Origin of the sequence: Micromonospora sp. DT68, from assembly GCF_049847245.1 — a bacterium.
GTDB lineage: Bacteria > Actinomycetota > Actinomycetes > Mycobacteriales > Micromonosporaceae > Micromonospora > Micromonospora profundi.
On record NZ_JBNCNZ010000021.1, the window covers coordinates 1 to 57552 of the forward strand.

Annotated in this window: 46 protein-coding genes, 3 tRNA genes and 2 pseudogenes; 21 read left to right on the top strand and 30 right to left on the bottom strand. The window is 70.9% G+C overall.

Annotated features, from left to right (window positions below):
* From ACPXB1_RS27175 to ACPXB1_RS27210, 8 genes are all read right to left on the bottom strand, one after another.
* Positions 1 to 5129: amino acid adenylation domain-containing protein (locus ACPXB1_RS27175; RefSeq protein ID WP_425735978.1), on the bottom strand; the 5129-nt coding region annotated here is incomplete at its 3' end.
* Positions 5126 to 10168: an amino acid adenylation domain-containing protein gene (locus ACPXB1_RS27180; protein WP_425735979.1), complete on the bottom strand. Its 5043-nt coding sequence runs from the start codon at positions 10166 to 10168 to the stop codon at positions 5126 to 5128. The genes ACPXB1_RS27180 and ACPXB1_RS27175, both read right to left, overlap by 4 nt.
* 48 nt (positions 10169 to 10216) lie before the next feature.
* A complete protein-coding gene (locus tag ACPXB1_RS27185; RefSeq protein WP_053655527.1) occupies positions 10217 to 10423 on the bottom strand; it encodes an MbtH family protein in 207 nt (68 codons plus the stop codon).
* Positions 10424 to 10440: 17 nt separating this feature from the next.
* A complete protein-coding gene (gene sbnB, locus ACPXB1_RS27190) occupies positions 10441 to 11454 on the bottom strand; it encodes a 2,3-diaminopropionate biosynthesis protein SbnB (RefSeq protein ID WP_355592115.1) in 1014 nt (337 codons plus the stop codon).
* On the bottom strand, positions 11448 to 12416 hold the full coding sequence (gene sbnA, locus ACPXB1_RS27195) for a 2,3-diaminopropionate biosynthesis protein SbnA (RefSeq protein WP_355631385.1): 969 nt from the start codon (positions 12414 to 12416) through the stop codon (positions 11448 to 11450). Before sbnA ends, sbnB begins: the two co-directional genes overlap by 7 nt.
* A gap of 211 nt (positions 12417 to 12627) precedes the next feature.
* The gene (locus ACPXB1_RS27200; protein WP_355592117.1) at positions 12628 to 13983 is read right to left on the bottom strand and encodes a condensation domain-containing protein; all 1356 of its coding nucleotides are present in this window, start codon (positions 13981 to 13983) and stop codon (positions 12628 to 12630) included.
* Positions 13980 to 14234: an acyl carrier protein gene (locus tag ACPXB1_RS27205; protein WP_425735980.1), complete on the bottom strand. Its 255-nt coding sequence runs from the start codon at positions 14232 to 14234 to the stop codon at positions 13980 to 13982. The genes ACPXB1_RS27200 and ACPXB1_RS27205 overlap by 4 nt, the downstream gene beginning before the upstream one ends.
* 43 nt (positions 14235 to 14277) lie before the next feature.
* Positions 14278 to 15234 carry a beta-ketoacyl-ACP synthase III gene (locus ACPXB1_RS27210; protein WP_355592121.1) on the bottom strand — a complete coding sequence of 319 codons (957 nt, stop codon included), beginning with the start codon at positions 15232 to 15234 and terminating at the stop codon, positions 14278 to 14280.
* 179 nt (positions 15235 to 15413) lie between these two features.
* Between ACPXB1_RS27210 and ACPXB1_RS27215 the strand changes: the two genes are divergently transcribed.
* Positions 15414 to 16301, top strand: a complete 888-nt coding sequence (locus ACPXB1_RS27215) for an SDR family NAD(P)-dependent oxidoreductase (protein WP_355631375.1) — start codon at positions 15414 to 15416, stop codon at positions 16299 to 16301.
* On the opposite strand, the gene fabG is transcribed toward ACPXB1_RS27215, so the two are convergent.
* The 4 genes from fabG to ACPXB1_RS27235 form a co-directional block, all read right to left on the bottom strand.
* Positions 16273 to 17019 carry a 3-oxoacyl-ACP reductase FabG gene (gene fabG, locus ACPXB1_RS27220; protein ID WP_355592125.1) on the bottom strand — a complete coding sequence of 249 codons (747 nt, stop codon included), beginning with the start codon at positions 17017 to 17019 and terminating at the stop codon, positions 16273 to 16275. The two genes, ACPXB1_RS27215 and fabG, sit on opposite strands and share 29 nt — an antisense overlap.
* Entirely contained in the window at positions 17016 to 17480 is a 465-nt protein-coding gene (locus ACPXB1_RS27225; protein WP_355592127.1) for a 3-hydroxyacyl-ACP dehydratase FabZ family protein, read from the bottom strand. The genes fabG and ACPXB1_RS27225 overlap by 4 nt, the downstream gene beginning before the upstream one ends.
* The gene (locus tag ACPXB1_RS27230) at positions 17480 to 17848 is read right to left on the bottom strand and encodes a hypothetical protein (protein WP_355592129.1); all 369 of its coding nucleotides are present in this window, start codon (positions 17846 to 17848) and stop codon (positions 17480 to 17482) included. The genes ACPXB1_RS27225 and ACPXB1_RS27230 overlap by 1 nt, the downstream gene beginning before the upstream one ends.
* An 80-nt stretch (positions 17849 to 17928) precedes the next feature.
* Positions 17929 to 19749, bottom strand: a complete 1821-nt coding sequence (locus tag ACPXB1_RS27235; RefSeq protein ID WP_355631372.1) for an AfsR/SARP family transcriptional regulator — start codon at positions 19747 to 19749, stop codon at positions 17929 to 17931.
* A gap of 280 nt (positions 19750 to 20029) precedes the next feature.
* Between ACPXB1_RS27235 and ACPXB1_RS27240 the strand changes: the two genes are divergently transcribed.
* The 3 genes from ACPXB1_RS27240 (at position 20030) to ACPXB1_RS27250 (ending at position 26466) form a co-directional block, all read left to right on the top strand.
* On the top strand, positions 20030 to 23200 hold the full coding sequence (locus ACPXB1_RS27240; protein ID WP_355631369.1) for a type 2 lanthipeptide synthetase LanM family protein: 3171 nt from the start codon (positions 20030 to 20032) through the stop codon (positions 23198 to 23200).
* Entirely contained in the window at positions 23197 to 23439 is a 243-nt protein-coding gene (locus ACPXB1_RS27245) for a hypothetical protein (protein ID WP_355592135.1), read from the top strand. Before ACPXB1_RS27240 ends, ACPXB1_RS27245 begins: the two co-directional genes overlap by 4 nt.
* 123 nt (positions 23440 to 23562) lie before the next feature.
* A complete protein-coding gene (locus tag ACPXB1_RS27250) occupies positions 23563 to 26466 on the top strand; it encodes an AAA family ATPase (protein ID WP_355592137.1) in 2904 nt (967 codons plus the stop codon).
* A 56-nt stretch (positions 26467 to 26522) separates the two neighbouring features.
* On the opposite strand, the gene ACPXB1_RS27255 is transcribed toward ACPXB1_RS27250, so the two are convergent.
* Positions 26523 to 29222, bottom strand: coding sequence for an RICIN domain-containing protein (locus ACPXB1_RS27255; RefSeq protein ID WP_425735981.1), 2700 nt, complete (start codon positions 29220 to 29222; stop codon positions 26523 to 26525).
* A 312-nt stretch (positions 29223 to 29534) separates the two neighbouring features.
* Positions 29535 to 30266: an alpha/beta hydrolase gene (locus tag ACPXB1_RS27260; protein WP_355592141.1), complete on the bottom strand. Its 732-nt coding sequence runs from the start codon at positions 30264 to 30266 to the stop codon at positions 29535 to 29537.
* A gap of 291 nt (positions 30267 to 30557) precedes the next feature.
* Here ACPXB1_RS27260 and ACPXB1_RS27265 point away from each other — a divergent pair, with 291 nt between their 5' ends.
* Entirely contained in the window at positions 30558 to 31298 is a 741-nt protein-coding gene (locus ACPXB1_RS27265; protein ID WP_355592143.1) for a class I SAM-dependent methyltransferase, read from the top strand.
* 116 nt (positions 31299 to 31414) lie between these two features.
* Entirely contained in the window at positions 31415 to 31798 is a 384-nt protein-coding gene (locus tag ACPXB1_RS27270) for a polyketide cyclase (RefSeq protein ID WP_425735982.1), read from the top strand.
* 30 nt (positions 31799 to 31828) lie between these two features.
* Here ACPXB1_RS27270 and ACPXB1_RS27275 read toward each other — a convergent pair whose 3' ends face one another.
* Positions 31829 to 32809: a DUF2867 domain-containing protein gene (locus tag ACPXB1_RS27275; protein WP_355592147.1), complete on the bottom strand. Its 981-nt coding sequence runs from the start codon at positions 32807 to 32809 to the stop codon at positions 31829 to 31831.
* A 49-nt stretch (positions 32810 to 32858) separates the two neighbouring features.
* Here ACPXB1_RS27275 and ACPXB1_RS27280 point away from each other — a divergent pair, with 49 nt between their 5' ends.
* Together ACPXB1_RS27280 and ACPXB1_RS27285 are read left to right on the top strand one after the other, a co-directional pair.
* Positions 32859 to 33461 carry a TetR/AcrR family transcriptional regulator gene (locus tag ACPXB1_RS27280; RefSeq protein WP_355592149.1) on the top strand — a complete coding sequence of 201 codons (603 nt, stop codon included), beginning with the start codon at positions 32859 to 32861 and terminating at the stop codon, positions 33459 to 33461.
* 68 nt (positions 33462 to 33529) lie between these two features.
* Entirely contained in the window at positions 33530 to 34039 is a 510-nt protein-coding gene (locus ACPXB1_RS27285; protein ID WP_355592151.1) for an HAD domain-containing protein, read from the top strand.
* A 99-nt stretch (positions 34040 to 34138) separates the two neighbouring features.
* On the opposite strand, the pseudogene ACPXB1_RS27290 reads toward ACPXB1_RS27285, so the two are convergent.
* Positions 34139 to 34270: pseudogene (locus ACPXB1_RS27290) on the bottom strand (kinase); the annotation flags it as partial.
* A 102-nt stretch (positions 34271 to 34372) separates the two neighbouring features.
* On the opposite strand from ACPXB1_RS27290, the gene ACPXB1_RS27295 reads away from it, so the two are divergent.
* Both ACPXB1_RS27295 and ACPXB1_RS27300 read left to right on the top strand, forming a co-directional pair.
* Positions 34373 to 35092 carry a VOC family protein gene (locus ACPXB1_RS27295; RefSeq protein ID WP_355592153.1) on the top strand — a complete coding sequence of 240 codons (720 nt, stop codon included), beginning with the start codon at positions 34373 to 34375 and terminating at the stop codon, positions 35090 to 35092.
* A gap of 748 nt (positions 35093 to 35840) precedes the next feature.
* Positions 35841 to 36833 (top strand): glycoside hydrolase family 11 protein, encoded by a 993-nt coding sequence (locus tag ACPXB1_RS27300; protein ID WP_425735983.1) that lies wholly within the window; start codon positions 35841 to 35843, stop codon positions 36831 to 36833.
* 213 nt (positions 36834 to 37046) lie between these two features.
* Here ACPXB1_RS27300 and ACPXB1_RS27305 read toward each other — a convergent pair.
* Positions 37047 to 37122, bottom strand: a tRNA-Lys gene (locus ACPXB1_RS27305).
* A gap of 188 nt (positions 37123 to 37310) precedes the next feature.
* Between ACPXB1_RS27305 and ACPXB1_RS27310 the strand changes: the two genes are divergently transcribed.
* A complete protein-coding gene (locus ACPXB1_RS27310; protein ID WP_425735984.1) occupies positions 37311 to 38591 on the top strand; it encodes an Ig-like domain-containing protein in 1281 nt (426 codons plus the stop codon).
* Between the two features lie 248 nt (positions 38592 to 38839).
* Positions 38840 to 40129 carry a L,D-transpeptidase gene (locus ACPXB1_RS27315; RefSeq protein WP_355592161.1) on the top strand — a complete coding sequence of 430 codons (1290 nt, stop codon included), beginning with the start codon at positions 38840 to 38842 and terminating at the stop codon, positions 40127 to 40129.
* Between the two features lie 109 nt (positions 40130 to 40238).
* Here ACPXB1_RS27315 and ACPXB1_RS27320 read toward each other — a convergent pair.
* Both ACPXB1_RS27320 and orn read right to left on the bottom strand, forming a co-directional pair.
* Positions 40239 to 40311, bottom strand: a tRNA-His gene (locus ACPXB1_RS27320).
* Between the two features lie 186 nt (positions 40312 to 40497).
* A complete protein-coding gene (gene orn / locus ACPXB1_RS27325; RefSeq protein WP_355592163.1) occupies positions 40498 to 41094 on the bottom strand; it encodes an oligoribonuclease in 597 nt (198 codons plus the stop codon).
* 67 nt (positions 41095 to 41161) lie between these two features.
* On the opposite strand from orn, the gene ACPXB1_RS27330 reads away from it, so the two are divergent.
* Positions 41162 to 42430 carry a glycosyltransferase family 87 protein gene (locus ACPXB1_RS27330; RefSeq protein ID WP_355592165.1) on the top strand — a complete coding sequence of 423 codons (1269 nt, stop codon included), beginning with the start codon at positions 41162 to 41164 and terminating at the stop codon, positions 42428 to 42430.
* A gap of 32 nt (positions 42431 to 42462) precedes the next feature.
* Here the strand turns inward: ACPXB1_RS27330 and ACPXB1_RS27335 are convergent.
* The 3 genes and pseudogenes from ACPXB1_RS27335 to ACPXB1_RS27345 all read right to left on the bottom strand — a co-directional run.
* A pseudogene (locus ACPXB1_RS27335) lies at positions 42463 to 42990 on the bottom strand (hypothetical protein); the annotation flags it as partial.
* 681 nt (positions 42991 to 43671) lie between these two features.
* Positions 43672 to 44403, bottom strand: coding sequence for a YcnI family protein (locus tag ACPXB1_RS27340; protein ID WP_355592167.1), 732 nt, complete (start codon positions 44401 to 44403; stop codon positions 43672 to 43674).
* Positions 44404 to 44420: 17 nt separating this feature from the next.
* A complete protein-coding gene (locus ACPXB1_RS27345; RefSeq protein ID WP_355592169.1) occupies positions 44421 to 46085 on the bottom strand; it encodes a copper resistance CopC/CopD family protein in 1665 nt (554 codons plus the stop codon).
* A gap of 202 nt (positions 46086 to 46287) precedes the next feature.
* Between ACPXB1_RS27345 and ACPXB1_RS27350 the strand changes: the two genes are divergently transcribed.
* The 4 genes from ACPXB1_RS27350 to ACPXB1_RS27365 are packed head-to-tail and all read left to right on the top strand — an operon-like array spanning position 46288 to position 49204.
* Positions 46288 to 46866: a sigma-70 family RNA polymerase sigma factor gene (locus ACPXB1_RS27350; protein WP_355592171.1), complete on the top strand. Its 579-nt coding sequence runs from the start codon at positions 46288 to 46290 to the stop codon at positions 46864 to 46866.
* 31 nt (positions 46867 to 46897) lie between these two features.
* Positions 46898 to 47422 (top strand): MauE/DoxX family redox-associated membrane protein, encoded by a 525-nt coding sequence (locus tag ACPXB1_RS27355; RefSeq protein WP_355592173.1) that lies wholly within the window; start codon positions 46898 to 46900, stop codon positions 47420 to 47422.
* Positions 47415 to 48131 carry a DsbA family protein gene (locus ACPXB1_RS27360; protein WP_355592175.1) on the top strand — a complete coding sequence of 239 codons (717 nt, stop codon included), beginning with the start codon at positions 47415 to 47417 and terminating at the stop codon, positions 48129 to 48131. Before ACPXB1_RS27355 ends, ACPXB1_RS27360 begins: the two co-directional genes overlap by 8 nt.
* Positions 48128 to 49204 carry a hypothetical protein gene (locus ACPXB1_RS27365; RefSeq protein ID WP_355592177.1) on the top strand — a complete coding sequence of 359 codons (1077 nt, stop codon included), beginning with the start codon at positions 48128 to 48130 and terminating at the stop codon, positions 49202 to 49204. Before ACPXB1_RS27360 ends, ACPXB1_RS27365 begins: the two co-directional genes overlap by 4 nt.
* A gap of 122 nt (positions 49205 to 49326) precedes the next feature.
* Here ACPXB1_RS27365 and ACPXB1_RS27370 read toward each other — a convergent pair whose 3' ends face one another.
* Genes ACPXB1_RS27370 through ACPXB1_RS27385 form a run of 4 tightly spaced genes read right to left on the bottom strand, consistent with a single transcriptional unit; the run spans position 49327 to position 52027 of the window.
* Positions 49327 to 50097: an energy-coupling factor ABC transporter ATP-binding protein gene (locus ACPXB1_RS27370; RefSeq protein WP_355592179.1), complete on the bottom strand. Its 771-nt coding sequence runs from the start codon at positions 50095 to 50097 to the stop codon at positions 49327 to 49329.
* A complete protein-coding gene (gene cbiQ, locus ACPXB1_RS27375) occupies positions 50094 to 50864 on the bottom strand; it encodes a cobalt ECF transporter T component CbiQ (RefSeq protein ID WP_355592181.1) in 771 nt (256 codons plus the stop codon). The genes ACPXB1_RS27370 and cbiQ overlap by 4 nt, the downstream gene beginning before the upstream one ends.
* Before the next feature lie 15 nt (positions 50865 to 50879).
* Complete coding sequence (locus ACPXB1_RS27380; protein ID WP_355592183.1) at positions 50880 to 51314, bottom strand: PDGLE domain-containing protein; 435 nt, start codon at positions 51312 to 51314, stop codon at positions 50880 to 50882.
* Complete coding sequence (locus ACPXB1_RS27385) at positions 51311 to 52027, bottom strand: energy-coupling factor ABC transporter permease (RefSeq protein WP_355592185.1); 717 nt, start codon at positions 52025 to 52027, stop codon at positions 51311 to 51313. Before ACPXB1_RS27385 ends, ACPXB1_RS27380 begins: the two co-directional genes overlap by 4 nt.
* Before the next feature lie 165 nt (positions 52028 to 52192).
* On the opposite strand from ACPXB1_RS27385, the gene bcp reads away from it, so the two are divergent.
* The 4 genes from bcp (at position 52193) to ACPXB1_RS27405 (ending at position 54307) form a co-directional block, all read left to right on the top strand.
* Positions 52193 to 52669 carry a thioredoxin-dependent thiol peroxidase gene (gene bcp / locus ACPXB1_RS27390; protein WP_355592187.1) on the top strand — a complete coding sequence of 159 codons (477 nt, stop codon included), beginning with the start codon at positions 52193 to 52195 and terminating at the stop codon, positions 52667 to 52669.
* A gap of 103 nt (positions 52670 to 52772) precedes the next feature.
* On the top strand, positions 52773 to 53618 hold the full coding sequence (locus tag ACPXB1_RS27395; RefSeq protein WP_355629686.1) for an HNH endonuclease signature motif containing protein: 846 nt from the start codon (positions 52773 to 52775) through the stop codon (positions 53616 to 53618).
* A tRNA-Leu gene (locus ACPXB1_RS27400) sits at positions 53604 to 53686 on the top strand. The genes ACPXB1_RS27395 and ACPXB1_RS27400 overlap by 15 nt, the downstream gene beginning before the upstream one ends.
* A gap of 93 nt (positions 53687 to 53779) precedes the next feature.
* Positions 53780 to 54307 (top strand): GNAT family N-acetyltransferase, encoded by a 528-nt coding sequence (locus tag ACPXB1_RS27405; RefSeq protein WP_355629689.1) that lies wholly within the window; start codon positions 53780 to 53782, stop codon positions 54305 to 54307.
* A 60-nt stretch (positions 54308 to 54367) separates the two neighbouring features.
* Here ACPXB1_RS27405 and ACPXB1_RS27410 read toward each other — a convergent pair whose 3' ends face one another.
* From ACPXB1_RS27410 to ACPXB1_RS27425, 4 genes are all read right to left on the bottom strand, one after another.
* A complete protein-coding gene (locus ACPXB1_RS27410) occupies positions 54368 to 55378 on the bottom strand; it encodes an expansin EXLX1 family cellulose-binding protein (protein WP_355629691.1) in 1011 nt (336 codons plus the stop codon).
* A gap of 53 nt (positions 55379 to 55431) precedes the next feature.
* Complete coding sequence (locus tag ACPXB1_RS27415; RefSeq protein ID WP_355592195.1) at positions 55432 to 55764, bottom strand: hypothetical protein; 333 nt, start codon at positions 55762 to 55764, stop codon at positions 55432 to 55434.
* A 62-nt stretch (positions 55765 to 55826) separates the two neighbouring features.
* On the bottom strand, positions 55827 to 56645 hold the full coding sequence (locus tag ACPXB1_RS27420; protein WP_355629694.1) for an MOSC domain-containing protein: 819 nt from the start codon (positions 56643 to 56645) through the stop codon (positions 55827 to 55829).
* A 4-nt stretch (positions 56646 to 56649) separates the two neighbouring features.
* The gene (locus ACPXB1_RS27425; protein WP_355592197.1) at positions 56650 to 57483 is read right to left on the bottom strand and encodes a class I SAM-dependent methyltransferase; all 834 of its coding nucleotides are present in this window, start codon (positions 57481 to 57483) and stop codon (positions 56650 to 56652) included.
* Between the last annotated feature and the right edge of the window lie 69 nt (positions 57484 to 57552).

A 57552-nucleotide genomic window follows, 5' to 3' on the forward strand; every position in this document is an offset into this window, starting at 1 on the left:
TTCGGCCGACCAGTCGAACCCGACGTGAAAATCACATACGCCAAATCATCCAAATCCACCACACCCGGCAACACCACCGACTCCACCTGCGGCACAGAGTCGACGGTCAGCACCTCGACACCATCGGGGCAGCGATCCACGTGCCCCGGCGACGTCACGAGCACCGACGCGCCCGCATCGGCCAACATGGTCTCGACCCGGCCCACCGGGTACGACGGGTCCACCGGCACGAACGCCGCACCCGCCTTCCAGACACCCAGCAGCGCGGCCACCAGATCGGCACCCCGATCCAGCAACACCCCCACCACCGAACCCCGCGACACACCACGCGAGGCCAACCACGACCCCAACGCCACCGCCCGAGCATCCAACTCGGCGAACGACACACCATTGACGGCCTCGTTCGAGGGCACTCGAGCGACCTGGTCCTCGAACCACCGCAGGACCGACCCCGACACCGGCTCCACCCCGCCGTCGCTGTCGGCCATCGCCACGGACACCTCGGCGGTCGGCAGACACACCACCCGCGCGTCCCCGCCGGAGTCCGCGACCATGGCCTCCAACACCGACCGGTACATCGCGCCCAGGCGGCGCAGGGCGTCGTGGCCGACGTTGCGTTGGCTGGCCTGGAGGGTGAGGAAGCCGAGCCGGCTGAACACGCCGAGCGGGAACTCGGTGGGACTGTCGTCGATGGACTCGGCGTAGTCGATGTCGTCGGTGTCGATCTGGTGGAAGTCGTGGAAGCTGAACCGCACGTCGAGCATGCGGGCGTCCTCGCCGACCTCACGTTGCAGGGTGGACAGCGGGTAGCGCCGGTGCGGCCACATCGCCAGTTCGGCGGCGAAGGTCCGCTGGATCAGCTCCGACCAGGTGGCGGCCGGGCCGTCGTAGCCGACCGGCACCGTGTTGAGGTGCATGCCGTACACCCGGTCGGCACCGGCCGCCTCGGGGCGGATGTTGCAGACCAGCCCTGTGTAGAACCGATCGGCGCCGGTCAGCTGGCTCATCACCTTGAGGTGCGCGGCAAGCATCACCGACTTGAACGGCACACCGAGGCGCCGGGCCAGGTCCCGCAGCGAGGCTTCGAGGTCCTGCACCGGCACCCAGTGCTCGTGCTTGGCGCCCTCCGGCGCGTCGGGGTCACCCCAGCCGGTGGGCAGGTCGTGACGGACCCGTCCGGCCAGCACCCCACGCCAGAACTCCCGGTCCTCGTCGCCGGTGACCGACAGTCGTTCGGCGGCGACGGCGTCGGCGAACCGCACCGACGGGATCGGCTGCGGCGAGAGCGGCTCTCCGGCACGGATCTGGTGGTAGGCGCGGACCAGTTCCATGATCAGCGAGTGGTAGCTCCATCCGTCCAGGATCGGGTGGCACTCGGTGATGGTGAGCCACCAGCTGCCGTCCGGGCAGGTACGGGCGTGCAGCCGCAGCAGCGACGGGCGATCGAGGTCGAACAGTTGGGCCCGCTCGACAGCGATGTGCTCGCGCAGTTCCCGGTCCAGCTCGGCCCGCTCGGTGGTGACCGTGTGGTCGTGCGTGACGGTCAGCTCGGCGGTGGCGTGCACCAACTGCATCGGCACCGAATAGCTGGTCAGGTCGAAGGAGGTACGCAGCACCTCGTGGCGGCGCACAAGCAGCGCCGCGGCGGCGCGCAGCGCCTCCAGGGAGAACTCCCCTTCGCCACGAACCCGGTAGCTGGTCACGTTGTGGTACGGGTTCTGCTCGGTGTCGGACAGCAGCTCGACAAGCATGCCGAGCTGCCCCTGGGTGCACGGGTAGGCGTCCACCACGCCGGCGGGCAGCACGGCCCGGTCCGCCTCGCCGACCAGCTCGAACGGGGCGACGGTCGGCTCCGGCTCGGTGGCGGGCCGCGCGGTGAGCAGTTCGGCCAGCTCGGCGACGGTACGCCGCTCGAAGATGTCCCGGACCTCCACGTCGAAGTGCGCCGCCCGCAGTGCGCCGGCCAGCGCCACGGCGCGGATGGAGTCACCGCCGAGGTCGAAGAAGCCGTCCTGTACGCCCACCCGGTCCAGCCCGAGCGTGGCGGTCCAGACATCGGCGAGCTGCTGCTCCACAGTGGTGCGCGGGGCCACGTACGGCCTGTCGACGGCGACCACCGACCGACCCGGGGCGGGCAGCGCGGCCTGGTCGAGCTTGCCGTTGACGGTGAGCGGGATCCGGGGCAGCGGCATGAACGCCGCCGGGACCATGTAGTCCGGCAGCGTCCGACCCAGCGCCGCGCGCAGCTGCGAGGGGCGCAGCAGCGTCGACGTGTCATCGGCCACCAGGTACGCGGTGAGCCGCTGGTCGCCCGGGGTGTCCTCGCGCAGCACCACCACCGCGTCCCGGACGCCGGGCAGGACGGTAAGGGCCGCCTCGATCTCACCCAACTCCACCCGGTAACCACGGATCTTGACCTGGTGGTCGATGCGTCCGACGAACTCCAACCCTCCGTCGGCGTGCCGTCGGGCGAGGTCGCCGCTGCGGTAGAGCCGCGAACCGGCAGGCCCCCACGGGTCCGGCACGAACCGCTGCGCGGTCAGGTCGGCGCGACCCAGGTAGCCGCGGGCGACACCTGGGCCGCCCACGTGGATCTCGCCGGGCACGCCGATCGGCACCGGCCGACCGTCGGCGTCGAGCAGGTGGACCGTGAGGTCCGACAGGGGTACGCCGATCCGGCTGGCGGTGCCGCCCACCTCGGCGGCGACGACCCGGTGGTACGTGGTGTGCACTGTGGTCTCGGTGATCCCGTACATGTTGATCAGTTGCGGCGTGTCCACGCCACGGCTTGCCACCCACGGCGCCAGCTCTGTGAAGTCCAGTTTCTCGCCGCCGAAGGTCACCACCCGCAGGGCGAGCTGGTCCACCCTGGGGTCGCCCTCGGCCGCCAGCCCTACCAGCGCGCGGAACGCCGTGGGCGTCTGGCAGAGCACCGTGACCCGCTGCGCGATCAGCTCGTCGAGCAGCTCCTGCGGGGATCGGGCCAGCGCCCGGGGCACCACAAGGAGGCGACCGCCGTGCAGCAGGCAACCCCAGATCTCCCAGACCGAGAAGTCGAAGGCGTACGAGTGCAGCAGCGTCCACACGTCGTCGGCGCCGAACCGGTAGTCGCCGGCGGTGACGGTCAGCAGCCGCAGCACCTGCCGGTGGGCCACCGCCACGCCCTTGGGCCGGCCGGTGGAGCCCGAGGTGTAGATGACGTAACAGAGGTTGTCCACGTCCATCGGCACGGCCGGGTCGGTGGCCGGCTGGGCGGACAGTTCCGTGGCGAATTCCGGGGCGTCCAACAGCACGACGGTTCCGTCGAAGTCGGCGAACCGGTCACTGTAGGCGGTGGTGGTAAGCACGATCGCCGCGCCGGCATCGTTGATCATGAAATCGAGGCGTTCGTCAGGCGAGGCCGGGTCGAGGGGCAGGTACGCCGCACCGGACTTGAGCACGCCGAGCAGGGCCGGCACCAGTTCGGGGCCGTGGTCGAGGTGGACCCCGACCAGCCGCTCCGGGCCGGCGCCGTGGCCGCGCAGCCAGTGGGCGAGCCGGTTGGCGTCGGCGTTCAGCTCGGCGTACCCACTGGTGGTGCCGCCGACCGTCAGCGCCGCCGTGTCGGGGTGGGTGGCAGCGACCGCCTCGAAGACGCCGTGCACGGTGCCGGTGACCGGGTCGGCGGTGACCGGCCCCTGAGTCACAACGGCCAGCTCGGCGGGGCCGAGGATGGCCAGGTCGGAGAGTCGGGCCGTCGGGTCGGCCGCCACCTGCTCCAGGAGCCGCACCAGGTGGTCGGCGGCACGCTCGACGGTGGCCGTGTCGAACAGGGCTGTGGCGTACTCGATCCGGCCGCGCAGTCCGCCGTCGGCGCCCTCCATCATGTGCAGGGTCAGGTCCACCTTGGACGTGCGCAGGGGCAGCTCGACAGATTCCACGCTGAGGTCGCCGGGCCAGTCGATGGCGGGCGGCTCGGACTGGAGGGTGAACGCGACCTGGTAGAGCGGCGTCCGGGAGAGATCACGCTCCGGTTCCAGCTCGTCGGCGAGCAGGGCGAACGGGGCGTCGGTGTTGTCGAACGCGCCCAGCACCGTGTTGCGGGTCTGCTCCAGCAGGGCGGCGAACGACGGGTCACCACTCCAGCGGGCGCGCAGCACCAGGTTGTCGATGCCGTACCCGACCAGGTTGTGCAGCTCCACGCGGCTACGCGCGGACGACACGGTGCCCACGGCGAGGTCGGTCCGGCCGGTGTAGCGCGACAGCAGCACCTGGTAGGCGCTGAGCAGGGTGACGAAGACAGTGGTGCCGGCGTCGCGGGCGACCCCGCGCAGCGCGGCGGAGAGTTCGGCGGTCAGTGTGAACGGCACCGACGAGCCGCGCCAGTCCCGGTTCTTCGGCCGGGTCCGGTCGGCCGGCAGCTCCACAGGCGTCAGCCCGGCCAGTTGGTCGCGCCAGTAGTCGAGCGACCGGGCCACCGCGTCGGCGCGCAGTCGGCCGCGCTGCCAGGCGGCGAAGTCGGCGAACTGGACGGCGGGCACCGGCAACCAGGGCTCGACGCCGGCCCGGAGGGCGGCGTACAGCTCGGCCAGCTCACCGGTGAGCACCGCGAGGGACGGCGCGTCGCAGGCGATGTGGTGCAGCACCAGGGCGAGGACGTGCTCGTCGGTGTCCAGCCGGACCAGCACGGCCCGCACAGGCCAGTCCTCGGCCAGGTCGAACCCGGTGAGCGCGGCGTCGGCGAGCAACGCGTCGAGCGCTGCCTCCCGCTCGGTGCGCGGTCGGTCGGTCAGGTCCACCACCGGCAGGTCGCGGCTCGTCGGAGTGTCGATCACCTGGATCGGAGCGGTGCCGGCGAGGGCGTAGCGGGTGCGAAGAATCTCGTGCCGGGCGACCAGGGCGTCGAGGGCGCGGCCCAGCACGTCGGCATCCAACTGCCCGCGCAGTCGCAGCGCGCAGGAGACCAGGAACTCGGCGCTCGTGGGGTCCATCCGGTTGAGGAACCACATCTGCTGCTGGCCGTACGACAGCGGCAGCTCCCCCGACCGGTCGACGGTCGGGATCCGGTCCCGGCGGCCGGTACGACGGCCGGCCAGGCGACGCTGGACGAGTTCTTCACGCAGGTTCGGCTCGTTGGCGATGCTGGTCATGCCGGGTACTCCTCGGATCGCGAAAGGTCGTGGGTGAGATCGGCTGCGTCCAGCGCGTCGACCTCAGCTCGGATCAGGTCTTCGATGGCGAGCGCCTGGGCGCGCACCGTGGGGTGCTCGAACACCAGCCGGATCGGCAGGTCGAGGTCGAACTCCTCCTGCAACCCGGCGATCAGCCGGGCGGCCAGCACCGAGTGGCCGCCCAGGAGGAAGAAGTCCGTGGTCGCGCCGATCCGCCCGTCGAGCAGTTCCGCCCAGATCGCGGCGACCCGCTTCTCGACAACGCTCTGCGGTGCGACGAACTCGGTGGGGTCGGCGGTGCCGTCGGCGAGCGCCGCGTCGAGCCTGCCGCGCAGGGCGTCCCGGTCCACCTTGCCGTTGGCGTTGAGCGGGATCCGCTCCACCGGCACGAACAGGCCCGGCACCATGAACTCGGGCAACTGCCGGGCGCAGTACGCGGCCAGGTCGGTGGCCTCGCCGATGTAGAAGGCGACCAGGCGGTCCTGGTGGGCGAGGACCACGCAGTCGCGTACCCGCGGATGTTCGGCGACGACGGCGCTGATCTCGTCGGGTTCGATCCGGTAGCCGCGGACCTTCACCTGGTCGTCGACGCGACCGACGAAGGCCATCGTGCCGTCGGGCCGCCAGTGGCCCCGGTCGCCGCTGCGGTAGAGGCGGGTGCCCGGCGGGCCGTAGGGGTCGGGCACGAAGCGTTCGGCGGTCAGCTCTGGCCGCCCGAGATAGCCGGTGGCCAGGCATGCGCCACCGATGTACAGCTCGCCGACGGCGCCGACCGGCAGCAGCCGCATCTCGTCGTCCAGGATCCGCACGACTGTGTTCGCCATCGGGCGGCCGATCGACACGATCTCGCTGGTCTGCGGCTCCACCACCGGGTACGCCGACATGATCACTGTGGTTTCGGTAGGGCCGTAGGAGTTGATCAGGCCGCCCGGACCGAGCAGTTCGAGCCACTGGTTGGCCACCGACCGGCGCAGCACCCCACCGGCCACCCAGAGCTGACCGGCCAGCCGCTGCGCCTGCGCGGCGTCCACCTGCGTGGCCAGCAGCTCCAGGTGCGGGGGCGTCATGATGAAGCGGTCGTACGGCCCGGCGGCCAGCAACAGAGCGCCGAGCTGGGTGAGGTCAAACTCCTGCGGCAGCAGGGTCACCGGCTGCCCGGCCACCAGCGGGCCCCAGAGGTTGGAGATCGACAGGTCGAAGGCGATCGTGGAGAAGAGCGGCGCACCACCGCCGGCCGGGCGGCCTCCCCGGTCGCCGAGCGCCTCGGTCTCGGTGGCGCAGGCCAGGAAGTTCGTGACCGCCGCGTGGGAGAGCAGCACCCCCTTGGGGCGGCCTGTCGATCCGGAGGTGAACAGCACGTACGCCGTCTGGGCCGGGTCGAGGTCGCGGGCCGGCGCGGTGTGCGGTTCGGAACTGACCATCAGCCGGTGGGTGTCCACCTGGAGGGTGGGCACTGCGAACCGGTCGGCGAACCGCGATTCGGTGACGGCGAGGCCCACGCCTGCGGTGTCGAGCAGGTAGTCGATCCGCTCGGCCGGATACGAGGGGTCCAACGGAAGGCAGGCGGCACCCGCCTTCCAGCAGCCGAGGATCGCGGCCACCAGGTCGGGTCCCCGACCCAGCAGTACGGCGACGGTCGCCCCCGGCGCGACGTTGGAGCGGCGCAGGTGGTTGGCGAAGCGGTTGGCCCTGTCGTCCAACTCGGCGTAGCTGGTGCACGCCTCGCCGTGGCGCAACGCCACCGCCTGCGGTGCCACCGCGCGACGCGCCTCGAACCTGTCGACAACAGTGGTGGCCGGACGGGGCACCGTCGGCCCGTTCCACAGGTGCAGCAACTGGTGCCGTTCCTCGGCCGAGAACGGGTCGAGCCCGTCCAGGCGGGCGTCCGGCTCGGCGGCGGCAGCGCCCAGCAGCCGGACGAAGTGGTCGGCGAACCGTCGCACTGTGGCTTCGTCGAACAGCGTCGTGGCGTACTCCACGGCTCCGGCGAGCGAGCCGTCCGGCTGCGGCCACAGGTGCACTGTCAGGTCGGTCTTGGCCACCGTGGACGCCTGCCGCAGCGCGTCGATCGTGAGCGGGTCGTCGGCCATCCGGCCGGTGATCCCGCCCTCCTGGTAGTTCAGCGCCACCTGGTAGAGCGGGGTACGGGAGAGGTCCCGCTCACCGACCAGGTCGTTTACCACCCGGTCGAAAGGCAGGTCCTGGTGGACCAGCGCCGCGACGGTCCGGTTGCGGACCGCCCGTACGGCCTGAGTGAAGCCGGACGCCGGGTCCAGAGTGCAGCGCAGCACCACCGGATTGAGGAAGATCCCGGCGATCTGGTCCAGCTCGGCGGGCCGGTGCCCCGATGTGGGCGTGCCGATCGGCATGTCCCACTGCCCTGTGTAGCGGGCGAGAACCGTGGCGAAGCCGGTGAGCAGTGTCATGAACGGGCTGGCCGCGCAGCGCCGACCCACATCGGTCAGAGCGCCGGCGACGTCCGCCCCGACGGTGAAGCCGAGCATGCTGCCCTGCGCGTCCCGCCGGGCCGGGCGCGGACGGTCAAGCGGCAGCTCCAGCTGCGGCACCCCGGCCAGCGCCTCCCGCCAGTACGCCAACTCACGCCCGACGACCTCGTCGGTGAGGTGCCGCTGCTGCCAGACCGCGTAGTCGGCGTACTGCACCGGCAGCTCCGGCAGGTCCGCCGGTCGTCCCTGCGCGGCGGCGGCGCACAACTCCCGCAGGTCCCGTTCGAGGACGTCGGCGGTACCGGCGTCGGACGCGATGTGGTGCACGGCCAGCACCAGCAGGTGATCGCGGCCTGTGGCGACGGCGAGTCCGGCCCGCCACAGCGGACCGGTGTGCAGGTCGAAGCCTCGGCCGAGCTGTTCGGTGATCAGTTCGGCCAGCCCGCCGTGGCTGACGTCGCGCACCTCCAGGTCGACGGTCTCCGGCGCCACGACCTGCTGGCGGGCCACGCCGTCGACCACCAGATAGCGGGTACGCAGCGGCTCGTGCCGTGTCTCCAACGCGTGCAGGGCCGCCCGGACGTGGTCGGGGCGGGTGGTGGCGGGCAGCCGTACGTGCACGGGAACGACCCATTCCTTGCTGCCCGGGTCGAGCTGGTCGAGCATCCACAGCCGGTGCTGGGCGGCGGACAGTGGCAGGGGCCTGTCGCGCCCCACCGGCAGCACCGGCGAGGCGGCCTGGGTGGCCGAGGTGGCCGAGGTGGCCGGGGTGGCCGGGGTGGCCGGGGTGGCCGCCTCCAGCAGCCGTGCCTGCGCGGCCACCGTGGTGTGGGTGAGCAGGTCGCGCAGCGTCACCGTGCCGCCGGCGCCGCTGAGCTGGCTCTCCAGCGCCAGCGTCACGAGCGAGGAGCCGCCGAGCTGGTAGAAGTCGTCGTCGACGCCGATCTCGTCGACGCCGAGCAGGTCCCGCCAGATGGCCGCGACGGTCCGTTCGGCTGCCGTTCGCGGAAGCCGTAGCGCCGGCCGGTCGAGAGTGTCGATCGCCGGCAGGGCGGACCGGTCGATCTTGCCGCTGGCGGTGAGCGGGAACTCCGCCACCGGCTGGAACACGGCAGGCACCAGCGCCTCGGGCAGCCGGCCGACGCAGAACGCGCGCAGGGCCGCCGGGTCGAGTGACCGTCGACCGGCGACGTACGCGGCGAGCTGCCGGCGACCGGCCGGGTCGGTGTGCCCCACCACCACCGCCGCCTGGATGTCCGGGTGGGCGGCGAGCACCGCCTCCACCTCGGCCGGTTCGATCCGTACGCCGTTGACCTTGAGCTGGTGATCGACCCGACCGACGAACTCAAGGCTCCGGTCAGCACGCCACCGGACCTGGTCACCGGTGCGGTAGAGGCGGGCGCCGGGTGGCCCGTACTCGTCGGGCACGAACCGTTCGGCGGTCAGGTCCGGCCGGTGCAGATAGCCCCGGCCCAGGTTGGCCCCACCGATGTAGAGCTCGCCGACCACACCCACCGGCACCGGCCGCCGGTCGACGCCGAGCACCTGGACGCGTACGCCGGGAAGTGGCCGGCCGATCGGCACCGGCCCGGCCGGCTGCGCCGTGTCCACCGGGTGCGCTGTCACGTCGATGGCGCACTCGGTGGGGCCGTACGTGTTCCACACCCGCACGTCGGGCGTGACGGTCAGCCGCCGGCACAGGTCTGCGTGCAACGGTTCCCCGGCCGAGAAGACCAGCCGCAGACTCGTGCAGTCCGCCCAGCCGGGCTGGTCGACAAGCCGGGCGAACACCGACGGCACTCCCTGAAGGACGGTGATCCGGTGCCGGATGACGGCCGCGACCAGGGCGGCCGGGTCCCGGTGCGCCCCGTCCGGTGCGAGCACCACAGTGCCGCCGCTGGCCAGCGGGGCGAAGAACTCCCAGCCCGCCGCGTCGAAACTGACCGATGTCTTCTGGAGCACCCGGTCGCCGGGGCCCAGGTCGTGCTCCCGGATCGTCCACGTCACCCGGTTGCCGATGCCACGGTGGGTGATCAGCACGCCCTTGGGATGGCCTGTCGACCCGGAGGTGTAGATGGCGTACGCCACCGAGTCCGGGTCGGGTGACGGCACCGCGGCGGTGTCCGGGCAGGCCGCGATAGCCGCCCGGTCGGTGTCCAGGCACACCACCCGGTCCGGCGTCGCCTCGTCGCGCAGCGCGTCGCGGGTGAGCAGCACCTCGGCCCCGCTGTCGGCGAGGAGACGCCGCCGCCGCTCGGCGGGGTGGGTCGGGTCCAGCGGCAGGTACGCGGCACCGGCACGCCACACACCCAGCAGCGCGACCACGAGGTCGACGCCGCGGTCCAGGTTGACAGCGACAAGCGATTCCGGGCCGACGCCCAGCTCGGCCAGGTACCGACCGAGCTGGTTGGCCCGCCGGTCCAGTCCGGCGTAGTCAAGTCGCTCGGTGTCGCCGCTCACCGCGATGGCGGTGGGGGTCAGTACGGCCTGCCGGGCGATCAGCTCGGACAGGGTGCCCGCCCCCTGGAAGGTGGCTGCGACTGCGGGCGCCGCAGGCGGAACGATACTCATGGTGCTCCTCCGGGGGACCGGGCGCGGACGTGGGATCGGATCAGTTGGTCAGGCCGTGGCCTGGGACTCCATGCGCTGACGCAGGCTCAGCGGCCGCATGTCGGTCCAGATCTCGCCGATCCGGGCCAGGCATTCGTCGCGGGTGCCCTCGGTGCCCTCGGCACGCCAGCCGGCGGGCAGGTCCCGGTCGGTCCACCAGACCGAGTACTGCTCCTCGTCGTTGAGCACCACGCGGTAGCTGCGGTTGTCGGTCATTGCCACTCCTTCGGGAATCAGGCGGACGCCACGGCGGCGTCCACCACGGGTAGGAAGTCGTCGACGCGTACGCCCAGGCCCCGCCGTTCGGCGGTGGCGCGGACGTGCTCGGCGAGCGCGAGGTCCAGCACGCCGAGGCCGAACGGGGACACCACCACCGGTACGTCGTCCACGGGCAGCCGCGTCTGGCCGCCGGCCAGCGCGCCGATGGTGGCGTGGATGAAGTCCCGGCCGCCGGTGAGCTGCTCGGCCAACTGCAACGAGGTGCCCTCGCGGCAGGCGTGGTCGGCGTCGTCGACCACGTTGCGCGCGGCCAGCAGACCCTCGGGAAGCAGGTCGCGCAGGGACAGGTGCAGCACTACCGCGCCGGGCTGGCAGGCGGCCAGGTCGAGGTGGGGTTCGGTGGCGGTGGTGGCGATCGAGGTCAGCCGGTGCGCGGCCAACGCCTCCTCGGCGGTCCCGGCCAGTGTCGTCGGCGTACCCGGCAGCAGCGTCCGGGCTGTCTCGGCGAAGGCCTCGGCCCGGCGCGGGTCGGTGTCGAACAGCGTCAGCGCCGGCGGCGGGGCGACGGTGCCCGCCACGAACCGCAGCACCTGCTGGTTGATCAGGCCGCAGCCGATCAGGGCCAGGCCGTCCGGGCGGCGGTGCGCGGTGAGCAGGCCGGCGGCGAGCGCAGCGCTCGCCGCGGTACGCCGGGCCGAGATGACCGACCCCTCGATCAGCGCCACCGGGTGGCCGGTACGCATCGAGTTCAGCAGGATGGCCGCGCTGGCCCGCTCCAGCCCGGAGGCCAGGTTGCCGGGGAACGAGGAGATCCACTTGATGCCGCTCACCGGTGAATCGGCGCCGAGGTAGGCGGGCAGGCCGATGATGCGGTCGCGGGGTCGCTGGGGGAAGCGCAGGAAAACCGAGTGCGGCAGGCTCGTGCGGCCCTGCTCGTGCAACAGGTACGCGTTCCGGACCAGATCCACCGCCCGGGCGTCGTCGCCGTCGAGGATGTCCCGCACCACAGCCCTACCGATGATCAGCACGTAGCGTCCTTCCACAGGTGGGTGATCTCCCCGAAGTGCCCGGACACCCATTGATCGGAATAGATCGTGTCGAGGTAGCGATCGCCGTTGTCGGGCAGAATCAGCACCGCGGTGGCGCCCGCGGGGATGTCGGCCATCCGTCGGCGCAGCGCGGACACCGTGGCGCCGGAGGACCCGCCGGCGAGGATGGCCTCCCGGTGCAGCAGCAACCGGCAGCCGACCACGCAGTCCAGGTCGGAGACGTGCATGATCTCGTCCGGGGTGGCGTCGACGGCCAGCGGCGGCACTACCGAGGCGCCGTGCCCGGGGATCAGCCGGGTCGCCGGCTCGTCGCCGAAGATGGCGCTGCCCACCGCGTCCACCGCCACCACGCGCGTGGAGAGCCCGTGGTCGCGCAGGTAGCCGACGCAGCCGACGAGCGTCCCGCAGGTGCCGGTGGAGCAGAACAGATAGTCGATCTGACCGTCGAGCGCTGTCACTATCTCAGCCATCGTCTGCCGCTGCGCGGCGGCGTTGAGCGGATTGGCGTACTGGTCCGGGCGGTAGGCGTGCGGGAGCTGCTCGCACAGCTCGCGGACGCGACGCTGTCGGGCCGGCAGGTACTCGCCGCTGACCGGGTCGGGGTGCTCGACCATCTCGATCTCCGCGTGGTACGCGGTAAGGATCGCGAGGTTCTGCCGGGTGGTCTTCGGGTCGACAACGCAGATGAACCGGATCGCGTAGTACGCACAGAACTGGGCCAGGCCGATGGCCAGGTTGCCCGAGCTGGACTCGACGACCACCGATCGGCCGGGCACCAGCTCCCCGGATTCGACCTTGGCGCGCAGCATGCTCAGCGCGGTGCGGTCCTTGATGCTGCCGCCGGGATTGAAGCGTTCGAGCTTGACGAACAACCGGGAGGGGAACTCCGGAAACAACCGGACCAGCTGTACCAGCGGTGTGTTCCCGACCGTCGAGAGGATGCCCTCGCGCACCGTTCCTCCCTCCACAAGTGACCTACCAATGCCAGGGACGTTGTCAATCAGCGCTATACCGCCCCTATACCTGTGCGTCGGGCGGCCATATCGGGCCTGGATCCGGCCGGCGACGGGGGTCGCGCCAGCCGGATCCGGCCCGTGCGGCGGGAGTGCCGGCCCTGCGGCACGGGGGAACCGCGGGCCACGCCGCACCGGTCTATCGGGTGCCGAGCGCCAGCAGTTCGCGCAGTTCGGCCTGGTCGACCATCGGTGCCAGGGACACCACCGTCTCCGGCGCCGTGCAGGCCACCCGCAGCATCTGGAGGAAGTGCCCTGCCAGCCGCTGCACTGTCGCCTCGTCGAACAGGTCGGTGTCGTAGCCGAACTCCGCCTGGAGCCGGCCGTCCTGGTACTGGGTGAGGGTCGCCGACAGGTCGAACTGCCCCTCGTCGTACGGGATGTCCAGCAGCCGGATCTGGTGCCCGGCGAACGCGTGCCGCCGGGTGGTGTAGTTGTCGCCGTGCTGGTGGGCCAGCAGGGTGACGGTCACCCGCACCGGCGGGTCCTGGTTCCGCCGGCCCGACCGCAGCAGCGGGAACGGGTAGGCGGCATGGGCCACGGCGTCGGTCAACTGTCGGCCCGCCGCGCTGATCGCCGTCGCGAACGTGGTGTCCGCGTCGAACGACCCCCGCAGCGCGATCGTGTTGATCAACATGCCGACCACCCCCCGCAGCGCCCGTCCCCGCCGCAGCGAGGCCGGACAACCGACGGTGAGCTCCCCCAGGCCGGTGTAGCGGTACATGGTCGCCTGGAACGCGGCGAGCACTACGGCGTACGGCGTCACCCCTGCCGCCGCCGCGGTCTCCCGCAGCCGGCCGGCGAGGTCGTCCGTGAGGTCCTGACTGAACGCGCCGCCCCGGAACGAGCGCACGGGCGGACGGGGCCGATCGGTCGGCAGGGTGGCCGCAGTGGTGCCGTCGCAGACCTGATCCCAGTAGGCGCGCAACCGCTCGCCCCGCTCGCCGGACAGGGCCGCCCGCTCCCGGTCCAGGAAGTCGTCGTAGCTACCGGAGACCGGCGGCAACTCCACCGGCCGACCGGCCTGCAACGCCCCGTACGCGGCGTCCAACTCCTGCCAGACGATCCGCTGCGAGTGGAAGTCGGTGGCGATGTGATGGATCACCACCACCAGCACGCAGTCGGTGCGCCGCCGCAGCAACGCCACACGCATCGGACCGTCCTGTGCCAGCCGTAGCGGCTGGTCGCCGAACTCCTGGCAGCGGCGCAGCAGCCCGTCGTCGTCCAGGTCGGCAACATCGTGGATCTCGACCTCGCACCCGAGGTCGGGATCGACGACCCGCACCGGTCCCTGCTCCGTCTGCACGAATCGGGACCGGAGCATGTCGTGCCGTGCTCGCACCGCCGCCAACGCCCCGCGTACCAGGTCGGGGTCGAGCACCGGTTCGACGTGCAGCCCGTGGACCACGTTGCTGGCCGGGCTGTCCGGGGCCAGCCGGTGGACAAGCCACAGCGCCCGCTGTCCAACCGACAGCTCCCGGACGTCCTCGGTCACCCCGAAGACCTGGCGGAGAGCACGAAGTCGCTGAGGTCCTGGACCTTTGTGAAGCTGCCGACCAGCTCGTCCGGCACCTCGATGTCGAAGTGGGTCTCCACGGCGGCGAGCAGGTCGACGAGCTTGAGGCTGTCCAGCCCGAGGTCGACGAACGTGTCGCTGGCGTTGATCTCCCGGTCGACGTCGTCGGTCATCAGCTTGCGGGTGAGCGACACGACGTCGAGGGACACCTGGTTCACGGTCATCGTCATGGTGCTTGTCCTTTCGTAGGAAGGGGATCTTGATCGAAGTGGGTCAGGGCATCCGGATGATCTGACCGGCGTAGGCGAGTCCCGCCCCGAAGCCGAGGAGCATCACGCGGTCGCCGGGGCTGGTCCGGCCGCTCTCGTGCAGCCGGCTGAGCGCCAGCGGCACCGACGCGGCAGAGGTGTTGCCGGTGTCGACGATGTCCTTGGCGACCTTCTCGTCAGGGATCTGGAGGATCTCGGCCAACTGGTCGACGATGCGGAGGTTCGCCTGGTGCGGCACGAACCAGTCGATGTCCGACAGCTCGATGCCGGCGAAGGCGCACACCTTGCGGGCCACCCTCGGCACGTTCTTCGTCGACCAGCGGTAGACCAGCGGGCCGTCCATCTTGGCGAACTCGCGGCCGTTGGCGTCCCACTTGGTGCCGAGGATGTCGGCCCGCGAGCCGTCGCTGCCCCACACGGTCGGGCTGATCCCGTCGACCTCCGACGGGGAGACCACAGCGGCACCCGCACCGTCACCGAAGATGACGTACGTCGCCGGGTCCTCCGGGTCGATGAAGCGGCTCAGCTGTTCCGCGCCGACGACGAGCACGTTGCGGGCGCTGCCCACCCGGATCTCGTTCGCCGCGAGCCCGATCGAGTACGCGAAGCCGGCGCAGGCGGCGTTCAGGTCGAACGCGCCGGTGGTGGTGATGCCGATCCGGCTGGCCACCTCGGGTGCCCCGCCCGGGATGCGGTCCTTCTTCGTCGCCGAGGCGAGGATGACAAGGTCCACGTCGGCGGGGTCCACGTTCGCCATCGCCAACGCCTTGCCGCCGGCCTCGGCGGCCATCATCGTCACGGATTCCTCCGGCCCGGACCGGTAGCGCGACCGGATGCCGGTCCGCTCCTCGATCCACTCCGGAGTCACGCCTGCCTCTCCGGCGATCTCCTCGTTGGTGATCAGTCTGCTCGGCCGGTACGCCCCGAGCCCGGTGATTGCCGCACCTGTCATCTGTGCCATCGCCTCCTCCGCACCACGCCTGCTCGGCGTCCTGGTGACACCGTCCGGAGGCAGTGTTGGGCGGGGCTCTCATAACTTCTCTACATCGCGCCCGGTATGGAAAAGAGATAGCCCGGCCCCGGACCGTACGGCGGATGTGTGTCGCCGCAGGCTGGCACGCCGATTCCGAGGGAGCACGCATGGAGGAGTTCCGAGGCAGGGTCGCGGTCGTCACGGGTGCCGGTTCGGGCATCGGCCGGGCGCTGGCGGTCGAGCTGGCCGCGCAGGGCGCCCGGCTGGCCCTCTCCGACGCGGCGGAGGCGGGTCTCGCTCAGACCGCGGCGAGCTGCGCCGCGGTAGGGGCCGAGGTCCGTACCTACCGGCTCGACGTCACCGACAGGCAGGCGGTGCAGGCCCACGCCAAGGAGGTGCGCGCCGACTTCGGCGGCGCCGACCTGGTCATCAACAACGCCGGGGTGACCCTGCTCGCCTCGATCACCGAGGCCAGCTGGGACGACATGCGGTGGGTGCTGGACGTCGACTTCTGGGGCGTCGTCAACGGCACCCAGGCGTTCCTGCCGCTGCTCGTCACCTCGAAGGGCCACCTGGTGAACATCTCCAGCATGTACGGGTTGACCGCGGCGCCGGCGCAGAGCGCGTACAACGCGGCCAAGTTCGCCGTCCGCGGTTTCACCGAGGCGGTGTTGCAGGAGATGCGGGTCGGCGACGTGCCGGTGCGGGTCAGCTGCGTCTATCCGGGCAAGGTGCGTACCGACATCTTCAGCAACGCGCGGGCGGCGAAGGGGCTCGGCTACGGCGGGGTCCGGGAGCGCTACGCCCGGGAGGCGACGACCTCTGCCGAGCAGGCCGCACGACTCATCCTGCGCGGCGTCCGGCGCAACCGGGTGAAGATCGTCGTCGGGTCGGACGCCCGCCGGGCCGACCTGCTCACCCGGCTGCTCGGCACCGTCTACGCCCGCTTCACCGCGCGCCGGGTCCGGACGCAGGCGAGCCAGGTCCGCCTGGAGGCCATGCGGACCCGGCTCGCGGCACAGCGAGTCAGAACGTCAGACCACCGTCAACCGTGACGACCTGACCGGTCAGGTAGGAGGCCCGCTCCGAGAGCAGGAACGTCACCACCGGGGCGACCTCCTCCGCCTGGCCGAGCCGGCCGAGCGCGGCCCGCTGCTGGACGCCAACGGCCAGGCCGGCTGGCAGGTCGTTGAGCATGTCGGTCTCGATGAAGCCCGGCGCCACGGCGTTGACCCGGATTCCGTACGGGCCGACCTCCTTCGCCAGCGCCTTCGTGAAGCCGATGATGCCGGCCTTCGACGCCGAATAGTTGGTCTGGCCCGGGCTACCGGTGATGCCCGCCACCGAGGAGACGGTGACGATGCTGCCACCCCGTCGCCGCATCATCCGGCGGATCGCCGCCCGGCACACGTTGTAGACACCTCCGAGGTTGACGTCGATAACCGACCGCCAGTCCTCGTCGGCCATCATCGCCACCGGCCGGTCGCGGATGATCCCGGCGACGGTCACCAGGGCCGCGAGCTCGCCGAAGTCCCGCTCCACCTCGGTGACGAACTCGCGTACCTGCGCGGAATCGGCGACGTCCACCTGCCGGGCCAGCACCCGGGCACCGGTCTCCAGCACCTCCGCTGCCACCTTCTCGGCGGCCTCCCGGTTGCTCTGATAGCAGAAGGCCACGTCGTACCCGTCTGCGGCGAGCTGCCGGACCACGGCCCGGCCGATCCCTCGGGATCCTCCACTGACCAGGGCGACCGGTCGTCGGTTCTCACTCATGTCTGCTCCTTGACGTCGGAGACCCCGGCCAGGACGGCGGGGCGAAGCGCAGCCGCCGGGCGCACCGCGCCAACCAGGCGACCGACCTGCATGACCACCTCGGTGCCGACCACGCTCTCGCCCCGGACGAAACCGGTGTCGGCGATCAACCGGATCAGCTCGACGCGGTGCTCGACCGTCTCGCCCGGCAGCACCGGCCGGCCGAACCGGATCCCCTCGAAGGCGCCCGCGATGGGCACCCCGTCGGTCAGCACGTCGGGCATCGGCCGGTCGTGCCTGATCAGCACCAGCGCGGCCTGACCCCACGACTCGAGCAGCAGCACGGCTGGCAGCGGCCGGGTCCCGGTCACCGTGTAGCTGCCGACCAGCCGACGCCGGGGCACGATTTCGCTGACCCGGTCGACAAGGAGCATCGGCGGTCGGTGTGGGATGAGCCGTCGAATGTCGTCGCTGTCGAGCATCACGGGGTTCCTTCCTGATAGCGCAACACCACCTCGGCGGCCGGTACGCCGGACACGGCGACCGTGCCCCGACGTATCCCGCCGTCGCAGCGGATGGTGATGACCAGCTCGTCGTCGAGGTCGATCGTTCGGAGGAACCGGCAGGACACCAGCTCGGCGAGGATCTCCGTCGGCATCGCCGCGAGGACGGCGCGGTGCACGTACTCGACGATGTAGACACCGGGCAGCAGGGGGAATCCGGGATAGTGCCCGGCGAAGACCGGGTCGTCCCGGTCGGGCCGGACTCGACCGACGATCTCGTCCCCGCTTGCGTGGTCGAGGTCGATCCGCGCAGTGGTCGCGCACTCGGGCGGAATCAGGATGGTCACCCACCGACCGTGCCGGTACCGGCTATATCTTCTCCATACGCCGGGAGTTCTGCGGAGCCGCCGGGGTTCCGCAGGCGCGGCTATGCCGACAGTGCCGATCGGGCGGTGACCATGCGGTGGTCCGACGGGTCGGCCTTCTCCCGCGCGAAGACCCGCACCAGATCGTGGAAGCGGTGTCGTTGCCGCCGCCCGCCGTCCGAGCCCGCGATCTCCAGCAGCCGGGCGTCGACAAGGCTCTCGGCCACCTCCTCCCCCACCCGGGGCGTCACGCCGAGCACCCGGGCGGCGGCTCCGATCGGGAAGTCGACAGTGTTCAGCAGGGCCAGCCGGCGCAACGCGACCTGGCTCTCGGCCTCCAACTCCTGATAGCTGCCCTCGATGCGGGCCCGCACGTCGAGCGTCCCCAGCCGCAGTTCGTTGAGGCGGAACCGCTCGTCGGCCAGCCGCTGCGCGAGGTACCGCAGGGACCAGTGCGGTCGGGCGATGAGCCGCGCCGCGGCCACCCGGATGCCGATCGACAGCCGCCCGCACAGTTGCACGATCCGGTGTGCGGCGCCGGGCTCGGCGGCCACCCGTGACGAGCCGACGATCGTGGCGAACAGCTCCAGCGCCTGCGCCGGGTCGAGGATGCCCACCTCGACGCGGGTAACGCCGGGAAGCTCGGAGAGGCGACCACGACAGGTAAGGATCACCCGGCAGGACGGGTCACCGGGCAGCAGCGGGCGGACCTGCGGATAGCTGGCGGAGTTGTCGAGCACCACCAGGACCCGGCGGCCGGCCAGCTGGCTGCGGTAGAGGCACTCGCGTTCGTCGAGGCGCTTCGGAATGGCCTCCTCGGCGTTGCCGAGGCTCCGCAGGAACCAGCCCAGCACGTCACCAGGGTCGATGGCGTTGCCCCGGGTGCCGCCGAGGTCGGCGTAGAGCTGCCCGTCCGGGAAGTCGTCACGGCACAGGTGCGCGGCCCGCAGTGCCAGCGACGACTTTCCGACGCCTGCCATTCCGGTCAACAGCGTCCGCTGTGGAGCGGGTGGCGACGTCTCGGCGAGCAGCACTGCCAGCTGGCGCAGTTCCTGTTGCCGGCCGCAGAAGTCGTGCGCTCCGGGCGGCAGCATCGCCGGCCGGACGTCGCGCCAGCCCGGTCCGGCTCGCGGTGCGACAGCGACGTCGGGCATCCCGGGGCGTGCCAGCACCATCTGGTACGCCTCGGCCAGCGCCGGCCCCGGATCGGCACCCAACTCGTCGGCGAGGACCCGTCTGCCCTCGTGGTAGACGGCAAGCGCGTCGGCCTGGCGGTCACACCGCAGCAGCGTGGTGATCAAGTGACTGCGCAGCTGCTCGTGCAGCGGCTGTGCGGCGACCAGGTCGCTCAGCTCCACCACCAGATCGGCCTGCCGGCCCAGCATCAGGTCGGCAGTGATGCGATCCTCCAGAACCGCCATGCGCCCCTCGGTCATCCGGGGCGACTCCGCCTCGACGAGGTAGTCGGTGACGTTGGCGAGCGTCGTTCCGCTCCACAGCGCCAGCGCCTCGTGCAGGTCCCGCGCGGCCTCCTCGTGCCGGCCGGAGCGCAGTGCGTCCCGTCCCAGCCCGCCCAGCCGCTCGAACTCGTCGATGTCGAGTCGGCTGTCCCCGGTCCGCAGCAGGTACCCGGACCACTGCCGGACGATCTCCACCTCGTCGCCGAGATATTTCCGCAGCCGGGAGACGTAGTTGTAGAGCTGAGCGGCGAACGTCGCAGGCGGGTTCTCGTCCCACAGCAGCTGACAGAGCCGGGTGTCGGAGACGATCCGTCCTCGGGCGAGCAGGAGGACGGCCAGGACCGTGCGCTGTTTGGCGCCGTCCAGCGCGACCTCGACGCCGTTGCGCCAGGCGCTCACTGGTCCCAGTACGCGAAACTCCATAGTCGCTCCGATCGGGTCAGCCCATCGAATAGTCGGAGGGTCGACCACCGTCGTGTGTCGACGCATCTGTGCCGGGCACCCAAGTTCCGTGGTCCACACCTGCGCCTATGTCGCCACGCCACCGACACCGGCGCCCGTTCCAGCCCTCTGAAAGGCCGTCACGGACTGTCATGCGGGTTGCATCGGAGAGTGCACGGACTGCCGCGACCAGCCGGGCCGACATGAATTTGGGTGGATCCCACGCATGAGTTGTCGGCCGCCACTTGGCACCCTCAATTCGATGAACACCACGGACGCCGACGGCCCACCCAGCCTCGCTCCGGCCGAGTCGCCCCGACTCCACCGGAGCTGGTGGGCGCGCGGTCTGGCGCTGCACGAGCGGGTGACCGCCGGCGGCGGCACCGAACCGGTCGACGCCGGGCGGCTCGGGCACGCGCGACAGCGGCTGGACCTGTGGCGGGCCGACCGTGGCCCGGAGCTGGACATCCGGCTGGGCGAGCTGGGCGTCGACGAGGACCTGTTGCTCACGTACCTCGCCGAGGAGGACGGTCAACTCGCCGCGCGGGTCGACCCGCCGCCCTGGGCGGTCCTTATCGAAGCCGCGGTACGTGCCGCCGCGCGGCCTCCGTCGGTGCCGGTCGCCGCTGACTGGAGAGCGGCGTTCGCCCTGCCGCTGCGTCCGTTGGTCGACCAGGCACGGACCCGCTTCCGCCGGGACGCCGTCCCGGTGACCGACGCCCACGTCGACCTGGGTGGGCTGGATGCCGCGTTGGCGGCCACACTGGAACGGCAGCTGGCCGCGCTGGCCGCCCGTACCTTCGTCGAGGAGCTGCACCGTCGCCGGACCGCAGGCCTCCTCCATGGCGCCGACAGTCGCGCCCGATTCGTCGACTTCGTTCGCCAGCTCGGCACCCCGGCGGGGCTGGCCGCGCTGTTCACCGACCTTCCGGTCCTGGCCCGGCTGCTCGGGCAGGCCACCGCGCACGCCACCGACGCGATGCTGGAACTACTCGCCCGGTACACCGCCGACCGGGACCGCCTGGTCGAGGACCTCCTGGGCGGCACCGACCCCGGCCCACTTGTGGCCGTCGACGACAGGCGGGGTGACTCGCACCGGTCCGGCCGGACCACCACCGTGATCCGGTTCGCCGACGGCAGGCGGTTGGTCTACAAGCCTCGGGACCTCACCCACGACGATCGACTGGCGGCCTTCGTCGGCTGGATGAACCGGATGGTGCCCGCCGTCGCCATGCGGACAGCCGCCAGTCTGGTCCGCCCGGAGTACGGCTGGACCGAGTTCGTGATCGCGGCACCGCTTGCCGACCCGGACGGCGCGGACCGCTTCTATCGACGGCACGGCGCGCTGCTGGCGCTCGCCCACGCGCTCAACACCACCGATCTGCACTACGAAAACGTGATCGCCAGCGGCGAGGACCCGGTGGCCATCGACGTCGAGACGTTGTTCAGCCCCAGCTGGCGGCCCGCGACCCCGAGCGGCGATCCAGCCGCCGACCTGCTCTCCGCCTCGGTGCACCGCACGGCGTTGCTGCCGCTGATCGTCGTCGGTGAGCAGGGCATCATGGACCTGTCCGGCGCCGGCGGCGACGAGGGCAGGCAGAGCCCGGTCAGTCGCATCGACTGGGCTGACCCGGGCACCGACCGGATGCGCCTGGTACGCCGCGCGGCCACCTTCGACGGCGCCTCGAACCGGCCCCGGCTCGGCGACCGGGTGATCGATCCGGAGGACCACGAGGCTGCCATGCTGGAAGGTTTCCGGCTCGGCTACGAAGCGATCGAGGCACATCGCGGGGACTTCACCCAGCTGGTCGAGGCGTCGTCGGCAATGACGGTGCGACTCGTCGTACGGCCCACCTGGGCCTATCGGACGCTGCTCGACGAGGCCACCCACCCGAGCCTGCTGCGCGACGGTCTGGACCGGGACCGTTTCCTCGGGCAGCTCTGCGGCCGGACCACACTGCCCGGCGACCCGGTGTTCGCGCGCCACGAGATCGTCGCGTTGTGGCGCGGTGACGTGCCGTACTTCCACGCCCGGGCCGACGCTTCCATCCTGGCCGCCGACGGCGAGCCGACCGCGGTGCCGCTGCACCGCAGCGGCGTCGGCGCGGCACTGGACCGGATCGCCGGGCTCGGCGAGGCCGACCGGCAGGACCAGGAGTGGGTCATCATGGCCAGCCTGGCCACCCGCCGACCGGCTGGCACGCATGGCGACGCGGCGCCGATGCCCGGGCCGTCGCACGGCACGGCCGCCCCACCCGAACGGCTGGTCTCGGCAGCCTGTGCGATCGCCGACCAGCTCGTCGCCCGTGGCGCACCGGGTCGGGACCGGGTGAACTGGCTCGGCCTGGAGCTTGTCGACAACCGGCAGTGGCTGCTGCTGCCGATGGGCGCCGGCCTGGCCAACGGGTACCTCGGCGTGGCGCTCTTCCTCGGCCAGCTCGCCCAGGTCAGCGGTGTCGCCCGATACGGTGACGTGGCCCGTCGGGCGGTCGCCGCGACGCCGGGGCTGCTGCGCCTGCTCTCGGACCGCCCGGAGTTGGTCACCGCGATCGGCTGTGGTGGGCTGCACGGCCTCGGCGGAGTGGCCTACGGGCTGGCTCGGCTGGCAGTGCTGCTCGACGACGCGGAGATCGGCCGGTGGGTCGACACGGCGGTGGAACTCGCCGAGGTCGCGGTCGCCGGCTCCACCACCGACGACTGGGCCATCGGCCGGGCCGGCTGTCTGGCCGCGATGACCTCGATCCACGCCGAGCTGGGTAACGACCGGGCGGCGGCGCTGGCCCGGACCTGCGCCGACCAGTTGGCCGCCGCGTCCGCACTCGATCACCCCGCCAGTGCGGCAGGCTTCGCCGACGGGACGGCCGGCATCGCGTACGCCCTGCACCGGTTCGTCGACGTCGGCGGCGGTTCGCCGCAGCACGCGGACGCCGCACGGAAGGCCCTGCGGCACGCCCAGCAGGCCCCGACCGACTCGTCCGGCTGGTGTGCCGGTGTCTCCGGCCTGGCTCTCGCCCTCGCCGGCCGGCACGACGCCGACGCGAGCCCGGAGGCGCCAGCCGACCTCGTCCGGCGGCTGGCCGAACGGCCGCTGTCCCGCGACCTGAGCCTCTGCCACGGCGAGTCCGGCGTCGTCGAGGCGCTGACGGTGCTGGCCGCAGGGCCGGCCGGCGCTGCGGCTGCCACCGCGCAACGGCAGCGGACGACCCTGATCCTCAACTCCCTTCAATGGCAGAATCGCTACTGCGGCACACCCGACGGCGTGCTCACACCGGGGCTGCTGACCGGGCTCGCCGGCATCGGCTACGGACTGCTGCGCTCCGCCCTGACCACGCGGATACCGTCCGCGTTGCTCCTGGAACCCACCCCGCAGCCAACCGGTCCCGGCTGGCTGTCGCTCACCAATCCCTTCATCCCGAGGAGAGAAGAACGATGATGTCGCACCAGCCCACCACCGACCTCGCCGACACCGACCACGCCGAGGCGTCGCACCCCGCCGGTGAGCCGCACGTAAGCCCGGTTGTCGCCTTCGGCCTGCGTACGGCGGCCCTCGCCGGCCTGGCCGTCCCGGTGGGGCTCCTGATCGGACACCTGGTCGCCGGCGATGCCGGCGCCTCCGCGGACTCCGCCGTCCCGCTCGCGCTCACCACCTGCTGCCCCACGTTCCCCGTGTGACCCAGGGCGGAAACCGCCCGGTCAGCGCGGCGATCGGTCCGGTCGGACGATAATCTCGCCGGGCCCGGTGCGCCTGCTGGTGGACCCTGGTTATCGATGAAGTGCCTCGCTATCGTTGCCGCCGTGCAACGATCCCGCGTCCTGGTAGGCCGAGATTCGGAATTCGGTGTGCTGAGCGGAATGATCGAGGCTGCCCGCGTCGGTCACGGAGGCGCGGTCTTCATCGTCGGAGAGGCCGGCGTCGGCAAGTCGCGGCTCGCCGCCGCGGCCGCCGAGGCCGCCTACACCGCCGAGATGAGCCTGCTGCGGGGGCGGGCCAGCGCACTCGGTGCCGGGGTACCACTGCGGCCGCTCACCGAGGCGGTGCTCTCCCTGCTGCGTTCGGCCACCGTGGACGTCACGGCGCTCGGCCCGTACGGTCCGATCCTCGGCCGGTTGGTGCCCGACTGGGGCACTCCCCTCGGCGATCAGGAGACCGGCTCAGTGGTGATCCTGGCCGAGGCGGTGCTCCGGCTGACCGGTCTCGCCGGTCAGGAGCGCGGGTGCCTGATGGTCCTGGACGATCTCCAGGACGCCGACGCCGAGACGCTCATGGTTGTCGAATACCTGATCGACAACCTCGACCAGCAGCCCACGCTGCTGGTCGGGGTCATCCGGGCCGACGACTCCCCCGCGCTGGAGGTCGCCCGGGCGGCGGCCCGCCGTGGCCGGTGCACGGTTATCGAGTTGGACGGGCTCCGGCCCGAGGACCTGCGGGCCATGGCCGGGGCGTGCCTGGGCGTGGCGGCAGACGAGCTGCCCACGGCTGCGGCCGAATTGCTCTGGGGAGGCAGTGGCGGCAACCCTTTCCTCATCGAGGAGATCCTCGCGGCGATGGTGGAGAACGGGTTGCTCCGGCACGGCCCCCAGGGGTGGCTTGTCGCTCCGCAGGCGCCCGCCACCCTGCCCGCCGCGTTCGCCAGGAGCATGGCGCACCGGATCGAGAAACTCAGCCCGCCGGCCCGGGAGCTGCTTTCCTGCGGCGCCCTGATCGGGCAACGCTTCTCGGTGGCGGTGGTGCAGACGGCGACCGGGCTCAGCGACCGTGACCTGCTCAACCACCTGCACGGCGACATCGTGGCCCAACTTGTGGCGCCGGACGACCAGTTGACCGACTGGTACACCTTCCGGCACCGGGTCACCCACGAGTCGCTGCTCGCCCTTGTCGAGCCGGCCGACCGGCGGCGGTTGGCCCACACCGTCGCCGAGGCCGTCGCGAAGGTCCACCCGGAGTTGCCAGGTGAGTGGTGTCAGATCTCCGCCACCCTGCGCGTCGAGACCGGCGACACCCTGCTTGCCGGTCGGCTCTTCGCCGAAGCCGGCCGCAGAGCCCTCGCGCAGGGAGCCGCCACCTCGGCCGTCGCCCTCCTCGACCGGGCCTGGGAACTCCAGGCCGACGGGTCGGCCGAGGCCCGCGCCGACACCCTGGAGACGCTCCTGCAGGCCCTCGGCGAGGCCGGCCTGGTCCGGCGGGCACTGGAGCTGGTCAACAGTCCGGACCAGGTAGCCGGTCTCCCCGCCCGACGGCAGGCCAGGCTGCACACCCGGCTGGCCTGGACCGCGGTGGTGGCCGGGGAGCTCACCGACGCGCTGGCCCAGGTGGAGATCGCCCGTGAACTGCTCGGCCCGGACCCCGCGGCCGAGGACGAAGCTCCTATCGACATCGTCGCCGCACACCTGGCCCTGGACACGCCGGGGCGGGACCAGTTGGAGGTCGCCGAGGCCCTGGCCCGCAGGGCCGCCACGGTCGGCGCCGCGGTGCCGCTGCCGGTGGTGGCCTGCCAGGCCTGGCAGTTGCTCGGGGCGCTCGTCCGGCACCGCGACCCGGCCGAGGCCACCCGCTGCCTGGAGCAGGCCCGGTCCATCGCCGCCGAGCACGGCCTTCCGATCTGGGAGGTCCACGCGCTGATCCGGCTCGGCAACGACGACGCGTTGCTGCACGGCGAGCTGGACCGGCTGGAACAGGCCCGGGAGCGGGCGCTGCGGGTCGGTGCGGTGACCGCCCGTCAGCAGGCCGAGGCGAGCATCGCGCTGCACCTGATCATGCGCGGCGACTACCCGGCCGCACAGGACCTGATCGACCAGGTCCGCACCGCGACGACCCGCCTGAAGTTGATGGAGACCACGCAGTACGTGCTTCTGCTCAGTGCGGTGCTCGCCGCCCATCAGGGCCGGCGGGTCCAGATGCAGGAGGCGCTCGCCGACTTCCGGCACTGGGGCGGTGACGAGAGCCTGCACGCGCAGCGGGTCCACGGGCTGGCCGGCACGTTCTGCGCGCTGCTGGAGGAGGACCGCCCCAGGGCGCTGGAGGAGTTGTCCCTGGCGGTACGGGCGGAGGAGACCAACCCGACCGTGTTCCACCTCGGTGGGCGGCTCGGCCTCCAACTGCTGTTGCGGGCGATGGCCGGCGAGGTCAGCTTCGCGGCGTACGACGCGATCGTCGGCACACCGGCGAGCCAATTGCGATGGGACCGGCAGTTCGCGCTCTTCGCCCGGGCGGTCCTGCTCGGCCGCGCAGGTCAGCACGACGCCGCGACCGCCGCGGTGGCCGAGGCGATGGAGGTCGGCGCGCTGTACGCGATGGGGCGGCACCTCGCCCTGCGGCTGGTCGCCGAGGCGGCGCTCGCCGATGGCTGGGGCACGCCCGTGGAGTGGCTGCGCGCCGCCGAGGACTACTTCCACCAGGCGAACGTCGCACCGGTCGCCGGGGCGTGCCGCACGCTGCTGCGCCAGGCGGGCGCGCGGATCGCCCAACGTCGGCGCGGCGCCGGGGAGATCCCACCTGAGCTGCGGGCAGCGGGCGTGACGGTACGCGAGTGGGAGGTGCTGCGGATGCTCACCGGCCGGCTGAGCAACCGCGAGATCGCCGAGCGGTTGCACCTGTCACCACGCACTGTGGAGCGGCACGTCTCCAGCCTCATCACCAAAACGGGGCAGCCGAACCGGATCGCGTTGAGCGATATCGCTACCGACTTCGACGCGGGCTGACGCCGTTGTGGGGTGGCCCGGGGGCCGGCCCTGTCGGACCGACCCCCGGGTACGGGTCAGCTACGCAGGCTCCACTGCTGGTTGGCGCCACCGTTGCACGACCAGAGAATGATCTTCGTGCCGTTGGCGCTGGCGGCGCCGTTGGCATCCATGCAGAGCCCCGACTGGGCGTTCGTGATGGTGCCGTTGCTGTTGACGTTCCACTGCTGGTTGAGCCCGCCGTGACAGTCCCAGATGATGACAGCGGTGCCGTTGGCCGTGCCCGCCCCGGAGGCGTCGAGGCACTTGTTGCCGTACACGGTCAGCTGCTTGCCGGTGGTGTGGGTCCACCGCTGGTTCGTGCCGCCCGAGCAGTCCCAGATCTGCGTCTGGGTGCCGTTGGTGGTCGTCGAGTTGGGTACGTCGACACAGCGACCGGACTGGCCACCGACGAGCTGCCCGACCCGCTGGCCACCGCCGCTGCCCGGCTGCCTGACGAGCGATGTCGACTCGGCTGACCGGTTGCCCTGGGCGTCGAGCACGTAGAGCCGGTACTCACCCTGGGCAGTCGGCACGGCGATGGAGGTGGCGGTGCCGGCTGCGCTTGTCATAGTGGGGCCGGCGGCGAACGTGGTCGTGCCGGAGGGAGCGAGCCAGACCGTCCTTGTGGCGTCGCCGGTGCTGCGGATCGGGATCGACGACGCCCCGCTGCTGACCACGGTGCTCGCCGGCAGGACGTAGTTCGGCACTGAGAGATTGCTGGCCGGAATGATGTCCCGGTACGAGTCCTCAAGACCGGAGCTCACTGCGATGCCGTAGGCAGCGGCCGGCCAGACGTAGTCGGAGGAGACGAGGATGTCCTGGACAGTGCTGTTCGGGAGGTTCTTGTTCGAGACCTTGTTGATGGGGCCGTAGGTCTGCGTGATGCTCAGGTCGTGCTTTCGTCCGAAGTCGTCGGAGTTGATGAGCCACGTGACGTTCTTGTCCACGCTCAGGACGTTGTCGCGGAACGTGATGTACGCCGACCCCTCGTCCGGGTGCAGGCCGTACTTGTGACCGGACGGCACGCCCTGGAGATAGTTGTTGGTGATCGTGGTACCCGGCTGGGCGCCCAGCGTGTAGATCGGGGCGGTGTCGCTGAGCCGCTGCACAGTGTCGATGATGTGGTTGTAGCTGATCGTGTTGTTACGGGCCGTCGTGGTGGGCCGGTTGGGCGCGATCGAGCCCGATGACCCGTCGAAGTTCCACCAACCCCAGCCGAGTGTGATGCCCGACCAGGGAGCCTTCTCGATCCGGTTGCGCTGGATCGTCAGGGTGTCGACGAAGTACGCCGAGATGGGGCTGTGCCCGTTGAACAGCACGGCGCTGTCGTACAGGTAGTTGTTCTTGATGTCGATGTTCTTGGGCAATCCCTCGACCTGCGCGGAATACTTCTCGCGGTTTGTCGAGGTGTGGTCGCCGATGTAGACGTGCTGGGGATGGCCCACGCTGATGGCTGAGCCGGCGATGTCGTTGGTGTAGTTCCCGATCAACTGCGTGCCCTGCACGTCGTTGACCATGCTGATGCCGTCGGCGCCGGTGTGCTGGATGCGGTTGCGCTGCAACAGGATCCCGTCGGCGTTCTGCACCTGGATGATGCCGGGCGTCACGTCGACGTTGCGGTAGTAGTAGACGTGGAAGTTGCCCTTTGCGTACGCCTGGGCGCCGAGGTTGCCCTGCTGCGCCTGCTTGAAGGACGAGCCGGCGACGTTGAACAGGTTCCAGTCGGAGTGCTGCACCGTCAGCCCGGAGAACGTGATGTTGCGGGCGTGGTTGCTCGTCGAGGTGCCGGCGACCCGCAGCAGGGTTGTCACGTTGTTCGGCGCGTACACCGTCGCTGTTGCCATATTCTCGGAGCTGGCCTTGTAGTAGTAGACCGTCTTGCTGCTCTTGTCGTAGTAGAACTCGCCGGGCGCGTCGAGGAACTCGTAGGCGTTCATGACCTTGTGGGTGCCGCCCACCTGGGCATTGCCGTTGAACGCACCCTGGGCGATGGCCGCACCGGGCTGCTGGAACAGGGCGACCCGGTTGGCGCCGTCGGAGCTCGTCGTCACCTGACGGACACCCACCAGGGCCGTGGTCCAGGTGGTGCCTGTCTCGATCTCGATGTCGTCCTGGTTGCGGGCGATGGCAGGGAAGTCGCTCAGGCTGTACTTGGCGCCGTCGCACTGCGACCCCGACTCCCAGGCCCAGTCGGCCTGGCCAGCGGTGATGGTGTACGTCCCGTAGCAACCGCCCGAGCTGATCGTCTTTGACGCCATGAAGGCACGCTTGTCGTTGACGTAGAGCGCGCGCAGCTTGTTGGCCCGGTCCAGAGGCGCCTTCCAGATGTTGCCGCTGTGCTGGGTCCACCCCGTCACCTGGACGCCGCCGTCGAGGACCGGCTTCTCGCTGCCGTACGCCGCGTAGGCGACCCGGAAGCCGTTGGTGCCCGAGTCGGCGGCGCCGAACTCGACGGTGCTGCCGATCGGGTAGGTCCCGCCGCGCAGGTACACGTTGATGTCGCCGGTCATGCTCGCGTTCACCGTACGGACGACATCGCGAGCGCGTTGCACGGTGCGGAACGGGGACTGGAGCGTGCCGGAGTTGGCGTCGTTGCCGTCGGGGGCGACGTAGTAGGTCTGCTGGACCGCCGCCGAGGCAGGCGTCGGGCTCGTCAGCACGGCGGGGAATGCCGCGGCGACGAGCACCGCGACCGCCAGGAATGACCTTCGAGCGGTGGATGCGAGTGACTTCACGAACTGTTCCTCTCACTTGCCGTCGACAGTGGACCCCGTTCTTATCGAGCGACGAGCACGGAACAGCGACGCCATCAAGGGTCGGCGGGCGACTGCTGTCCCCCGACCGCAACTTTGCCAATCGCTACGAAAGTCTTCCCCGGAGCGTAGGTCACACGTGTGACGTCTGCAACCTTTGATTCGGGGTCGTCAATGCGCAAAACGCAGCAGAATTGGACAGAGCATCCAGCGCGTCCATCAGTCCGCTCTGGATCATCCGATGATTGGTCGACAGCTCCCAGCGGCGCCCTACTACCGGCTGACGACCCGGTCTCACGTCAGGTGCCGGACGAAGAACCGGTTCCCGGCGTCGCCCTCGAACTGCGGGACGCCGGTGTGCCCGCCCATGTTGGCGTGCAGCGTCTTCTCCTTGGAGCCGAAGGCGTCAAACAGGTCCAGGGCCATCTGCCTGTCGTTCCCCTCGTCGTCCCACTGCAACAGGACCTGCAGCGGAATGGTGACCTGCCGGGCCTCCGCGAACATCGAGCGGGGCACGAAACTCCCGGCGAACAGGAGGGCCGCCGAGATACGCGGCTCGACCACCGCCAGCCGGAGGCCGATGGCGATCACCCCTCCCGAATACCCGACCGGACCGCCGATCTCGGGCAGCGCATGGAGGGCGTCCAGGGCGGCCCGCCATTCCGGGACGGCCTTCTCGACAAGCGGAAGGACAAGCCTGTCGACGATCTCGTCACCGACCGGCTCGCCGGACTCCAGCGCCCGGCGCAGGTCGGCGCGGGCCTGCTCGACGGCGGCGGAACGGGGCCGGTCGCCGGCTCCGGGAAGCTCGATGGTGGCCGAGGCGAAGCCCTCCGCAGCAGAGTGTCGCGCCCGGGCCACCAGTCGGGGGTACATCCTGTGCAGTCCGCCGGGGTGACCGACCAGGATCAGCGGCGCCGGTGCAGGTGCGGATGCGGGCGTCCACAGGATGCCGGGGATCTCACCGAGGGTGAACCCGCGTTCGAGGACACCGTCGTCGATGCGTCGCTCAGAGGTGAATTGCATTGTCGTGCCTTTCGGGAGGGCTCGTGAACGGCGCTCCCGGACGACCTATCGCCCGACCGTGACCCCGGAGGGAAGCGCCCATGTCGATACGTTCACGGGTACCACCTCCTCGTTCTCTCGCACGGCCTCCGGGAAAGTAGCAGTGGTCTCCGTGCTCTGCCAAGCGAGTTTTGCGAAGGCTCCGTGGCTAGTCAGGGCCGACGTTGGCGGACGGGCAATCACGAGTGCGTGGTCTGTCGGAGACTGGTCGGAGATCTATGCAGCTTCCGGCGGGCAGCGAAAGGTGGGCGTGTGGCGATTGACGTCTTCGGCGGAGTGGCCGACCTGTACGAGCACGCCCGACCCGACTATCCGGCGGAGATCGCCGAGGCGGTCCTCGCCTACCACGGGGGCACACCGGCGTCCGTTGTCGAGATCGGTGCGGGCACCGGAAAGGGCACCGACGTGCTGGTCCGCATCGGCGCCCCGCTGACCTGCGTCGAGCCCGACGAGCGGATGGCCGCCCGCCTCGCCGAGCGGTTCCCGGCCTCCCGCGTCGAGATGACCACCTTCGAACGGTGGACCCCACCAGCCGGTGGGGCGGACGTGCTGGCCTGCGCCACGGCCTGGCACTGGCTGGACCCGGCCACCCGCAACGCCCAGGCCCGACGCGCCCTGGCGCCGGGCGGCACCCTCTCCGTCTTCGCGCACCGGTACGGCTACACCGATGCCGACCAGCGGGCCGCCGTGCAGGCCGCGCTGCACTCGGTCGACCCGGACATGCGGGACCGCCCGGTCGACTGGTTCCACCGGGACATCGTCGAGAGCGGACAGTTCGACGACGTACGCCGGGAGGTGTTCCGGCGGGAGCTACGGCTGGACAAGGCGCGGTACCTGGCGTTGGTGCGTACGTTCGGGCCGTACCTGTCCCGCACTCCGGAGCAGCAGCAACGCGGGATCGCCGCCCTCGACCGGCTGGTGGACGACTTCGGCGGCAGTGTCGTGCTGGACCTGCGTACGACGCTGGTGTTGGGCAGGGCCGATGCTCGGTGACCGGTGGGGCGTGTCCGACGACGAGACGCTTCGCCGCTACCCGTGTGACGACTTCGTCCCCGTACCCACATTGCGGGCCTGGCGCGGGGTGGGCGTGGACGCGCCCCCCGGCCGCGGTGTGGCAGTGGGTCGCACAGATCCGGCTCGCGCCGTACGCGTTCGACTGGATCGACAATCTCGGCCGGCGCTCACCGCAACGGTTGGCGGCGCTTCCCGAGCCGGCGGTGGGCGAGGCGTTCACCACCGCCGGCGGGCGCAGGCGGGGCCGGATCCTCGCCGTCGCGCCGGGACACCACCTGACCGGCGAGATCATGGGCGCGGTCCTGTCGTACGTCGTGGAGCCGGACTCGGGGAACACCACGCGCCTGCTGCTCAAGGTCGTCATGCGGACGAACCGGGTGCTCGCCCTCGGGATGTGCCTCGGGGACCTGGTGATGGCCCGCCGTCAGTTGCTGAACCTCAAGCGACTCGCCGAGCAGGGCGCACACCCGGACCACTGACCGGGTACGTCGTCCGGCGGCACTGTCGCCTCACGCGCGGTCGGTCGACCGCCAAGGGGCGACGACGCTCCGGCCGGCGTGGCGCAGCATCGCCCTGACAACCAGCGGGTGTACGAGGCGTACGGCGGCGAGGTGGGCGCGGCCGGCCCCGGAACGGGCCGCCGCCAGGGTGGCCACGGTGATCGTCGTGCCGCCGGGGTCCGGCTCGACCAGAACGCTGGTTCGGAAGGTCAGGTGACCGGCGTCGGTGCCGAGCAGCACCTCCCTGTCAGTGCGGGCGATGGTGTCGACGTCCGAGGCGTCGCCGCGCTCGATGCCGAACGGGGTGGCCAGCCGGTTCCGCGAACGCAGCAGTGCGGCCCCGACGCCTGGCGGATCGCGGAAGACCGCAGCCGCCCAGTCATGCGGATCGGTGGTGGTGCCGGGCGGCACCCGCAGCGCGTAGGCGTCGGCCAGATCCGCCCGCTCGATGGAGTCGTGCAGAAGGATTGCAGCGGTGGGGACCGGCACGCCGCGTACCCGCACGCTTGTCATGCCGACGACGAGCCGGGCGCGCCACGGGTATCGGACGGGGTGCGCGACCGTGCCGGTCACGGCACGTTCGGCGTTGTCCAGCAGGTGTTCGAGGACCGTGTCGTGGCAGACGCGTACCAGGGCGGGCCAGAGCAGTCGCATGCGACCGACCGGCCGGGCGCTCATCCCGTGGCGCAGCAGGCAGGCGTGCGGGCCGCGCTCTTCGACCTCAAGCGTGTGACTACCGATCATGCTGGTACTCGCATGGAAGGTCCACTCAACTCGACGGCCCGGCTCGTATCCGGTGACGTGGTAGCGGATCGGACCGTGCCCGCCGTCGGCGCCGACGGCGAGCGGCCGGTCGAACCGCATCGGCATCCAGGCGGGTACGGGCCACAGTGGGTCGTCGGCGGCACCGATCCGGTCCACCAGCCCGCCCACCACCGAAGCGGCAACCGGCAGCGCTCGTTCGTGAACGTTGTGGACCGTGGGCCTCATCGTCGACTCCATACGCTTGCGTATGTTTTCCATACGCTACCGTACAGTGATGAGCCAGCGACGTGTCCAGCGCGGTGACGGAAAGCGGACCGCACCCCGGCTGACGGCCGACGACTGGACCTCGGAGGCCCTGAAGGCGATGGCCTGCGGAGGGCTCGCAGCGGTCGCGGTCGAGCCCCTCGCAGCCCGGCTCGGTGCCACGAAGGGCAGCTTCTACTGGCACTTCGCCAACCGAGACGCCCTGATCGAGGCGGCAGTGCTGCGGTGGGAACGCGAGCACACCGACGCCGTCATCGGCCACATCGACTCCGAACCCGACCCGCTGGCCCGGCTCCGGCTGCTCATCAGCCTCGTCCTGGGATCCACCGTGTCGCAGGACAACTCCATCGAACTCGCGATGCTTGCCACTGCCGACCACCCGCACGTCGCCCCCGTACTCGCCCGGGTCACCGAGCGGCGGGTGGCGTACACCGCAGGGCTGTTCGTCGCGCTCGGCTGGCCGGCCGAGGAGGCACGGCGCCGTGGGTTGCTGGCGGTCACCTCCTACCTGGGCTACGCGCAGATGGCGCACGTCGCGCCAGGAACCCTGCCTGCCGCCGAGGCGGACCGCCGCCGCTACGTCGACCAGACCGTTCGCCTGCTCACCGTCTGAGTCACAACGACGAGCTACGACTCTGTGCAATGTGGTCGGCGGCGGGGTGAGGTCTAGCCTCTGGGGTCATGTCCGACCCCGCGCCGCGTCCGTTGCTGTTCCTCGACGTGGACGGCACCCTCATCCCGTTCGGAACACCCACAGCGGCTCAGCCGGGCATTCCGCGTGTCAGCGAGGCATCGGCCCCACCGACCGATGCCCATCCCCTGCTGCACAAGGTCAACCCGGAACACGGGCGACGGCTGGAGTCCCTGCCGTGTGACCTGGTGTGGGCGACGACCTGGATGGACGATGCGAACGACGTGCTCGCGCCGCTGCTCGGACTACCGCCTCTGCCGGTCGTGGACTGGCCCGACTCCGACGAGGTGAGGCACCTGCACTGGAAGACCCCTGGGCTGGTCGAGTGGGCGCAGGGACGCGCGTTCGTCTGGGTCGACGACGAGATCACCCACGCCGATCAGGACTGGGTGTCGGCTCATCACCCCGGTGCGGCCCTACTGCATCGGGTCGATCCACGTCGCGGGCTGACCGAGCGGGACTTCACTGTCATCGAGCGCTGGCTCAGGCAGGCGCGGTAGGGCGAGCTGCACGTCGTCGCAGTCGCCGTGCTCGGCGGACTGTCTGGCCGGTCGGGACCGACGTCGGCGAACGGTGCGCCGGTAGCCGTCTGAGCTGCTCTACGGGGACGGAACGTTCGGTAGCAAGTCGTCATCGCCTCCGGTCTGGGGTAGCCCAGCCAGAGCGGCGATGGCCTTGACGGCCTCGTTCAGTCCGGTGGTCTCGGGTAGGACGAGTTCGTCGGGCCAGCCGGGCAGCGTTCGACTCTGGGGCATCGGCCGATCGGATGGCCGAAGGCGACGGTTGGCTATTTCCATGTGCGACGAACATTCTGCGACGCTTAGGAAGGAGACATGACCAACGAGGTGACCGTTCCCCTGCTGCCGTGCGCTTCCATTGACGACATCGAAACCTTCTACGGAGTTCTCGGTTTCCGCACCACGTACAAGCAACGCAAGCCCAACGCCTGTGTGGGGGTGCAGCGGGAAGACCTGCATCTGCAGTTCTTCGAGATCGCCGGATTTGACCCGGAGCAGTCCTATGGCTCCTGTCTGGTGCTCACCGCGGACATCGAGGGACTGCATCGGGCATTCGCAGCCGGCATGCGCGCCGCGTACGGCAAGGTACTGGTGTCCGGAACGCCCCGGATGACCCGGCCCAGGGCTCGGAAGAACGCCGACGGGTTGGGCGGGTTCAGCGTCATCGACCCGGGCGGCAACTGGATCCGCGTCTTTCGGCACGCCGCCACCGTGCCCATGCCGGCCACCACACCTGCCGGGCGACTGGCCAAGGCCCTAGCGAATGCTGTCGTGCAGGCCGATTCCAGGGGAAGCGTCGGACAGGCCGTTCGGATCCTCGACAGCGCGTTGGCCCGCCCGCAAGCCGACGACGACCCGGTCGAGCAGGTAGAGGTCCTGGTCTACCGCGCCGAACTCGCGATGGTGCTGCACGATCCAAAGACTGCGGCCGAGATGCTGGCCCGCGCCCAGTCCGTCACGCTCACGGAAGACGAAGCCGAAAGGGCGGCACCCGCGTTCGACAACGCCGCCGACCTCGCAACAGCACTGCGGTGACTCACCATCGGTACCAGTTCTGGTGGGAGCCGATGACCCGTGTTCTCGACCCGCAGCACGATGTCCACCAGGTTCGAGCAAGTACACGCTAGACGGACGTAAACGCCGGTTCCTCGCGTACTCCTTTCCGTCCCGCTCGCCAGGCCCGCACCAGCTGGCAGTACTGGCACGACCAGGCTTTGTCAGGGCCGCTTGTCACCCTCCCCGGTGTCACCCGGGTCGGGCTGCCCTCAGCTCCACCTCCCTGCTGCGACAGGGCCGGCGGTGAAGGTTCGCGGCGGGCTGAGGGCGACAGGTCCGCTGTAGAGAGCGCCGCCCTCGCTGGCACGGCCAAGGCCCGGCCCGGACTGGAAGTTTCGGTGGCTTGGCTGCGGATCACCGCTCCCACCCCGGACAACGGCTGACCATGCGGAGCACGACGAGCAAGGCTAGCAGCCAGTTGGAGTCACCTGAGACAACGCTTGACTAAGAAAGTGTTCCGGTAATATTTCGGGAATTGTTGACGGGTCCAGAGTCGGGGCCATACGATTGCCATCGACGCCCCTCAATGATCTCGACTCACCGCGACCCGTCTCGGTCGCACCGGAGGGCCGTCCACCTACCACGGGGTGATACGCCGAAGACCGGCTGCCGCACCTGGCCACCGACAGCTCGCGGGGTCACATCGCGGCGCTGGCCACCACCAGCTGTCACGAGGAGGAACACGTACATGAAGGACACCTCGACCAGGCCGCGAAAGAGCAGTCGCATGCGGCTGCTCCTCAGCGCCGCGTGCGCTGCGGCGCTCGCTGTCACCGGCACGTTCATCGCCAGCCCCAACGCGCACGCCGAGGCCGACCGGACCCTCACCTCGAACCTCACCGGCACACACAACGGCTACTACTTCTCGTTCTGGAAGGACAGCGGCAACGCCAGCATGACGTTGCGCGCCGACGGCCGGTACAGCAGCAGTTGGGACAGGAGCACCAACAACTGGGTCGGCGGCAAGGGCTGGGCCACCGGCAGCCGACGGACGGTCAGTTACTCGGGCACCTACAACCCGGGCAACAACAACACCTACCTCGCCCTGTACGGATGGACGCGGAACCCGCTCATCGAGTACTACGTGGTGGAGAACTTCGGCAGCTACAACCCGAGCAGCGGCGCCCAGCGGCTGGGTACGGTCACCACTGACGGCGGCACCTACGACATCCTCCGCAGCCAGCGGGTCAACGCCCCGTCGATCGACGGCAACCAGACGTTCTACCAGTACTGGAGCGTCCGTCAGCAGAAGCGTTCGAGTGGCACCATCACCACCGCCAACCACTTCGACGCATGGGCCCGCGCCGGCCTGAACCTGGGCAGCAACCACGCCTACCAGGTCATGGCGACCGAGGGCTACCAGAGCCAGGGCAGCTCGGACATCAACGTCTGGGAAGGCGGCGGGGGCAACCCCACCACCGGGCCGACCACCGGTCCGACCACCCCGCCCGCGAACGGCAACTGCACCGCAGTGCTGTCGGCTGCCGAGCGGTGGGGTGACCGGTTCAACCTGAACGTGGCGGTCAGCGGCACCAACAACTGGGTGGTCAGCCTCGGGCTCAACGGCGGCCAGAGCATCCAGAACAGCTGGAACGCCTCGGTCAGCGGCACCACGGGCACCGTCACCGCCAGGCCGAACGGCAACGGCAACAACTTCGGCATCACGATCATGGCCAACGGCAACTGGACCTGGCCGACGGTCACCTGCCGGACCAGCTGACCCCGACCCAACCGACCCCTGCGGGTGGCGTGCCGGCCGGGCCGGCACGCCACCCGTCGTCGCGTTCAGGACACGACCCCCGGCCGGGTTTCGCATGAGGGGGAACCTGAACCGGCACTTGGTCCGGCTCTTGACGCTGGCTTTGGTGATACGTAGAGGTCAGAAAAAGAGGTCAGGCCCAGTCCAACCGGACCGGGCCTGACCTCTTCTCGCTGGTGCGCCGCCAGGGACTCGAACCCCGAACCCGCGGATTAAGAGTCCGCTGCTCTGCCAGTTGAGCTAGCGGCGCTCGTTCGGCAACGGAGAGAACATTAGCACCCCGCTGAGCCGGGCTCCAATTCGGTTACCCGGGTCCCCCCTTCGGTCGAGCTTACTGGACAAACGCCCCTAAATCTTCCAGCGCGGGTGAGACGGGTGCGTCATCGAGAGCACTGATACGGCACGATGTCCGCCAGGTACGCGAGAACAGAGGTGGGGATGGCACGGTTCACGCGAGCCGGGGCGGTGGTGGGCGCTCTGACCCTGGCGGCGTCGCTGGCACTGACCGGGTGCGGCGATGAGCAGAAGAAGCCGGAATTCGTTGGCGGGGCCCAGGCGAGCACGGAGCCGAGCGCGAGCGCCAGCGCCGCTCCGGGCACGGCCGAGTCGTCGAAGCCGGCGACGCCGAGCGGGCCGGCGCTGACGTTGAGCCCGGCCGACGGCACGAAGAACAGGCCCGTGAGCACGGAGATCAGCGCCAAGGTCCCGGACGGCGGCAAGGTGTCCTCGGTGACCCTGGCCGCCGCCGACGGCAAGGCGGTGGAGGGCAAGCTGCGTACTGACGGTTCGGCGTGGGTGCCGAACGCTCCGCTGAAGTACGGGACGAAGTACACCGCCACGGTGACGGCGAGCGGGTCGGACGGCACAACCAGCCAGGGCACCAGCACGTTCACCACGATGGCCAAGCCGAAGTCGACGATCGGTTCGGGCCTGTACCTCTTCGACGACAAGAGCTACGGCGTGGCCATGCCGGTGGTCACCGAGTTCCACCCGGGCATCCCGAAGAAGGACCGGGCGGCGGTGCAGAAGCGGATGTTCGTCCACACCGACCCGCCGCAGCCGGGGGCATGGCACTGGGTCGCCAACGGCACGCAGGCGTACTACCGCGCGCCGGAATACTGGAAGCCGGGCACCACCATCACCGTGCGTATCGCGCTGGCCGGCGTACCGCTCAGCAACGGCAGGTACGGCGACATCGACCGCAAGGCCACGGCGAAGATCGGCCGGTCGTTCGTGATGAAGGTCGACAACGCCACCAAGAAGATGACCGTGTACGAGAACGGCACGGCCGTGCGCACCATCCCGGTGAGCCTGGGCAAGAAGAGCACCCCGTCGTCGAGCGGCACGATGGTCGTGATGGAGAAGAAGGCGGCCACTGTCTTCGACACCCGCGACGATCCGAACCCGGCGAACCGCTATGTCACCGACATCGAGTTCGCCCAGCGGCTCACGTGGGGCGGCGAGTACATCCACGCCGCGCCCTGGTCGGAGCATGTGCAGGGGCGGCAGAACGTCTCGCACGGCTGCGTGAACGTGTCGACGGCGAACGCCCGCTGGTTGTTCGAGAAGACGCGGATCGGTGATCCGATCACGGTGAAGGGCACCGAGCGCAAGCTCGCCGCCGGCAACGGCTGGACGGCGTGGAGTCTGAGCTGGTCGGACTTCGTCAAGGGCAGCGCGCTGCCGGTGCCCGAGGGTGGGGCCGGCCCGGCTCTCTGAGCGACCGATGTTCCGCGCCGGCCCCCGCCCGAGGCGGGGGTCGGCGCGTACCCTTGCATCTGCCCGTGGCGCGACGGCGCCGGCGGCGACCCTCGTCCCGACGCGGAGGCGAGCCAGGCTCACGAATCGCCGATAGTAGCAAGAATCTGACATTTTGTCGGCGTGTTCGGGTTCACCCTCGGCAACCGGGGCCTGCGCTGGCGCGTCTGTAAGAGACGATGGGCAGGGACCACGACTGTGAGGACATCATGCGAGCTAGCCAGCACCAGCTGAACCGGCCCGGTGGGCGACGCCGCGTGTTCGCGGCGGGGCTTCTCGCCGCGGCGCTGGCCTTGACCTCCGCGTGCACCGACGGCGGCGGCGGCAAGCCGTCCTCGTGGCAGGGCGGCGGCGAGAGCGCGGCGCCGAAGGCAGCGGCGACGATCAGCGAACCGGCGGCCGACGCGAAGGACGTGCCGGCGTCGACAGGCGTCACCTTCACCACTAAGGACGCCGTGGAGACCGCCGTCGAGCTGAAGGACGCGGCCGGCAAGACGGTCGAGGGCGCGCTGTCCGCCGACGGCAAGACCTGGATGCCGGCGGGCGCCCTGGCGTACGGCACGAGCTACACCGCCACTGTCACCGCCACCGGCGACGACGGCCGTCCGGCCACCGCCACCAGCACGTTCACCACGATGGCCAAGCCCGCCAACCAGGTACGCGTGAGCAGCTTCCTCGGCGACAACCAGGTGGTCGGTATCGGGATGCCGCTGATCGTGAAGTTCAGCCGGGGCATCCCGGAGGACTACCGCGACGACGTGCAGCGCCGCATGACGGTGACCTCCACGCCGGCCCAGGAGGGCATCTGGCACTGGGTCAGCCCCACCGAGATCCGGTATCGGCCGAAGGAGTTCTGGAAGGCCGACAGCAAGGTCTCCTACCGGGTCCAGGCCGGTGGCCTGCCGCTGGGCGACGGTTGGTACGGCCGCGCCGACCTCAACGTGGACATCAAGATCGGCGCTTCGGTGATCATGACGGTCGACAACAAGACGAAGCGCATGACTGTGACCCGCAACGGCTCCGTGATCAAGACCATTCCGGTGAGCCTCGGCAAGAAGAGCACCCCCTCGTCAAGCGGGACGATGGTGGTGATCGAGAAGCTGCGCAAGACGGTCTTCGACACGTTCGAGGAGCTCGGCCCCGAGGAGGGCTACCGCACCAAGATTGACTTCGCGCAGCGCCTCACCTGGGGCGGCGAGTTCATCCACGCGGCGCCCTGGTCCGAGGGCCAGCAGGGCAGCGTCAACGTGTCGCACGGCTGCGTGAACGTGTCGATGGCCAACGGCGAATGGCTGTTCAAGAACACCCAGGTCGGCGACCCCATCACCGTCAAGGGCACCGAGCGCAAGCTCCAGAACGGCAACGGCTGGACGGACTGGAACATGAACTGGGAGCAGTACGTCAAGGGCAGTGCCCTGCCGTACGAGCCGCCTGCCGACCCGGACACGTCGCCGACCCCGGACGGCTCCACCGCCCCGACGGCCACGCCCACCGCCTGATCCACAGCTACGACGGGAGCCCCCTCCACTGGAGGGGGCTCCCGTGTGCCGTCCCCTGGAACGACTCAGGCCCCCTCGTGAGAGGAGGCCTGAGCGGTGAAGCTAGCTGGGTGACTGATGGGAATTGAACCCACGACAACCGGGACCACAACCCGGTGCTCTGCCAACTGAGCTACAGCCACCATGCCGCCGTCGCCCGGTCGATCGCCCCGGGCGGGGTGCGGACCAATAATAGCCACACTCCAACCAACCGCGTCCACCGGGTTGCCCGCTCCGCCGTGTGGCAGTCACAGACACCTCCGGTGTTAGGAGGGGCCCCTTCCTATACACCAGGCGTTAATAAGGTGCCCTTCCTTCGCCCCGGGCGGTCAGAGGTCGGCGGCGATCGCCTTCGCCGTGTCGACGTCGGGGCCGGGCAGCGGGACGAAGATGGTGCGCCGGTAGTACTCCAATTCCCGGATGCTCTCCCGGACGTCCGCGAGCGCCCGGTGCGCCAGGCCCTTCTGCGGCTGGCCGAAGTAGACCCGGGGGTACCAGCGGCGGCACAGCTCCTTGATCGACGAGACGTCGATCATGCGGTAGTGCAGGTGCGCGTCGAGGCGGGGCATGTCCCGGGCGATGAAGCCACGGTCGGTGGCGATCGAGTTGCCACACAGCGGCGCGGTACGCGGGTCCTTGACGAAGCTCCTGACGTACTCCAGCACCAGGTCCTCGGCCTCGGCGAGGGTGACCGCCGAGCGGCGGACCTCCTCGGTGAGGCCGGATTTGGCGTGCATCGTCTGGACGATCTCCGGCATCGCCTCCAACGCGGCCTCGTCGGCGTGGATCACCACGTCGACACCGTCACCAAGCACGTTGAGGTCGGGATCGGTGACCAGTGCCGCAACCTCGATCAGTTTGTCCCTGCCGAGGTCCAACCCGGTCATTTCACAGTCGATCCAGACGAGGAGATCAGCCACCGGCACAGCCTACGCGCAGCCCACACCCCGCGGCTGCGCGCTCTCGGCCGGGCGGACCGCTAGGGTTTCTCAAGTGCCAGCCGATCCTGTAGCGCCACCCGCCGTCACCGACGACGATCCCGGCGGTCGTACGGTGCGTCGGCTGGTCGCCGTGGTGGCGCTGCTGGCCGTGTTGCCGGCGCTCTACGTGCCCGGCCTGGTGCACAACTTCTTCGATCTGAAGATCTACATGTCGGCGATGGACTGGTGGACGACGGGCCATCCGCTCTACGACTACGTCCAGCCGGACCGGGTTCAGGGTGAGCTCTACTTCACCTATCCGCCGTTCAGCGCGCTGCTGCTGTGGCCGTTCGGTCTGCTGAAGCTCGGCGTCACCGTGACGATCTTCACGGTGCTCACAGTGCTGGCAGTGGTGCTGACCACCCGGTGGCTGGTGATGCCGGTGATCGCCCGGCACGGCCTGCCACGGACGTTCACACTGGTCGTCGCCGTACTGCTGGTGCTGGCCGTGGAGAGCACCCGCGAGACGATCACCTTCGGCCAGATCAACATGTTGCTCGTCGTGCTGATCCTGGGCGACCTGCTGTTCGCCGTGCCGCAGGCGCGGCGCTGGGCCGGGGTCGGGGTGGGGCTGGCGACGGCGCTCAAGCTCTTCCCCGGCATCTTCATCGTGTACCTGCTGGCCACTCGGCGGTGGCGGGCCGCAGTGGTGGCGAGTGCGACCGCGGCGGCGGCGACGCTGCTCGCGGCGGCCATCGCCCCGAGTGATTCGTGGCGGTTCTGGACCCAGGAGTTGTGGGACACCGAGCGCGTGGGCCGCACCGACTACGTCGGCAACCAGTCGCTGTTCGGCCTGCTCAGCAGGTTCACCGCGCCGGAGAAACCTGACCGGATGCTGTGGCTGCTGCTGGTGGCCGTGGTGGCCGGCTACGGGCTGTGGCGGGCCGCCCGCGCGGCTCGGGCCGGTGACCTGCTGACGGGCCTGACCTTGACCGGCCTGGTCGGCGCCCTGGTCAGTCCGATCACCTGGACCCACCACATCTACTGGTTCGTGCCGGCGGTGGTGCTGCTCGTCGACGTGGCGCTCAGCGCCGACCGACCGGACGAGTCACGTCGGCGCTGGTGGTCGGCCGCGCTCGCGCTGGGCACCACCGCTGTGATCACCTACGGGGTGGTGACGTTCCAGAAATGGGGAACGGACCCGGTCCGCACCCATGACCCGGTGGATTTCGTCACGCAGAACAGCTACGTGCTGCTCTGCCTGCTGCTGCTGGCAGCCCTGCCGATCCGGTCGAGCCGGGTCGCGGAAAAATCGCACCAAATGGACAGAGTTCCCCAGTAGCCACGATCACGGCTAATCTGGTCTCATCTACCTCAGGTGTCGCTCGGGTAGCACCGATCCCCCGGTGAGAGCGGCCCTCCGCGTCGGCAGCGCGGAGGGCCGCTCGCCGTCTCGTCCACCACCACCGGCCGGGCCGTCGGCTCCGCCGCCGCGGGCGGCCAGGCCAGGCTCAACGTCACCTCGGGCGGGCGGGGTTGCCCGGCCGCCTCGTCCAGGTCTCCGAGCGTGGCCGGTCGGTGGGCGGGCTCGGTGCCGATAGCCGAGCGGGGTCGCTCCCCCGAGCCGACCGGAGCGAGCTGCCGCACCGCAGGCATCGGTGGTGCGGCACCGGGCTCCCGGACGCCGAGGCCGCTCAGCGAGGTGACCCCGAGCCGGCCGGCCAGCACCGGCACCTGGTCCGGTTCGACAACGAAGACCACCTCGCGGGGGCGCTGCGGTCGCAGCAGGAGCAGCACCGCGCCCACCACCAGCAGCACCCCGAGGGCGAGCAGACCCCACGTCGCCGGGCCGGTCCAGGTCGCCCGCAACTCCGCCCGCAGATCCAGGGCGAGGTCGGCCCCGCCGTCGGGGCGCATCACCACCAGGCTCATCGGCTCACCGGCCAGGTCGCCGGCGGCCCACTCCAGCGAGCCGATCCCCTCGCGTACCCAGAAGGGGCGGCCCAGCGGGTTGGTCGCCTCGGTGGCCGCCGTTGCGACGGCCGGACCGGCCGGGTCCAGTCGGACGGGCAGCGGACCCCGGGCCAGCGCGACGCGACGGACCGTGGCGTGCGGCACGGGCTCCAGCCAGCGACGCACCTCCGCCGTAGGTGCCAGACCGACGAACGCCGGGCCGCCAGGGGTACGCGCGTCCACCCGCAGTCGGGTCTGGGCGGTACGCGCGAACGGCACTTCCTGCCGCAGCAGCCGGTCGAGGTCGCCGACGACGACGGCGTGCCCAGGTGTGCGGACCGTCTCGAACCGGGCCGTGAAGGCTCCGCCGGGGTCGGCGTGCCGGGTCACCAGCCAGAGCCCACCACCGACCAGGAGCGCCGGAATCCCCATGACCAACAGCAGCACTCCGGCGATCGCCCGCACGAAACGCATTCGCACCGTCCCCCTCCGTAGCCAGATACCCGGCCGACCTTACCGACGTACGCCCTCTGATCAGCGGATATCCACGGCACGGCCGATTCCGGTCCGGTGCGAAGCGCGCTGGCCCGCCGGAAACGAACTCCGGGGGGCCAGCGGGTGAGCGACGGGTCAGGACTTGGCTGCCGGCTCCCGGCGGGTCCGGGCGAACGCGAGGCCGCCCAGCACCAGGCCGGCCAGGCCGGCGACGAGACCGGCGACGCCGAGACCGATCGCGGCGCCCTCGCCTTCGTCGTCGTCATCGTCGGACGCGACGGCCGACGCGGCGGGTGCGGCCGACGCCGACGCCGACGCTGCCGGGGTGAGCGTGAGTACCGGCGCCGGGCTGTCCGGCTCCTCGCCGCCCGCAACTGGCTCGTCGATCCACCGCGAGATGTTGCCGTCCGAGTAGGTCTGCAGGGTCTTGAAGACCATCGACTCGACCTGGGGCAGCGGGCCCATCGAGACCGGGAACTCCTGGAACTGGCCCGGCTTCACCGCCGCGTCACCGGTGGCCGTCCAGGTGATCTTGGAAACGGCCTCGGTGAGCTGGCTGCCGTGCACCTCGATCGGCGGGTCCACCTTGCGCTTCTCGGTCGTCACCGTCCAGCCGGGCACCGGCATTGTCGACACCGAGCCGACCGGCGCGTTCTCCGGCAACACCACCTCCAGCTTGGTGGTCGACGCGGTGTCGCTCTCGTTGGGCACCCGGAACGCCACCCGGGCGTAGCCGCCCTGGGTCGCCTCCTTCGGGTTCACCGTGACGTGGGCGGACGCCGACCCGGCGAAGCCGAAAACGGCTGTGGCGACGGCGGTGAACGCCAGGGCGGTAGCGGCGGCTGCGGTACGCCGGAGACGGGTCATGAGCTTGGTGGACCTCTCTAACGGATGGGCACGGTGGCGGTCACCGTGGCCTGGTCGATGTCGGACGTACGGACGGTGATCTTCAGTTGCCACTCGCCTGCGGCCGGCATGCTGATGTCGCCGTACGAGTGGTTGTCCGTCAGCGGCAGCAGCGGGACGTCGATGGGCTCGATCCCCGCCGAGGGCAGCGCGGCCGTCGCCCGCCACTCCACCACCGGCTGCGGGCGGTTGTCCTTGGTGTACGCGTACAGGTGCATCGAGTTGTTGCCCCGCTCGGCCGGGTCCAGCTCGATCTGGAGCGTGAACAGCGAGCTGGACAGCGTGGTGGTGAAGAACCCGGCCTGGGTGCCGGACGGCTCGGCGACGGCAGTGCGGGCGGGCGTGGTCTGCACCAGGGTCGCCGACAGGCCCAGCACCACGACTGTCACAGCCAGCTCCACCAGGACCGCCCGGCGCACGGGCACCGGTCGCTGCGCCGCCGTGCGCCGACGTACCAACTGCCGGGAGTACGCGGCCACGGCGATCACCACAGCGAACAGCCCGACCTTGGCGAGCAGCAGCCGCCCGTACGTGGTGGCGAACAGGGCGTCCAGGGTGCCGACCTCGATCAGCGCCTGGACGATGCCGCCCAGCAGCAGCGCCGAAACGGCGAGCGCGGCCCAGCGCGACCAGATCGGCAGGATCGCGCCCAACTCCCGCTCGTCGGCCTGCCTCAGCAGGAAGACGGCGAGCATCAGCAGGCCGCCCAGCCAGACCGCCATGCTGCCCAGGTGCACAGCGTCGACCACAACGGATACCGCCGGCGCCGGCGAGGCCGCCGCGTGCCCGGCCAGCGGCCAGGTCAACAGGGCTGCCCCGCCCAGCACCGCCAGGATGATCGCGTCGGCCCGGCCGACCGGCCGGGCCAGCAGCGGCCGCAGCAGGAACGCCGACGCCGCAAGCAGGCCGAGCCGTACCAGGTGGGCGGCACCGAATGTGCTGCCCAACACACTGGAGAACCCCTCACCGGTGACCTCGAACAGCCCACCGCCGGCGGTGTAGGGCACCTGCAACCACAGGTCGGCGAGGGTGGCCACGGCGACCAGACCGAGACCCGTCCAGGCCAGCCGGGACGGCCCGCGCCGGGACAGCCGGCTCGGCCACAGCGCGGCGAGCACCAGCACCGGCCCGACCAGCAGCACCAGACCGGCGTAGCCGAGGAACCGGGCCACCTTCACGGCGGTGCTCACCACCGGGTCGGCGCGGCTGTCGTCCCCGGCGTCGACCGGCGCAGCCGACGGCGCGCCCACCGAGTAGGTGAAGGCACCGGAGACCGGGTGGCTGTCGGCGGAGATCACTCGGAAGCTCACCAGGTAGGTGCCGCGCTCACCGCTCGGGTCCACCGGGATCGTCACCACCCCGCCGTCGAAGGACGGCTCACCCCGGTCGGCCCGGGAGCCGTCCGGCGCGACGACCCGGATCTTGCCGGGAACCTTGCGGACCGCCTCGCTGAACGTGAGCACCACCTCGGCCGGCCCGCTGGGCACCACCGACGAGGCGGCCGGGCTGGTGCGGGACAGCACGGCGTGGGCGCTGGCCGGACTGGCGGGCACGATCAACAGGGCGACGACGGTTACCAGGAGGCCGGCGGCGGCGGCCAGCCGGGCCATCCAGCGGCGGGGGGCGACAGTCATGACGGTCATCGTCGCCGACGGAACGGGTGATCGGCGACCCGAGGTGGGCAGGTGACTCAACTGCGCTCAGCCGCCAGCGCCGCGCGCACGGCATCGCGTGTCATGCCCAGGTAGTCGGCGCCCGGAGGGAAAAAGTTCCCGACGTGTCGCAGACCATCCATGGGTCGAAGGACCCTGGCGTCACGGCGGTCGCCGCGTAACCTGTTTTGTCGTGAGCCCAGTCGCGCGTGACTTCGGTGTCGGTCCGGCCGGTGACGTCGTCCGGGACGAGGCCACCGAGTGGGCGCTGACCGCCCGCAACGGCGATCCGGCCGCCCAGTCCGCGTTCGTCCGGCTGACCCAGGCCGAGGTCTGGCGCTTCGCCGCCGCCCTGGTGAGCCCGGACAGCGCCGACGACCTCACCCAGGAGACGTACCTGCGGGCATTTCGGGCCCTGCCCGCGTTCGAGGGTCGCTCCACCGCCCGCACCTGGCTGCTCGGCATCGCCCGGCGGGCCTGCGCCGACCACCTCCGCACTGTCGTCCGCCGCCGCCGGCTCGACGAACGCCTGGCCGGCAACGCCCACACCGACCACCCGCATCCGGACCCCGCCGGGCAACTCGGGGCCACCGACCTCGTGCGCCGGTTGAGCCCCGAGCGACGCGCGGCGTTCGTGCTCACCCAACTGCACGGCCTGTCGTACGCCGAGGCCGCCGCCGTCGAAGGCGTGCCAGTGGGCACCATCCGCTCCCGGGTCGCCCGGGCCCGAGACGAACTCGTCCAGGCGGTCGGCGACGCCCTCGCCGGCTGAGCCGGAACTTCCGGCGGAGACGGAACGACAAATGACCGTGACAGCACCCACCACCCCGGCCAGCCGCTCGTCACTCGTGCGGCAGTGGCTCGGCCTCGCGGTCCGGCTCGGCCTCGCCGCAGTCTGGTTGGTGGCCGGCGCGTCAAAGGTCGGCGACCTGGCCGCCTCCGGCCGGGCCGTGAACGCCTACCAGGTGATGCCGTACGACGTGGCGACCGTGATCGGCGCCGCACTGCCCTTCGTCGAGCTGGCCCTGGGCGTGCTGCTGCTGCTCGGGCTGGCCACCCGGCTCAGCGCGGCGATCTCCGCAGCGCTGCTGCTGGTCTTCATCGCGGGCATCGCGTCGGCGTGGTCGCGGGGTCTGGCCATCGACTGCGGCTGCTTCGGCAGCGGTGGGCAACTCGCCGAGGGACAGGCACCCAGTTACCTCCCGGAGATCCTGCGGGACCTGGGATTCTTGGCGCTGGCCGGATTTCTGCTGATCTGGCCGCGTACGCCCGTCTCGGTGGACGGGTGGCTGTCCGCCGAACCGGCTGTGGAGGACGAGGATGAGTAGTCGCAAGGGGCAGCGGGACGCGGCCCGTGTGGTCCGCCAGCAACTGGCCCGTGAGCGTCGACGTCGCCGCACCATCTGGGTCTCGGCCGCCGCCGTCGCGGTGCTGATCATCGCCGGCCTGATCGGCTGGGCAGCCTGGTCCAGCCAGCGGTCCGACGACTTCACCACCCCGCCCGGCGCCAACGCCGACGGCACCGGCATCGTCACCGGCGGCGGCCCGGTGACCATCGACGTCTACGAGGACTTCCTCTGCCCGGCCTGCAACCAGTTCGAGCAGACCAGCGGGCCCACCCTGGAGCAGTTGGCAGCCGAGAACAAGGCGAAGGTGGTCTACCACCCCGTCGCGTACCTCAACCGCTTCTCCACCACCGCGTACTCCACCCGCTCGTCGGCCGCCTCCGGCTGCGCCGCCGCTGGCGGCAAGTTCCACGAGTACGCCAAGGCGCTCTACGCCAAGCAGCCAGCAGAGGGCGGCGCCGGGCTCAGCGACGACGAACTGATCGACATCGGCGCCGACGTGGGCCTCGACCGGGCCTCGTTCGGCAGCTGCGTCAAGGAGGGCACGTACAAGACGTGGACCGAGCACGTCACCGACGAGGCCAGCCGCAACAACATCACCGGCACGCCGACCATCCTGGTCAACGGGAAGCAGCTCGCCGACCGCAGCCCGCAGGGCCTCACCGCAGCCGTGGCGGCGGCCGGCAAGTGATCCGTACCCTGCTGTCCCGTGCCGGCCTGGTCGCCACCGCCGCCTGCGCGGTGACCCTGCTCACGGCGGCGCCCGCCGCCGCGCACGGCGCGGACGCCCCGGACGGCAGCGACTACCGCACCCGCGTCACTGGCGTCACGCCCGATCAGCGCGGTCTGGAGGTACGGGTCATCGAGGCGGGCGCCCGACTGGAACTGACAAACCGCACCGGCCGCCCGATCGAGGTGATCGGCTACTCCGGTGAGCCGTACCTGCGGGTCGGCCCCGACGGCGTCTACGAGAACACCCGCTCCCCCGCCACGTACCTCAACCGCACCCTCGCCGGGGACACCACCCTGCCAGCCGACGCGGACCCGGCCGCCCCGCCGTCCTGGCGACGCGTCGACGACGGCACCACCGTGCGCTGGCACGACCAGCGGGCGCTCTGGCAGGAGTCGGCGCCACCGGCCGCCGTACGCGCCGCGCCCGACCGCGAGCACCGGGTCCGGGACTGGACGATCCCGCTACGCGACGGTGCCGAGCCGGCGCGGATCAGCGGCACGCTGGACTGGGTGCCGCCGCCGGACGCGTACACCTGGTGGACGGTGACGATCGTGGGGGCGCTCGCTGTGGGGGCGCTCGGCCTGCTCGCCGCCGCCGCGCCGGCCGGAGCCCGGGCGTCGGCCGCGCTGGGCGTGCTGCTTGTCGTCGGCGGCGCGGTCGCCGTGCTCTACCCGGTGGGCCGCGAACTCGACGCCGGCGCCCAGGGCGTCGGCGGGGTGCTCGTCGGGCTGCTGGGCGGGCAGTTGTGGTCGCTGCTCACCGGCCTCGGCGCGATCGCCGCAGGCGCGCACGCGCTGGCCCGCCGCCCGGCCGCCGACTTCGCGGTGGCGCTTGCCGGAGCCTGCCTGGCGCTGTTCGCCGGGGTGGGCAACGCGGCGGTGTTCGCCCGGTCCGTCGCCCCGGTCCCCTGGCCGGCCGATATCGCCCGCGTCCTCGTGGCCGTGGTGCTGGTCACCGGTGCCGGAGCAACCGCCGCCGGAGTCCTACGCCTACACGCCGCCTCCCGAGCCCAAACCCAAACCCGAACCTAGCCCTCGCCCTCCCTCCCCCACCCTCAACCCCCGCGATCTGGCACTTTGTGTCCTCGATACGCGGCTTTTGTCGCTGATGCGGGGGCGGCAAGTGCAAGATCGGCGCGGGTCAGGGGTGTGGGTCAGGGGCGCGGGGGTGGGGTGGGGGTGAAGCCGTGGGGGAGCTCCAGGCGGTGGCGGGCCAGTAGGGCCGCGTCGGCCAGCAGGTCTGGGGTGGGGGCGTCGGCGACTATCCGGCCACCGTCCAGGATCACCGAGCGTTCGCACAGTTCCGCCGCGTACGGCAGATCGTGGGTGACCATCAGCAGGGTCACCGGCAGGCCGCGCAGGATCTCGGCCAGCTCGCGCCGGGCGGCCGGGTCCAGGTTCGACGACGGCTCGTCCAGCACCAGGATCTCCGGGTGCATGGCGAGCACTGTCGCCACCGCCACCCGGCGCCGCTGCCCGAAGGACAGGTGCTGCGGGGATCTGTCCCGGTGCTCGCTCATCCCCACCGCGGCGAGCGCCTCGTCCACCCGGGCGGTCAACTCCGCCCCGCGCAGGCCCAGATTCGCCGGCCCGAACGCCACGTCCTCCGCCACCGTCGGCAGGAAGAGCTGGTCGTCCGGGTCCTGGAAGACGATGCCCACCCGGCGACGCACCTCGGACAGGGTGGCCCGGTCCGGAGTGACGGTCAGCCCACCGACGCTCACGCTGCCCTGCGTCGGGGTGAGGATGCCGTTGAGGTGCAGCACCAACGTCGTCTTGCCGGCGCCGTTGGGCCCCCACAGCGCCACCCGGTCGCCGCGCGGCACCGTCAGGTCCACGCCGTGCAGGGCCACATGCCCATCCGGGTACGCGTACCGGACGCCACGAACGTCCAGCGAGACAGCGGTCTGCACGACTCCGATCATGTCAGCACGACGGCGACGGCAGCGATGGAGGCCGCCACCACCGGCACTGTCGCCGCGACGAGCCACTGGCCGGCGGTCGCCGCACCGTCGCCCTGCCACACGGCGGGCATCCGCCCCGTGTACCCCCGGGACAGCATCGCCAGGTAGACCCGCTCGCCACGCTCGAACGCACGCAGGAACAACGCCCCGATCCCGGCGGCGAATCCGCGCAGCTGCCACAGGAAACGCGGGTCGTCACCCCGCGAGATGCGGGCCACCCGCATCCGCCGCGCCTCACCGACGAGCACGTCCAGGTAGCGCAACATGAACGTGGCGATCTGGGTGAGCACCTGCGGACAGTGCAGCCGGTCCAACCCGACGATCAGGTCCCGGGTGGTGGTGGTCGCGGCCAGCAACAGCGAGACGAGGACACCCAGGGTGCCCTTGGCCAGGATGTTCCACGCCCCGTACAGCCCGTCCTCGGACAACCGCAGCCCCAGCACCTCGACCCGCTCGCCGGCACCGAGGAACGGCAGTGCCACGGCGAACAGCACGAACGGCAGCTCGATCAACGCCCGGCTGAGCAGCCAGCCCGGACCCACCCGGGCCAGCGCCGCCACCACCACTACCAGCAGGGCGTACGCGCCGAACGCCCAGAACGCCTCGCGTGGGGTGGCCACCACGGCGATCGTGAAGACCACCATCGCCGCGATCTTGACCTCGGGCGGGAGCCGGTGCACAGGCGAGTCCGACTCGCGGTACAACACGTGCCCGTGACCGGCGCCCATCCGCGTACCCCCTGATCAGCCGGCGGTGCCGGCGCGGCGCCGACCGTCGTCGGTTGCCGCGTCGTCGAGGGCCGGCGCCTCGCCGGTGGCCGGCGTGGTGCCTGCGGGCTGCGCGGCGCCACGGCGGCGCAGCAGCCAGAAGCCACCGGCGCCGATCGCGAACGTCACAAGCACCCCGAGCACCCCGGACAGACCCGTCGAGACGAAGCTGTTCTCCACGCCCCGCACGCCGTAGTCGGCGAACGGGCTGTCGCCCAGCTCGTGGTCCCGGGCCTGCTGCGCCGGGCAGCTGCCGCCGACGATGTTGTCGTCGGCGTCGACGGTGCAGCCCTTGAGCAGGGAGGAGTCCAGCCCGTCCGGGTGCGACGAGGCGTAGTTGCTCACGACCCCGGCCAGCAGCAGGGCGACCAGCAGACCACCGGCCAGGAACATCCAGGAACGGTTCTTCATCGAACACCTCCGGCGACCGGAACAGCGGGGGTGGCGGGGGAACGCAACGAGCGCAGCGCGTAGACCAGGTCGGGTCGCACCTTCGCCACCGTCAGCACGGTGGTCGCGGTGATCAGGCCCTCACCGATGCCGATCAGCAGGTGGACGCCGGCCATCGTGCCGGCCAGGCCGGCGAGGTTGCCGCCCAGGTCGGTGGTGCCGCCCAGCCAGTACTGGAGGACGAAACCCTGCGACGCCACGACCACGCTGACAAGCGCCGCGACGAACGCCGTCACGGCAAGGCCGGCGCGCGTGCGAGGCAGCACCCGCAGCATCACCGAGATCAGCAGGTACGCCGCGGCGGTACCGAGCAGCGCCATGTTCGTGATGTTGAGGCCGAGCATCGCCACGCCGCCGTCACCGAAGATCAATGCCTGTACGACGAGTACCACCGCCACACAGAGCGCGCCGACCCACGGCCCGACAAGCATCGCGGCGAGCGCGCCACCGAGCAGGTGACCACTCACCCCGGCCGTGAAGATCGGAAAGTTGAGCATCTGGACGGCGAAGATGAACGCCGCCACCAGGCCCGCCATCGGGGCGAGCCGGTCGTCCAGATCCCGCCGACCGCGCAGGACGCAGACGGTGAGCGCGCCGAGCGCCAGCGCCGCGAAGACCGCTGCCACCGGGCCGTCGATGATCCCGTTCGAGATGTGCATCGCCAGTGTTTCCACGCGACCTCCCCCGCGTCAGCGGGCCCGTTCCGGGCCAGCGTGAGTCAGCCTATTTCTCAAGACTTGCTGTTGCCATAGCTTGGCAACAATGGATGTTCCTCGTCACTATCAACGCCCGCGAGGCGGTGGCGACGACGACACACCTCCCGGCGGTAGGGTCAGGCCATGACCGCGCCCGACCGCCTCTCCCCCGGTGACCCCGCGCCCGAGTTCACCCTCCCCACCGACACCGGCGACCAGCTCTCCCTTGCCGACCTGCGCGGCCGCAACGTGGTCCTGTACGCCTACCCGGCGGCCATGACCCCCGGCTGCACCAAGCAGGCCTGCGACTTCCGCGACTCACTCGCCTCCCTCCAGGCCGCCGGCTACGAGGTGGTGGGCATCTCCCCCGACAAGCCGGCGAAACTGGCGAAGTTCCGCGAGCGCGACGCCATCACCTTCCCGCTCGTGTCGGACGAGGACAAGGCAGTGCTCACCGCCTACGGGGCGTACGGCGAGAAGCAGCTGTACGGCAAGACCGTGACCGGAGTGATCCGCTCGACGTTCGTCATCGACGCCGACGGCAAGATCGAACGTGCGCTCTACAACGTCAAGGCCACCGGGCACGTCGCCAAGCTGCGCCGCGACCTCGGCCTGGACTGACTGACCTGTCACACCGGGCCGCTACGGTCCGTCAGTGGTCCGATACAAGTACACGCCCGAGGCGCTCGCCGAGGCAGCCGCCGCCGCACGCACCATCACCGAGGTGATGCGGCTGCTCGGCGTACGCGTCAGCGGCGGCTCCCACGCGCACATCAGCCGCCAGCTCAAGCGCTTCGGCATCGACACGTCGCACTTCACGGGCAGCGCCCACAACCGGGGCGCGCGCGGCGAACGGCGCACCACATCGTCACAGCTTCTGGTCGAGCTGCCCGAGGGCTCCCGCCGGACACCGGGGACGCGGCTGAAGTGGGCCTTGAGCACACTCGGCGTACCCGAGGAATGCGAAGAGTGCGGCACCGGGCCGGTCTGGCGAGGCGCTCCGCTGACCCTGCACGTCGATCACATCAACGGCGACTTCCTCGACAACCGGCCACCGAACCTGCGGCTGCTCTGTCCGAACTGCCACAGCCAGACCGCGACCTACGCCGGCCGGGGCAAACGGGGTGGCGAACTCACCGTTCCCGTGCGCGCGGCCGCAGGTGGTGAGGAATCCTCCGGTCCCCCTCGTCGTCGGATGTCGCGGGCGGAACTCGTCGACCTGTTCGCCCGGATCGACGCGCAGCAGATCACAGCCGTGGCAGCCGCACAGCACCTGGGCTGTCGCCCGGCGTCCCTGCACAAAATGCGGCGGAGACTTGAGCAGGAAGGTCTGGTGACACCGCGGCTGGATCGCCGCTGGCGTTCGCTGGCACACCGCGACACGGTGATAGAACACGCGCTGGCGAATCCGGAGGTCGGGCCGAAGCGACTGTCGGAGATCCTCCGCGACCTGCCCGGCGGCCGATGCACGCTGAGTCACGGCTCGATCTCGGCCATCCTCAGAGAGGCCGGGCTCAACACCGTCGAAGCCCGACGCTTTAGAATCAGCACATTGGCGGGAGTGGCGTAACGGCAGCCGCGCAGGTCTTAGGAACCTGTATCCGAGAGGATGTGGGGGTTCGAATCCCCTCTCCCGCACCGAGTTGCACGTGCGGTTCACGCGCTGCGCATGCTGTCGGCAGGGTCACAACCCCGGGTCGATCGGGCATCTGACCAGCCAGGATTGGCGCCGTGAGCCTGCGTTTCGTCCTCGACCCCGACCTGTCCCCACAGCTGCGCGACGAGATCGTCGCCCTCTGGGTGGACGTCACCAATGCCGGTGGCGCGGTCGGCTTCGTGCCCCCGGTCACCGCCACCGAAGTCCGTACGATCGCCGATCCGACCTTCGCCGGCATCGCCGACGGGCCGGACCGGCTGCTGGCCGGGTACGACGGCGACCGACTGGTGGCGGTGCTTGTCTTCTGCGACAACCGGTTCCCGCTCAAGGCGCACTGGTGTGTGCTGAAGCGGGTGATGGTCCACCCGGACACCCAGGGCACGGGCTACGGGTCGGCGCTGATGCACGAGGCCGCCCAGCTGGGTCGGAAGTTGGGACACGAGGCGCTGCACGTGACGGTGCGTGACGGGCTGGGTCTGGACGGGTTCTACCGCCGCCTCGGTTACCGGGAGATCGGCCGTTTGCCGGGAGCGCTGCGGGTGGCGCCCGGCGACGATCGGGACGAGATCCTCATGTGGCTCGACCTAACCTCGACCGACTGACCGCTCAGCCACCTCGACCGCCGGCCGGTCGGCCACGCCCAGCCCAGCCGACAGACCTGTTCAGCCACACCAGCGGGCGGTGGGCCTTGTCGGGCGGGTGGAGGGCGTCCCGGCGGCCGACGCGTTCGCCTGCGCCACCTCCGCGGGGCGGCGCGCGGGTGTCGGCGTGGCGGCTGGTCGGGTGGTGGCCGGGCGGGCCGACGCCGGCGGTCGCGCTGTCGCGCGCGCGGTGCCGGGCTCGTACATCCGCACGACGCTTGTCTGCACCTGGCCGGGTGTCATCCGGATGCCGGACACGGTGACCTGGTGCCCGTACACGTCGCTGACCCGCACGCTGAACGGGCCGGGACCGGCGCCGGAGGCCAGCAGCCAGTAGTTGTAGTCCTGCCGGGCGGTCGCCCGCCACGGGCCGGTGGTGCCCTGGCGCACCTCGACGGCGCGCAGCGGGTTGCCGTGGTTGCCGATCCGGATGGCGAACCAGAACCGCGACGCGCCTTCCTTGATCCGGAAGGAGAGCGGGCCGGGTAGCGGCGGGTTGACCACGGCACGGTAGGTGATCGGGACGAGGCCCTGGACCGGGTCGGCGATCCGGGCGAAGGCCTCCCGGGACAGGTCGAGGTGGCCGGTCTCGCACTCCGGGCACTGATCCATGATCAGGACGCGGACGGCGCCCTTCGGGCCTGTGACGTCGAGGAAGCCGCCGCAGGCGGCACCGGCGGCGTACTCGGTCGGGCCGAGCGCCACGTAGAGCCGGTTGGCCGGGACGGCCGGGTTCGAGCAGTTGCCGCCGCCACCGTTGGAGTCGTAGAAGGTCGCCTTGCCGCTGTGGGTGGCGGTGCCGGTGGGTGGTGCGGCGGCGAGGGTCCGGCCGGCGGCGCAGGCGGGGGTGGAGCCGGAGCGCAGGGCCAGGGTGAGTCCGAGCGCCGCCGCGAGGACTGTGACGCCGGTGGCGACGAGCCAGGGCAGCGGGCCGGGCCTGGGTGTCGGCGGGTTGTCCGGGGCACGGTCCAGGTCGAGTTCGATGTCGACGTCGGTGCTGCTGACGCCACCGGGAGCGCTTCCGTCGGTCACGTCGGCGATGCTGCCGGACCTGTGTGCGGGCGAACAAGCCGGCTAAGCGAAAGCTAAGACAGCATCGACGGACGGTGAGCGGCGCGTTCCTTCTGCAGGCCGGCGGTCAGCGTGGCCAGGCTCTGCAACTCGCCCGCCAGGCCGGGCCGGTCCCGCAGGACGTCCTCCAGGCGGGCGCGCCACAGCCCGGTCTCGACCGACGCACGGGTGCCGTCGGGGTCGTGCCGGAGCTGGTCGCGGGTCCGTTCGAGCGACTCCTGGCAGGTCGGCCCGAGCAGGTCGCCCACCTGAACGCTGAGCCAGTCGAACAGGTCTTCGTCGCGCGTCGCGCCGACGAGCACCCGGGCCGCTTCCCATGCCACCCGGGGCTGATGCAGGGCCACCATGGCGTCACCTCCAGATTCGACAATCATCGATCGGGGCCGCGGGCGCGGCAATACCTGGCCGGTCAGGGTTCGATGACGATGGGATCGCCAACGTGCAGTGGGCCGCTGTCGACGGGCACCAGGTGCAGTCCGAAGAGGAGTTTCTGCCTGATGTTGCGGTGGCGGCCGAGGGTACGCAGGGGCTCCTTCGTGCGTACCCCGGTTTCCTGGTCGGTGGTGGTGACCACGCAGCGGTCACACGGCCCGGCGGCGCGCATCAGCAGGTCACCGATGCGCACCGGCCGGCCGGCCCAGTCGTCCTCGGCCCACGCCGGCGCCTCGTCGACCACCAGGTTGGGCCGGAACCGGGCCATTGGCACCGCCTGCTCGCCGGCCTCGGCGAGCCATCCGTTGAGGGCGTCGAGGGAGGCTGTGTTGGCAAGCAGCAGCGGGTAGGCGTCGGCGAAGCTGACCTGGTCGCCGGTGTCGTGGTCGCGTTCGTCGGCGGCGAGGTGCCGGGCCGGCCGGGCCAGCCAGACGAGCCGGACGGGCCGGTCGAGCAGTTCGCCGAGCCAGGCGTCGGCCGCCGGGCCGGCGGGTAGCGCGGGCACCGGGATCTTGCGGTGACGGAAGGTGCGGACCGGTACCGGGTCGCCGCCTGTCGGCTCGGGCACGTCGAGGTCGGGCTGCCCGTCGGCGCGCAGCGTCAGGCCGCCCGGGCGCACTGTGGCGCGCAGGCCGACCAGCCGGGTGGTCTCCCGTTGGGTGACGCCGACGCCGGCGGCGTCCACCACCATCCAGCGCCGGTCGCCGGCCAGGCCCCAGGGCTGCACGAGCGCGCCGTCGTGATCGAGGCGGTGACAGCCCTTGACTGGGTACGTGTGGATCGAGGTCAACCGCACCCGGCTACCATGCCACGCCGATGCCGTCGCCGGGGTACCAGTGGTTGGCGGGGCTCTCCCGGTAGGCGAGGAACCGGCGGCCGGTGCGTTCGGCGTGCTCGGCGAGCACGTTGGTGCTTGTGACGTTGTCGGTGAGCAGGATCGCGCCGGGTGCGAGTTTCGGTTCGACAGCGTCGAACTCGCGCTTCTCGTGGGCGCGGCTGTGGTCGCTGTCGTGCAGGAACAGGTCGACGGGGCGGTCCAGCGCGCCGATCGAGGCGATCGAGTCGCCGATGACCAGGTCGACGACGTCGGACCAGGGTTCGCTGCGGGCCAGGTAGCCGGCTTCGGGGTTGATGTCCAGCGAGGTGACGCGGCCCGGGTGGCCCTCCTTGGCGTTGCGCAGCAGGGCGGCGGCCAGCACGCAGGTGCCGAGTCCCTTGTCGACGCCCGTCTCGACGATGTGCGTGGGACGGGTGGCGCGGACGATGGCGTACCAGCCGATCCGGCGGGCGTAGCGGACCTGCCTGTCGGCCAGGCCGCGACGGGCGGCGCCGGCGGTGGCCCGCTCGATGTGCTGGCGCAGCGCCTGATCGGACTCGATCTCGCCGAGCCATTCGCGGACCTGAGTGACCGGTCGGTCACAGACCACGCTGACGAACCAGGCCAGGTGGTTGCGGCTCAGCTTGGTCAACTCGTACGTGTAGTTGTGATGTTCACGGGAGGTGACAAGCCACCGGGCCGAGACGCGCAGCACCTTGGCGTCGTGGCGGGCGACACGGGCGAGCCGCTTGGGGAACGCGGCGACCGGGGCGAGGGGAGTGCGGGCGATGGCCCGTCGGAGCTTCGTTGCGTCCACGGCTGGTTCATACCAGGTTCGCGCCACCGTGTGTCGGAAAACTATTCAGTCGCCATGCGGACCGCGCTG

What these genes read in the sequence shown, in the direction of transcription:
- ACPXB1_RS27180 (WP_425735979.1), bottom strand. Translation starts at nt 10,168, where the DNA reads ATGAGTATCGTTCCGCCTGCGGCGCCCGCAGTCGCAGCCACCTTCCAG.
- ACPXB1_RS27185 (WP_053655527.1), bottom strand. Translation starts at nt 10,423, where the DNA reads ATGACCGACAACCGCAGCTACCGCGTGGTGCTCAACGACGAGGAGCAG.
- ACPXB1_RS27205 (WP_425735980.1), bottom strand. Translation starts at nt 14,234, where the DNA reads ATGACGATGACCGTGAACCAGGTGTCCCTCGACGTCGTGTCGCTCACC.
- ACPXB1_RS27210 (WP_355592121.1), bottom strand. Translation starts at nt 15,234, where the DNA reads ATGGCACAGATGACAGGTGCGGCAATCACCGGGCTCGGGGCGTACCGG.
- ACPXB1_RS27215 (WP_355631375.1), top strand. Translation starts at nt 15,414, where the DNA reads ATGGAGGAGTTCCGAGGCAGGGTCGCGGTCGTCACGGGTGCCGGTTCG.
- fabG (WP_355592125.1), bottom strand. Translation starts at nt 17,019, where the DNA reads ATGAGTGAGAACCGACGACCGGTCGCCCTGGTCAGTGGAGGATCCCGA.
- ACPXB1_RS27225 (WP_355592127.1), bottom strand. Translation starts at nt 17,480, where the DNA reads ATGCTCGACAGCGACGACATTCGACGGCTCATCCCACACCGACCGCCG.
- ACPXB1_RS27235 (WP_355631372.1), bottom strand. Translation starts at nt 19,749, where the DNA reads ATGGAGTTTCGCGTACTGGGACCAGTGAGCGCCTGGCGCAACGGCGTC.
- ACPXB1_RS27240 (WP_355631369.1), top strand. Translation starts at nt 20,030, where the DNA reads ATGAACACCACGGACGCCGACGGCCCACCCAGCCTCGCTCCGGCCGAG.
- ACPXB1_RS27245 (WP_355592135.1), top strand. Translation starts at nt 23,197, where the DNA reads ATGATGTCGCACCAGCCCACCACCGACCTCGCCGACACCGACCACGCC.
- ACPXB1_RS27260 (WP_355592141.1), bottom strand. Translation starts at nt 30,266, where the DNA reads ATGCAATTCACCTCTGAGCGACGCATCGACGACGGTGTCCTCGAACGC.
- ACPXB1_RS27275 (WP_355592147.1), bottom strand. Translation starts at nt 32,809, where the DNA reads ATGAGGCCCACGGTCCACAACGTTCACGAACGAGCGCTGCCGGTTGCC.
- ACPXB1_RS27280 (WP_355592149.1), top strand. Translation starts at nt 32,859, where the DNA reads ATGAGCCAGCGACGTGTCCAGCGCGGTGACGGAAAGCGGACCGCACCC.
- ACPXB1_RS27285 (WP_355592151.1), top strand. Translation starts at nt 33,530, where the DNA reads ATGTCCGACCCCGCGCCGCGTCCGTTGCTGTTCCTCGACGTGGACGGC.
- ACPXB1_RS27295 (WP_355592153.1), top strand. Translation starts at nt 34,373, where the DNA reads ATGACCAACGAGGTGACCGTTCCCCTGCTGCCGTGCGCTTCCATTGAC.
- ACPXB1_RS27300 (WP_425735983.1), top strand. Translation starts at nt 35,841, where the DNA reads ATGCGGCTGCTCCTCAGCGCCGCGTGCGCTGCGGCGCTCGCTGTCACC.
- ACPXB1_RS27310 (WP_425735984.1), top strand. Translation starts at nt 37,311, where the DNA reads ATGGCACGGTTCACGCGAGCCGGGGCGGTGGTGGGCGCTCTGACCCTG.
- ACPXB1_RS27315 (WP_355592161.1), top strand. Translation starts at nt 38,840, where the DNA reads ATGCGAGCTAGCCAGCACCAGCTGAACCGGCCCGGTGGGCGACGCCGC.
- ACPXB1_RS27340 (WP_355592167.1), bottom strand. Translation starts at nt 44,403, where the DNA reads ATGACCCGTCTCCGGCGTACCGCAGCCGCCGCTACCGCCCTGGCGTTC.
- ACPXB1_RS27345 (WP_355592169.1), bottom strand. Translation starts at nt 46,085, where the DNA reads ATGACCGTCATGACTGTCGCCCCCCGCCGCTGGATGGCCCGGCTGGCC.
- ACPXB1_RS27355 (WP_355592173.1), top strand. Translation starts at nt 46,898, where the DNA reads ATGACCGTGACAGCACCCACCACCCCGGCCAGCCGCTCGTCACTCGTG.
- ACPXB1_RS27360 (WP_355592175.1), top strand. Translation starts at nt 47,415, where the DNA reads ATGAGTAGTCGCAAGGGGCAGCGGGACGCGGCCCGTGTGGTCCGCCAG.
- ACPXB1_RS27370 (WP_355592179.1), bottom strand. Translation starts at nt 50,097, where the DNA reads ATGATCGGAGTCGTGCAGACCGCTGTCTCGCTGGACGTTCGTGGCGTC.
- cbiQ (WP_355592181.1), bottom strand. Translation starts at nt 50,864, where the DNA reads ATGGGCGCCGGTCACGGGCACGTGTTGTACCGCGAGTCGGACTCGCCT.
- ACPXB1_RS27380 (WP_355592183.1), bottom strand. Translation starts at nt 51,314, where the DNA reads ATGAAGAACCGTTCCTGGATGTTCCTGGCCGGTGGTCTGCTGGTCGCC.
- bcp (WP_355592187.1), top strand. Translation starts at nt 52,193, where the DNA reads ATGACCGCGCCCGACCGCCTCTCCCCCGGTGACCCCGCGCCCGAGTTC.
- ACPXB1_RS27415 (WP_355592195.1), bottom strand. Translation starts at nt 55,764, where the DNA reads ATGGTGGCCCTGCATCAGCCCCGGGTGGCATGGGAAGCGGCCCGGGTG.